The organism is Siphonobacter sp. BAB-5385 (genome assembly GCF_002261125.1).
Taxonomy (GTDB): domain Bacteria; phylum Bacteroidota; class Bacteroidia; order Cytophagales; family Spirosomataceae; genus Siphonobacter.
Genome location: NZ_NMPS01000200.1, coordinates 1 through 47,416 on the forward strand (window position 1 = coordinate 1; position 47,416 = coordinate 47,416).

Here is a 47,416-nt window from a genome sequence, read left to right on the forward strand (position 1 = left end):
CTATCGCGAAAAGCCGCCTTTTTCATCCGCAACACGGTGGCCCTGAGCAGGATGAAAAGAGTGGCGTTCGCGATATGGACTAAATGACCAGCCAACGCAGCAGGACGAAATAGTGATCCTATTCACTAGTTAATAGCTGTCGATTGCTAGCATGAGATGTCCCTCATAAAATACCTAGGTAAACTCTTCTCTAACACCAATGCTCATACACCCGTTTTGCTAACTCGCGGAGGTGCTGCTGCAGGGCTGGCGGTTCGAGGATGGTAACGCCGCTGGCGTAGGGGATTAACCAGGTCGCCAGGTATGGTAAGGAACCTACCAGAAAAGTCATGTCAACGCTGCCGTCTGTCTGGGACTGATCGTGCATCCAGCCGTATTGGTGCCGGGTGTCCAGCAGGTGTTGAGCCAGAGCGGGCAATACTTCCGTACGCCGAAAGCGAATCACCACTTTTTCCTTGGATCGCCGCTTGGCTTCCGTTGCCCAGTAGTCCTGCAAGGTTTCTGGACGGGCCGCAAACGTTTCAGTATCCAGTGTTAACTGTTGAATACGATCCAGCCGAAAATCCCGAAACGATTGCCGAAGCCGACAATACGCCACCACGTGCCAGTGTTGACTCAGATACAGCCCAATGGGTTCAATCGATCGAACCGAGGGAAAGCCGGATTCCGCAGCTTGGTAGTGCAGATGTACCACCCGATGCGTGGAGATGGCCGTCAGTAAAGGTTCATAGGCATTGGGATAACTAAAGGGCTGGGCGGAATCCAGCACTTCAATGAGCGGCGTCAGCGTTTCTAGATGATCCCGGTCGCTGCGTTTCAGGGCGGATCGTAGCTTGTCCATGGCCGTCTGGCAATGTTCGGCTGTAACTGCGTCGGTTCGCTGGCGGGTCAGCTTTTCCGCGGTTAACAGGGCAATGGCTTCTTCTCGGGTGAAAAGAATGGGCGGCAGTCGGTAGCCTTCGAGCAGTGTATAGCCTTTGCCTTCGAGCGTAACGAGCGGTACACCCGCCTGTTCGAGCGTACGAATGTCCCGGTAAATGGTGCGGGTACTGACTGAAAAACGCTGGGCCAGTTCGGTGGCCGTTAGTAGCCGCTTGCTTTGCAGGAGGGTCAGTAGCGATACCAGGCGGGAAAGACGGGTAAATTCGGAATCAGGCATGAATGCTTACACTACTTTTTCGTTCCCTGAATGAACTTGGGTTTCCGTTGCTGATCCGCTCGTTCAACGACCTCGGCAATGCGACTTTGCCGCGTCTCAGCTCGTCTGGCCAGTACCAGCCATTGTAGAATGTTCCGGGTGTCGGTTTTGCTTAACTGCAAAAAATAGTCTAAGGCTCGGGGTTTTACTTCCAAAGCGATCCGCAAATCTTCAGGAATGATGCCTTCTTCCACCTCGTCCAGAATAGTCCAGGAGCCATTTTGCCGGGCGATTTCAATGCTTTGGAAGCCGGCTGGCATCATCAGGCCCTGTTCCGTCAATACCCGGATTTTCTCTTTGTTTACTTTCGACCAGGTACTGCGGGCTTTTCTTCGGCTGAAAAATTGTAGGAAAGCTTCATCACTGACTGGTTTACGTACGCTATCAATCCAGCCGAAGCACAGGGCTTCGTCCACGGCTTCACTCCAGGTCAGCGTGGGCAATCCTGACTTCTTTTTATAAAACAACAGCCAAACCGATTGCTGGGTGGTGTGGTGTTCGTGTAACCAGTCCCGCCAGTGCTGTGGGCTCTGGGGGCAAAAAGTTTCTACTGTTTTTTCTTCCATGCTCTACGTCGTTCACCTAAAACGTTGCTTGTACACCGTAAAGAAAAAAGGGATTGATGACAGCCCTATGTCAGGAGTAGTAGCCGTCATTCTTTTTTATTTAGAAGCGAGGGCGTTACAGACTCGTATCGATTGATTCAAACGGCGAATACCATTTCCTGTCTCCGCTTTGAAGCTTAAATGGGTAAATAGATTTCGAAAGTAGAACCCTGATCAGGCTGACTATGGGCTGTGATCACGCCCCCATGATTGGCTACTACTTTTTCACAAATGGCCAGTCCAATACCCGTTCCTTCGTAGTCGCTGCGTTTGTGTAATCGCTGAAAAACCTGAAAGACGCGGTCCAGATACCGGTCGTCAAAACCAATGCCATTATCGGAAACTGAAATCCGGCAGTAGGCTTCACTGGTACCCAAGGGCCGAACGCCCGTTGGTAATTCCCTGGAAGTTATCTGCTGTACCCGGATGTGAATGTGCGGAGCAACCCCTGGTTTTCGAAACTTCAGGGCGTTGGAAAGGAGATTTTGAAAGAGCTGTTCTAATTGAAAGCGGTTTCCGGCAATGGTTGGTAAATCGTCTACGTCCACGACCGCTTCTGTTTCCGTAATAGTTAGTTCCAGATCTCTTCGTACGGTCTGCACAACGGCATTCAGGTCAATCGGATCGCTCGCCTCCCGCTGCGTAGAGATCAGCGAAAAAGCGAGTAGGTCCTCGATGAGAACAGACATACGCGAGGCAGCGGCCTGCATCCGTTCCACGTAATCTACGCCATTCCCCAGCTGCGGGGCATGCTGCCGAATGAGCAGATTGCCGAAAGACTGAATCTTGCGAAGGGGTTCCTGTAAGTCGTGACTGGCTACATAGGCAAACTGTTGCAGATTTTCGTTCGACCGTAGCAGTAAGCGATTCGACTCCTCCAGTTCTTCGTTGGCCGTTCTCAGTTGCTGAACGGTACTCGCTAACTCCTGATTGGTTCTGGTCAATTCCTCCGTTCGCTTCTGGACCTCCTCTTCCAAATGAGCGGCCAGTTGACGGTACCGGGCTTCACTTTCCCGGAGTAACTGTTCAGCCAGTTTACGGTCATGGATATCGACGCCAATCCCAATCCATTTAATAATCTGACCCGTCTCAGGGTGACGGAACGGTGCTCCTTTATTCAGAAACCAGCGGTATTCGCCTGAGGCTGAACGGTTTCGCTGTTCCACTTCAAATCCCTGACCCGTTCGCATGGCTTCCCGAAATGCGGCTACCAGCACAGGGCCATCTTCGGGATGCAGAATATCCGTAGCAATCTGCCACGCCGTCGTGGCTTCATAAGGAACGCCACTGTACTGAATCCACCATTGATTCAAAAACGTCGAATCACCTTCGGCATTCGTTTCCCAGATTGCCTGTGGGATGGTATCAGCAAAGTGTCGGAAACGTTCTTCACTTTGAAGCAGGGCTTTCTGAGCCCGAGCCCGATCTACCGCCTCCCAGGTTCGTTCAGCCGTCTCTTCCAGTAAGTCCAACTCCAGTTGGGTAAACGCGTGGGGTTGTTCGTAATGGATAAATAATACGGCAATCAGCTGCCCCTGCTTCATCAGGGGTCGATTCACCGTTGCTCCTAACTGCAAAACCCGGTGGGCTTCTTTTTCAACATCAGTCAATGTAGGATCATTGGGAATGTCCGGGCGAACCACTGTTCTACCCGCTAAAAAGTCAGCGAGCAAGCTGGGCCCATAATCCACATACTGATACAGCCCTTCCAGATTGGATACGCCATTCACGTAGTTGCGGGTAACGATGATATGCGTATGATCGCCCTGATCTTCCGCATATCCAACCCGGTCAGCCTCGAGCTGTTCACCCAAAACCCGAGCCGCCTCGTATTGAATCTCGGCAGGGTCCGTTAACGAACGTAGCCGGTCACTTAGCCGCAGTAAAAACCGTTGGCGGGTTTCACTCTCCTGCAGTTGCTGGGTTGGATACGTAAGCGTGACCCAAACGCCGACGGTCTGCCCCACCTCATCCTGAACCGGATTATAGCAGAAGGTACCATTTGTTTCTATACCCCAAACCTGCCGACTCAGAGCTAAATCGTCATCACATCGGGCTTTGCCTTCCGTCATGACCTCCTCCATAAATGACTTAAATTCGGTCCAGGATTCAGCCCAGACCTCAGCGGCGGATTGGCCCGGCACCACCGATGTACCCCATTTCTGGAGAATCGGAAGATAGGCATCGTTATAAAAACAAGCGTATTGGTTTCCCCAGAATAAAAACGAGGAACACTGGGCGTTAAGTAGTAAGCCTAAGGTGAACTTCAAACTTGGTGACCAGCCTTCGGGATTTCCTAGCAAGGTTTTCGACCAGTCATAGGCACGAATCCATTGCCCTACTTCTCCGCCCCGGCCTAAAAATGAAAACGGGGTGTTATGCATTGATTTCAAGGGTGACGATAATAGAGCGGTGGAGTAACCTAAGTTCTAAACTCTTCCAGGTAGGTAATTACCCCTAAATGTAGGGAGTAAGATCATTTGTTAAGGTATCTTTTCTAAAAAGCTTTGCAAACGTATACGGCTTATAAGCCCATTGGCCTTCACACGCTTCACCTCCCTGTAAGTCGCCCCCGCTCCTTTTCTGGCTGGCTAACTCAAAAAGACAGGTGCTTGCCTGCTATTTCATTTATGCCTGATTACTGGCCCATAATGGTTGGCAAGCAATAATTTCAACCTTGATTCATTAAGGTTGAATGTTTTTTACTGTCGTGCTTTTGCTGGTAATCATTGTCCAATAGGCATTACCTTCTTCTAACTACTGAAGCTGCGAAGATGTTTGATTGAAAATTCGAAGGGCTCTTCCCCAGATTAATTGTCAATGGATAAATTGGTGTAGTATGAATACTTTGACAACGAGCGAGCCCACCGCACTTCTCAGTACAGCGGGCTCGCTCGTTGTCAAAAGTTCCTATCTGGCTAGAGCATTTACTGAGCTACTCCGGTTGGAATGGCATTCATCGTATACCAGGCTTCCGTTGCCCACAGTTTAGCACCTGTACTACTCATGACCGTATTGCGATTGAGTCGAACATAGACGACGTGTTTACTTTGCATACCAGGTAATTCAAGAAACACCTTTTTACGATCTTCCGAAACCTGAACCGTTTTGATGGTCAGTCGCTGGTCGTCCAGCTTAGGTCCGCCGTAATCGGCTGTTGGTTTAAACCACCATTGCCGGATGGTATAGTCACTGGCCGCCTGTCCACTGCCTTCCTTGAGCGGTTCGGTAAATTCGATTTCAATACCTTTGGGTTTGGCCCGTACGGCGAGCATTTCGAAGGCAGGCGTGTTGTTAAACGTCAGTTTCTGTAGACCATAGCCCAGCTTGCCCGTTTGGCCCCAGTTACCCGTAGAACCCACGCCGCCGATGTACAGCGAGCCATCGGGTCCCCAGGCTAGCCGATTCACGCCAGCTTCCAGGCCCTGCGTAAACCGAAATACTACGCCCTGGTACGCACCGTTTACTTTTTCGGCAAAAACCCGCTTCAACCCGCCGTGCGTCACATCGCCGTGAATCATCTGATTTTGATAAGGTCCGACGTTCAGAGTAGCCGGCTGGCTCGGGGAATTACCGATTTCGTCCTGCGTTAACCAGACTACCGGTAAGGTTTCCTTGGCATTCGCCGTGCCCGCAAAATCAACCGAGCGGGAACCATACCAGGCACCCGTTTGTAAATGAACAATCTTGTTTGCCGGTAACCAGTCACCCTGATTATCCGCAATAAAAATTTCATTATCTACGCCCAGGCCAATCCCGTTCGGCGTTCGCAGTCCTGAGGCAATGAGCGAGAAGGAACCATCCTTCCGGTTGATTTTCACCACTTTCCCGCGATCCGGAATCTGGGGTTGCGTACTGGCTCCACCTGGGTTGATCGCCGTCGCCAGCGTACCATAGAAATAACCATCTTTGTAGACCAGTCCGAAGGCAAATTCGTGAAAATTAGCGGATACTTTCCAGCCATTGCATACGGTCTGGTATTCGTCGATGAGGTCATCTTTATCCGAATCCACTAGCTTGGTCAGTTCCTGTTTCTGCATGACGTAGATTTCATTATCTACTACTTTAAGACCCAGGGGTTCTGCCAAACCGTAGGCAATCCGTTTCACCTGAATCTGCTCGGGCGAGCTTGCTTTCCGGGCATCAACCAGGTACACGGAACCCAGAGAATCCCAGGTACTAACCACCATTCGACCATCGGTAAGAAAATCCATACCGCCGACTTTAGGTTTAAACGACTCGGGTCGGGCCTGGCTTAAGGTAAAGCTGGGATGTACGGCGACTAGCGGCGACTGATCACCGGGTACTTCGTCCTTAATTACTTCAATGGCTCCCTGTTGCGTCCGTTTGATGTCCTTGCCTTTGAACGTAAATACGCTGGGCGGCACGACTACAAAAGCTTTACTACCGTAGGGCCGCCATTGCAGCGATACGCCTTTTCCGTACTCGCCCTGGTAGTATTCCAGGCGAAAAGCGTGTTTTCCCCCCTTCAGAATAATCTCTCCATCGGTGGGTTTCAGGCCGTGGTTCACACCGTTATCTACCACCAGTTTGTCATCGATAAACAAGCGTCCGCCATCGTCGCATACGAGACGAAACACGACGTTGGTCGTCTTGGGAATGTTCAGTACCCCACTGGCGTGCATGACGAAATTGGTCTTTAAGGTACCAAAATCATTATCCTCCCAGTGCAGGGCATTCATGGATCCCGACTGGATGGGAGCCATTTCGTCGTTGATTTCAGGAAGCGTCGAAAGAGTACTGCTAAACTGATACACATTGACGGCCATACCCGGCAGCTCCGTATTGGCGGCTACTTTGGCAGGATTGAGGGGCTTGAACGTGACAGGGTAGCTCGGTTTGGGCATCAGCTTACCCGCTTCCCGCTTTCTTTCTTTTTCAGCGTCCAGATCCAGAATGTAGGAAACCAGCGTAGCCGCGTCTTCGCGTTTCAGGTCCGGGTGAGCGGTCATGGGAATTTGACCCCAGTTACCTGCTCCTCCTTTGATTACTTTCGTGATCAGAGCTTCGCGGTTTTGTCCGTACGATCGTACCGTTCGGCAATGGCCATGTACGAAGGGCCCACCGTTTTTACATCGCGGTTGTGGCAGGTATTACAGTCGCTTTTCGCAAAAAGATCAGCGACTATCTGTTCCTGATTTTTCTGCTCGCTAGCTTGTTTTACTGCGGGTTTCGCCGTGAAACTGACTTTAAAGGTAGTCTTGCCGTTGGCGTTGAGCTGTAATTTTCCGGCAATCGTTTGAAAGGTTTTGTCCCCAGTTTGCTCCGTACCTGTTTCGCTCACGGCAAAGGTTCCGTCCGTTTGATAATCACTGGCGGCGGCGAGCGAATTCAGGTGCATAGCCAGCGTAACCTGTACCCCGGCGGGTACATGCTTCGTTACAAACGCTCGCTCAAATCCGGCCCGATTACCGGTAGCATCGAAAAATTCGGGGTTTTCTTCAATCTGAATTTTTTTGCCCTGGTAATCCAGTTCGTACTTCAGCGTCAGGCGATTCTGGTGAATGGTGTGGCCTTTGTACGTGATGGTGGGCGTTATTTCTTTCGCATTTTCTACGACACGCCAGGGGTTATCCGCTGGCTCTTCCATGTACGCAACACCCGAGGAAACGGGCTGCGGACCGTGAGCCGAAGTATATACCGGACCACCAAAATTGATGGTACCCAGCCAGGCCTTGTACAGCGAAGCGGTTTGGGTATTGTACGCTAACCAGAGTTTGTTGTTTAAGGCCACACTCAACATGCGGGGCCGACCATCCAATACGGATCGGAGTACCCAGGCTTCTCTCGGGCGATCCTTCGCGACAACCGTTTTTTGAATGGATGGAGGTGCAATAAAAGCAGTACTCACTACCGCCCCTACCATCGCAGTAGTTAGCAGCCTTACCAGACGGGCGTGATTCATTTTTAATCGAAAAGCAGTATAACTCATATGATTTTTTAGATTTTACGAAGGTCTGGCCTAAAACGAAAACCATATGATCTACCCGAATCATTTTAAAATCACATTTTCTCAATATGGGGTATTCAGGATTAAGCAGTCTGCTATTTAATAGCGAATACGCTAGCCTTGGAGAGTCCCACGCCACCGTCCTGTACAAATGGAAAGGTTATCTTTCCATATCGGAAGCAAACGATCGCCTGTTCAGATATACTACTGTCGTCGTTTTTCTATTATCCGGCTTTTCAACCGCTCGACTTGAAAAGAAAATTTTCGCCCTGTTGAGTTGGCTGGTTTTTTAGTCCCTATCACGAACGCTGCTAACTTCCTCTTGCTCAGGCCACCGCATTGCCGAGGGAGCCACCATGGAATGGCCCCCATGGAATGGTAGACGGCTTGAGCCCAGCATGGAATGCGATAGGACCGGGATCGGGTTTATGTCGTCCATGAAGGTATTCAACTATAGTTAACAACTGTGAATCATAAACTATTGCTGGAAGATGAAAACCTCTCCCGCCGGTGAGCAACGTAACGACCTACGGCAGCCGCAATGCGTTGGCCCAGAGCAGGCTGTCGTTAGTCGTGTAGAGGCTCACGGGCTACCGAACAGCCAGTAAGAAGGACCGCACTACGTCTAGGTGTATAACAAACCTCCCCAAAGCAAAACCAAAGCGTATGAATAGGCTACTGAACAGCCCCATCTGAATACCAAACCCAGTCTAGGTATATAACGCACTTATTTCAAACCCATTCACAAACCACTCAAAATCTCCCTACAGTAACCCCAAATCTGTCACTAACCCATCCAGACTTTTGAGGTTGTTTTTTTGTACATACTCCGCTAGTCCGTCTTCTCCTTTTTTCTCAGCCCATTGAAAATGGATGTCGCGTTCGCCGGCGTAGTCGTACAGAGGTACGCCAAAACCGCAGGAAGTTTGTACCAGATCGATGTCAGCGACGATCAGCTGACGCGTACTGGGATAAATCGTAAACTGCGGAGCAAGGCTTTCCCACTCCTCAGTGCCGGGCAATACGGCGTGACCTTTGCCGTACAGTTTGAGGATCAGCGGGGAGCCTTCAAACGAGCAGAACATGAAGGTAATACGTCCGTTTTCCAGCGTATGGGCGGAGGTTTCGTTGCCGCTACTGATCAAATCCATGTAAGCCACCTGGTTTTCGGATAGTACGCGAAAACAATCCAGTCCTTTCGGTGAAAGATTAACCCGGCCATCACCGCTCAAAGGTGCGGTGGCGACGAAGAAAATATGTTGTTTTTTGATAAATGCCTGCTGTGCATCAGGAATCACGGAATAGAATTTGCCCATAACCTTGAATAAGAAAAGCCCAAAACGATACGTGGCAAAAGTAGTATTCTTTTGCCACGTATCGTTTTGGGCTTTTCAATCTACTAGTGCCTTACTTTTTCCCGAACCAGCCTTTGACTTTATCCATGAAGTTGGACTCCTTTTTCTTGGGTTCCTCGCCAATCAGGAATCCGTACGGTTTCAGAGGCTCAATATGATCGCAGATAATCTTGACGATACCCAGTAGCGGCAGGGCCAGAATCATGCCCGGTATTCCCCAGACGGTTTCGCCCACGACGATAATGAAGATCGTAAACAGCGGATTGATGTTTACCCCACTGCCCACAATGAGCGGTTCGAGTAAATAGGTTTGGATAAACTGTACCAGGGCGTAAACGATGACAATCCCAATAATCGCGTTGCTATCCCCGCTCTGGGCTAACGTAATAAGAATGGTTAAACCCGTTCCCATCAGATTTCCGATGAAGGGAATGATTTCGAGCAAACCGCATAGAATCGCCAGAAAGATCGCGTGTTTAACGCCCACAATGCTAAAGCCGATTCCGTACAGCACCCACAGCATGACAATCATACTGGCCAGTCCCATGAGGTACTTCTGACCAACTTCGCTGGTTTTGGAGATGATGGTACGGGCTTCGAACTGGTCGTCGGCGGGTGTTAGTTTGAGGATGAATGTTTTGATATGACTCCGAAAGAGCATCAGCAAAAACAGGTACACCAGCATCAGTATGGTATCCACGGCCATTCCCATGACTCCGTTTAGCACGCCCGTCACCACGGAAGAAAGCTGTCCGGAACTGGAGGACTGCTGTTCTTTTACCATCTCCTGCTGCTTTTTGGCATCAATACCCAGCGTCTGACTGATGTACTGTTTGGCTTTGCTGACCATATCAGTGATTTTCTGATCGATGCCGCTCATGTCTTCGATCAGATCGGACAGTTGCCACTGAATCAGAAAGGCCAGTCCGGCAATAACCAGCAGAAAAAGGAAAATGCACAGCAGGGCGGCGGGTCCGCGACTGATCCCTTTTCGTTCGAAACGGATACTGAGCGGCAGAAATAACATGGCCAGTAAGCCTGCAATGACCAGTGGTACCAGTACGGGTTTAGCCAGGAATAAGGCTCCAAACAGGAGAAATAGAAAAATCAGAAAGCGGGTGGGCTTTACAAGTGCTTGCATCGGACAATACGGTTGAAGGTAAAAAAATAAATTGCTAGAAAACAGTGCCAGCGGTTCATTCCAACCGGATGATCACACCCGCCTGTTTATCCAGCGTTAGGGAATTATCTTTCCACTGTCCTTCCAGGCTGGAAGAAGTAGCCAGCTCCACGTGTCCTTTGAACGCATACGCTCCCGTGTGAACGTAAACGGGCTCATCACTCAGATTCAGGGCAACCAGGAAGTGATCCCGCCCTTGCCAGCGACGAGCATAGAGCAAGGCCTGCTCATTGGAAAATACCGGAATGTACACGCCGCTGTGCAGAGCCGGTTCGCGTTGTCGCAGAGTGATCAGTTGTTTGTACAGCCAAAGAATCGAATCCGGATCCTGTTGCTGCGTTTCTACGTCACTTTCAAACGTACTGGCTCTGATCCAGGGCGTTACTTCACTGAAACCACCGTAGATACTGGCATTCCAGAGCATATTCGTCCGAACGGAATCACGCATGAAGTACTGGCGTTCTTTCACCAGCGGCTGCGGGTCTTTTCGTTCGGCTACCGGGATTTCGGTCTGGGTCATGCCGATTTCATCGCCGTAATACAGCGTGGGCGTTCCCCGAAGCGTCAGTACTAACATCGCCGCTACGCGGGCCTGAGGGGCTCCTACCCGACTGGCGATGCGTCGCTGATCGTGGTTGGCCATCACCCAGTTGGGCCAGGCCTGCGGAGGTAATAGCCCTTCGTACTCATCAATGGCTCGGGCGATTTCACTACTCTTCCAGGGTAACACCAGCAATCGGCTATTCATGGACAGGTGAGCCCCTTCGCCCTGGATACCGTGATAAAATACGGTTTCAGGCGTAGGCAGATTCACTTCCACGAGCATTAACCGTTCCTCGTATGCGTCGATTAAATCCCGCATCTTGCGAACAATGTCATAGATTTCCGGCTGATGGGCCGAATACGCCGTTTGCAACTGTTCATCTTCCGGCATATCGGGCGTAAAAGCGGCGTTACGCGGATTATCCCGCCAGTGTTCATCTTTAATGAGGTGCCAGAAGGCATCGATGCGAAAACCATCGGCTCCACGATCCAGCCAGAATCGCATGATCCGGAACATTTCCTGCTGTACTTCCGGATTCCGCCAATTCAAATCCGGCTGATGTTTCCCGAAGGCATGGTAGTAGTATTTTCCAACGGCAGGCTCCCATTCCCAGGCCGCTCCACCGAATTCGCTGAGCCAGTTGTTCGGCGGATACTGATTGGCCCGGGGTTCTTTCCAGAGGTACCAATCATGTTTCGGATTTTCGCGGGAAGAGCGGGATTCCTTAAACCAGGGATGTTCGTCAGAGGTATGGTTGGGCACTAAATCCAGAATTATTTTCAGTTGACGCCGATGAGCTTCTGCTACCAGTGCCTCGAAATCGGCAAACGTGCCTGCTTCGGGATCGATGGCCGTATAGTCCGAAACGTCATAGCCAAAATCGTAGTGGGGTGAAGGATAAAACGGCGATAACCAAAGGGCCGTTATGCCCAGCCATTGGAAATAATCCAGTCGCTGGATCAGGCCTCGCAGATCGCCTACCCCATCTGCGTTACTATCCTGAAAAGATTTGATGTATACCTGATAAATAATTCCCTGTTGCCACCAACGTTGCGTAGTTGAGCTGTTTTCCATAGCTGATTCAAAAGTCCCGTGATGGGTGCGAAACGTGCTTGTATCAGGGAAACGATCTAAAGACCATTCTGTTTATACGTTGTACTTTTTCTAAAAAAACACAACCGCCGAAATCACCTTGAGGTGATTTCGGCGGTTCGTAGGGTATTCTTTGTCCGCTACATCGAAAGTTGTTCAAACTCTTCCTCGGAAAGCTCAATATCGGCGGCCTTGAGGTTTTCCTGCAAGTGTTCGATGGAACTGGTACCGGGGATGAGCAAAATATTCGGTGAACGCTTCAGCAACCAGGCCAGAGCAATCTGGGCTGTAGTAGCCTGATGGGCTTCGGCAATCTGTTGAATTTTGTCTTTCAGCTTATCCGGACCGGATGCCAGCGGAAACCAGGGGATGAAAGCCATACCCCGTTCAACGGTATAGTCGAGTACGGATTCCCATTGCCGGTTGCCGAGATTGTACAGGTTCTGTACAGACACGATCGGTACTACTTTTTCGGCCTGTTCGATTTGTTTGACATCTACTTCACTCAGGCCCACGTACTTGATTTTACCGGCTTTGACGGCTTCGGCTACCGGAGCCAGCGTTTCTTCGACGGGAATTTTAGGGTCAAAGCGGTGCAACTGCCAGAGATCGATGGTATCGACGTTGAGACGTTTCAGACTTCCTTCGATATTTTCCTGAATGTACTTGGGATCGCCGTTGGGCACCCATTTGTTGGGTCCCGGGCGGTTAAAGCCCCCTTTGGTTGCAATCACCAGACCCGAGGCATACGGTTGCAGGGCCTCGGCAATCAGAGTTTCGTTGTATTTAGGTCCGTAGGCTTCGGCGGTATCAATGAAGTTGACACCCCCAGCCACGGCGGCCTGAAGTACTTTTTTTGCATTTTCGCGGTCGGCTACTTCGCCAAACACACCAAAGCCGGTGAGTTGCATGGCTCCGTATCCCAGACGGTTGATCGTCAGATCTCCGCCCAAATCATAAGTCAGGGAATTGGTTTGTGTTGACATGGTCATTCATTGGTTTCAAACGAAAATCTTCTTAAGAATCTCATGCCATGCGTAGTGACGGAAGTATCCCAAAGCTCCGGGTTCTCTATTTTCTACGTTTGGGTTGTACCTAAAGCACAGGGCTTTGTATAAACATCAACGATTGGTGGAATGGTGCTCCTTAAAGTTGGGCATGCTAACCCCGAAGGGGTTCCATTTGATTAGCCCCGTATGCAATGCGGGGTACAAATGCGAGATTAAAACTCATGCGGGGGAAGTTTCGATCCATGTATGCAATGCGGGGTACTAATGCGGCATGAAAGAGAAATGCAAAAATCCTCCATGGGTTGTACCCATGGCTATGGATATTAAACCCCTTGGGAGTTGGGCTTGCTAATCCTGAAGCAGTTCAACATCAATACGGGAAGCCTAAGTGCGGGACGAAGACAAATGCGTGAAAACAGTAAACTACGCCATCGTCTGCCGCTGCAACTGATGCGAACTGCGGCGGAACTCGGCGGGTGTGATTCCCGTATTTTTCTTGAAAAACAGACTAAAGTTCGGCTGATCGGCAAACCCGATGCTATAGCCAATATCCTGTAAATTCCAGTTCGTCTGGAGTAAAAGCGATTTCGCTTCTTCGAGCAATCGGTTTCGAATGTGCGTACTTACGTTCTGCCCCGTGTATTTTTTCAGTAAGGCATTCAGGTAGTTAGGATGCACCGAAAGGTTGGCCGCGAACTCCTTCGCCGTTTTGATGGCAATGGGTTGCGTATAGTTGATATGAGCCGTTTCCTTCTCTAGTAAATGGAAAAACTCGTGCACGTGTTTGTACTCTTCCGAAACGTGATTCGGCTCGGGGAAGTCAGCGATCCGGGCACATTCAATCATCACGAGTTGTAAATATGCCTGAATGACATCTTCGTTGAGTTTCTGGCCGGACCGCTCCTCTTCCAGCATGCGTTGAAAGAGCGGATTCAAAACGGCCACCTGTTGCGGATTCAGGCGGATAACACTCTTTTTCTTATCCAGAAACAAGGTGTACTTGTCCAGCGTAGCTTTCAGTAGCGGGTGATGATCGAGCAGCGTCTTCTGAAAGTTACAGGAATACCCTCCCGCATTGCACGAGCGTTTTTGCCAGGAGATAATATCGCTAGGGTGGATAAAAATAATGGTTGGGTCATCCAGATAATAGGTATGCGTACCAATGCTTAGCACGCCCGAGCCCTCAGTGACCAACAGGATTTTGTAAAATTCCCGGCGGTTGGGAGACAGGTAATTCCGGCAGGGATTTTCAGCCCGGTTGATAATCCGGACGGGCAAGGTCTGAAAGTTGTCCCGAATTACGGGTATCAACTCCGGCCTGTCCCGTAAGGTGTCAATAGTCCGAGTGTCCAGGGTTTTGTGTTCCATGGCGATAGGTAAGGATGAGGTAAAACGGGTATTCTAAAATCCGAAGATTTCTGAAGGATTTCAGCCTTGCTAGTTGTAGGTACCCGTAGCAAACGTCTGATGAAGGTTTTAACGGAAAAATGAAAATGAAAAGTTTCCACGTTCGGGAAAATCTATTCATTATCCATACGGGACTATTTTTTGTCCTTTTATTAACGGCTAACTCCGTTTACACTCTTGAGTTGATGCTGCCTAATGCGTACAATAACACTTGAGATAACCCAGCTTAATTCCCTGTGTTTATACTTTGTTGCTTTCGAATCTCAAGTAAGATGGACAAAATGTCCCTTATGGTTAAATCCTTGTTATTCAGTAATTTGATATAAGTAAAATAACTTCCTAAAAGTACAAGACTTTCAGGAAGTTATCGTACAAAATTCTACTATAATTGAATATCAAATCTTTACGTATGCTCTGCTAGATATCTACTATATTCAAAGAAACCTATTTGTCTGTAAATCAGAGTTAAGCAGCTAACCACTAGCCAAGCAGTAGAAACCATGGATTAGCCACTTACTCCGCTCCTTTCACTTGCATGTCCATCGTATATACTGCTTCGGAAGCCGTTATAAACAGGGTACGGCGATCTTTTCCACCGAAACATACATTTCCTACCCAACCCGCCGGTACGGGGATGGTCTGGATCAGCGTTCCCTGGGGACTATACACCCTGACACCCTTACCTGTCAGATAGATGTTTCCCCGTTCGTCGATGGTCATACCATCGGACCCCTGAGCCGTAAATAGTCGCCGATTGTTCAATCGTCCATCGGCAGCAATATCGTACTGGTACGTTTTGTTGGCCTGAATGTCCGCTACATATAAACGTTTCCCGTCGGGCGTTCCAATGATTCCGTTGGGTTTCACAACCGTACTATCCACGAGTTGAGCTTCTTTTTTTCCCTTGGGCAGGAAGTAGACGTACTGTCCCGGAAGTTCAGGCTTTTTTCGCTCCCAGTAATCCCGTTGGTAATAAGGATCGGTGAAGTAAAGATCCCCTTTGGGGGTAATCCACAAATCGTTGGGGCCGTTCAATCGGTTTCCGGCTTCACGGGTCAGAAGTACCGTCACTTTTTTGTCCGGACTAATGGACCAGATCTCATTATTTTCATCCGCACAGGAAATCAGATTCCCCCTGGCATCGAAATACAGTCCATTCGAGCGACCCGTTTTATCCATGAACAAGGAAAGTTTACCTTCCGTATCCACCTTCCATATCTTATCGTTGGGCTGATCCGTGAAATACACATTCCCTTTTTTATCGGCGGCGGGGCCTTCCGTAAAGCTGAACTGTTTAGCAACCAGTTTCAAGGCGGCACCCGGACTCGTTACGGAATCAGCCGCGGGCTGATTTGACTAAACCCCGGAATTCCGGCCAGCATCAGTACGGCAAGCATTCGTTTCATATGGTAGCGTTTATGGTTAGACTTCTTGTGAATGTATTGAAAAACGGTAAGCTCTTAAATGTCGCAATCTCACCCGCTGAATGCCGGACTTACACACCTCGTTCCAGCCAAGGCTACATTACTTTTGTATCGATCAACGCACCTAAAGGATGAACATCCAGGAACTTCTTCAGAACCAGCAGCAAATGACGTAGAATTTCGTTGGGAGCTAATCCTTTTTTATCGGGTCCCTACGCAACGGCATACGTATCTGTTAAAAAAAATTCAGCAGGGCCTGTAAAAGGCCAGCAATCTTACGCATTAAACGGCATATTCTTACCCGTACTATTCTCTTCCGTTTACCTCTCATTCAATTACGATGAAACCGAAAACGATCAATCTATGGTACTGGACTCTGACCGTTCCCTTTGCCCTTCTGATGTTCATGGATGGCATAGGCGGCCTGATGCGAGCCGAAGCCGGTCAGGAAGTCATGCGGCATCTGGGCTACCCCTTGTACGTGCTCAGTATTTTTGGAATGGCCAAAGTACTCGGAGCGATTGGCCTCATCCAGCCCTGGTATCCCACGCTGAAGGAATGGGCCTTTGCGGGCTTCACCATCAATTTTATCGGAGCAGCAGCTTCCCGGGCGTATGTAGGTGATGCTATGTCGCTTATACTGATGCCCCTGGTGATGCTTGCTTTGCTGTTGGGTTTGTATGTTCTGGGAAAAAAGCGGGACCGTATGCGGGGAAAGTCGCTTGAACTAAGGTATTCGACTGACATGCGTAAACTCGCTTAATCCTATTAAACACAAACGGCAGAGAAACCCCTGCCGTTTGTTGCGGATTCTATTGAACATTACCTATTAAAATGTAGTGATTCCAGTTTAAAACCGCCTTTATCTACGTACACCCGCAGAGTATTTACACCCCGATTCAGCCGAATGGACTGAGCGGGTGTTAAGCTCCAGGCTTCGCCCTGGTTTCCCAGCGGCATTGCTTTTACGACGCGTTTGCCATTGACGTCTACTGAAAGTGTTCCACCGGGTGAAGCCACCCGAAAAGACAGTTGATACGTACCCGCTTTTTCGGCCTGAACCGTATACTGCAACCATTCGCCCGCTTCGCTATGACTGATGTAGTATCGGTCTCCTTCCCGTTCAATATCCACACCGTCGTTGCGGTACTGGCGACCCCGGTTGCGACGGTATTGACGCCGGGTGTGTAATGATAGCTGGCGGAGTCCGTATCGAAGTACGCGGACCGCTGACGACCCAGATCGAAATCCACGGCTTTAATCACCGTATTTTTCCTGAGTTGATGGGTGGCAAAAGGTCGCGTCTGGCTGGACTGTACCTGTCTAAATAGGGCGTCCACTACATCCGGATGAAAGCGGTTATTCTCCAGTTTGAGATTTTCCAGCAATTCATTTAGAATTCGTTCGGCTTCCGCAGCGGAAGGTTTCGCTCCCTTACCGGACCAATACGCCAGGAGTTGTTCATAACCCGGCGTAACTTTGATTTCCAGGGGATTGTTGATTCCCATCTTCTTTTCCTGCCACCAGCACCAGCCGATGTCGTGGCGTTCCATCAGGCCAATGGCATCCGTGAACCAGGTATTCGAATTTTCCCCCGACTCACCCAGCCAGATGGGCACTTTATAAGTATCCCGCAGCGTAAGAAATTTCTGAATGGATTCCTGATTATTGAAGTTTCCGTACTTGTGAAAACTCAGGGCCATGTTGGAATCCCAGGTGGGTAGAATACCTTCGTAATTATTACCGAACCCGTTGCCTTCGATGATGATCAGGTGATTTTTATCCACTTCGCGAATGGCCTGCGTAATCTCGACCATCAGTTTCCGTAACGGAATATTCTTCTTTTCGGCCGTACCCCGGACATCTTTCGGATCTTCGAAGCCCCAGTTGGGTTCGTTGATGATATCATACCCGCCAATCCAGGGATGATTTGCATACCGCTCGGCCAGCTTCCGCCACAGGGCTATGGTTTTTTGCTGATTGGCTTCGCTCTGCCACAGGGAAGGTTTACTTGGGTCGCGGTCCGAAATGGCCAGGTCATTGCCCTGTCCACCCGGCGTAGCGTGCAAGTCGAGAATCAGGTATACTTGGTTGGCCTCACACCAGTTCAGCAGGCTGTCCGTTAGAGCGAAGCCCGTTTCCAGCCAGGTATGCTGACCAGTCACCGGCTCCTGCTCCGTCGGTAAGGTATAGAGGTTGTAGTGCATCGGCAGCCGGATGGAATTGAATCCCCAGGCAGCCATGGAATCAATGTCAATTTTTCGGGTATGGTTATTCAGCCAGCGGGTGTAAAAGGCTTCCGTCTTCTCCGGTCCGATAAGCTCGTTAATGGCGGCTTTGATGCGGTACTGTTGCCCCAGGTTACTCAACCGAAACATATATCCTTCCTGCAGCATCCATCCCCCCAACCCCATCCCCCGCAGGATGATCTTTTTGCCCGCTCGATCAACCAGTTGAGTACCTTGGGCTTTCAAATACCCCTGACCACTGGCTGTTAGTGAGCACAAAGTCGCCAGTGCCACTCCGACGAGCAGCTGTATTCTTTTTCTAAAAATCATTGGTTCAATGGTAAAACAGGCGGTAGAGGCTTTACTTTTCGATCATTTTATAGACGCGGACGTAATCCACTTCCATCGCCGCCGGAAAAATAGTGGGATCAACGCCCTTGGCCCCGCCCCAGTCTCCCCCAACGGCTACGTTGAGCAGGAGGTGAAAACGCTTGTCAAACGGCCATACGGCGGAACCTTTGCCTTCGTTGACAAATTCGAAGATGAACTCGTCGTCAATGTACCCGCGGATGGCGTAGGGCGTCCAGTCCACGCGGTATCGGTGAAAATCCTCCGTAGCCCGGTCGATGGTACGGGTAGCCGTTTTTTGAGTATTGATTTTGAAGTAGTAGGCCAGGGTGTGCGTCGTAATGTGAACTACATTGGGGTCGTATCCCACGTGTTCCATGATGTCGATTTCGCCCGAATTCGGCCAGCCGCCGTAGGCCCAGTCGGTGGGCAACATCCAGATGGCAGGCCAGGTACCTCGCCCCGCCGGAAGCCTGGCGTTGATCTCAAAACGTCCGTACAGAAAGTCGCCCTTGCCTTTACTCACCAGTCGAGCCGAGGTGTAGTCTTTCCCTTCCTTACTTTCCTTGCGGGCTGTAATCGTCAGTTTTCCGTTGGCGACGCGGGCGTTGTTTTCGCTGTCCGTGTAGTACTGTAGCTCGTTGTTACCCCAGCCACTACCCCCCAGATCGTACCCCCATTTCTTGGCATCGGGTAATCCTGTGTAGTCAAATTCATCCGCCCAAACCGGCGTTTTTTCAAAAGTCCAGCTCAGGTCTTTGGGACCGCTGGTAACCGGTGGAGCCGGACTGACCGGCGTTTTCTGACCCGAACAGGCTCCGATACTGAGAGCGAGTAAGGCGGTACAGGAAACCGTTAGCAATTTCATACGCATGATTGAATAAATCGGCGGAGGCTAAAATGCCTCCGCCGATTGTCCGATTATTTCGTTCCGCCCCACTCTTTATTCTGCTCGATCTTGGTGTTCTCCATTTCCAATAATGGAATCGGCAACACCTCATTTCGGCCCGCTACAAAGCCTTTGGAGGCCAGTACTTTCGCCGCCGTACCCCAGCGAACCAGGTCAAACCAGCGATGACCTTCGCCAGCCAATTCCACCCGACGCTCCCGCATGATGTTGTCAAGCGTTGCGGGTACGCGGTGCAGGTTATCCTGATAGGCCCGGTCGCGTACAGCGTTCAGCAGAGCTGCCGCCCGTACCTGGTCTCCACCTCCCCGAACCAGTGCTTCGGCTTCCATCAGGTAGGTATCGGCCAGACGGATTTCGTAGATGTTCTGGGGATAGTTCAATTCCGGTGCACCCGCTCCCGTTGGCCGATCTGCCTGACGAGCCGCGAGTTTGTTCAGGAAATACCCCGTGTTCATGTACCCTTTTTCGTAACTCGCAATTCCGTTTTTCTCCAGACTGTCTAAGTTAGCAATCGTTGCCTGATTACGCGGATCAAAATGAATGGCGTTGAATAAATCCGGCGTCACCACCAGGAAGCTCCAACCCGATACGTAATCCGGAGCACCTTCTTTCAGGGGCTTGTAGCCCCGGGGACCAATCATGATGTTCAGCACGTTTCCTTCCGTACAGGAGATACAATCCCAGGTTCCGGCGGAAGTATTGGTGAACGAAATCTCAAAAATGGACTCGCTGTTGAATTTATTCCGGGTTTTAAACAGATCGCCGAAATTGCTTAACAGTTTGTATCCATACGTATTCGCACCGCCGGGCGTACCATTCACCAAAGCCAGTTCCTGAGCCGCCTGGGCAAATTTCTCCTGCTGCAAATACACTTTCCCGAGCAGTGCATGAGCGGCTCCCTGCGTAGCCCGACCCGCTTCCGTAGCTACGGGTACCGTGACCGGTAATACCGCCATGGCCTCGTTTAAATCCTGTTCAATTTGCTTGTAGACGTCTGCCGGAGGAGCCTGTAGTACATCGTACATCTCACTGGTGGAAACCGTCTTCGTCAGTAAAGGAACGTTCTTGAAGAGCCGTACCAGATCGAAATAGAAATACGCCCGCAAAAACTTGGCTTCTGCTGCGTAGCGATTTTTCAGGTTTTCGTCCATGGGAACACTGGGTAATTTTTGCAGCAGCGTGTTTGCCCGGAATACGCCCGAAAATCCTTTCCGCCAGAGTTCGCCCTGCGGGCCTACTGCTGGGGTCAGCGTGTAGTTGGAAAACACCTGGTAATCGGTTACGTCGCTCGGACCACCGCCGCCCGCGTAATGATCATCGGAAGCGGCATTGACGGCTCCCACTTTCGTGACATAGCCACCACCCTGCCATCCGACTACGTCATACACGGCCACCAGCCCGTTAAAGGCTTCCTGCTGATTCCGGTAATAGTTGGTTTCCAGATCGGTACCGCGAGGTTTTACTTCCAGGAAGCTATCCGAACAGGAACTTAAAAAGAGCAATCCCGTCGTTAGGAGTACGCCCAGTGATCTATAATTTCGTTTCATGTGTTTACAAAAAGAAAGGAATGTCGCCGGAGATTTCTTTTCTGGAGAAGTTTCCAGCGACAATTCCGAAGTCATTAAAATCCAACATTTAAGCCCAGCATGAAGGAACGAGCCTGGGGATAAATCCCACGGTCGATGCTCAGTACCCCCCCACCAATTTCCGGATCATAGCCGGTGTACTTGGTGAAGGTCAGCAGGTTTTGACTCATCAGGTAAATACGGGCCCGTTGCATGCCTACTTTTGAAATCACCCCTTTCGGCAGCGAATACCCCAGTTGCAGGGTTTTGATCCGGAAGTAACCGCCGTCTTCCAGGTAGAAATCGGAAGGATTCAGGAAGTTTTTGTTCGGGTCACCGCTCACAATCCGGGGATAGCTGTTCGTCGTTCCGGGTCCGGTCCAGCGATCCAGTACCTTGGTTTGCCAGTTGGCATTCTGAATATCCAGACGGCGTAAACCCTGGAAGATTTTGTTGCCCGCAGCTCCCTGACCAAAGAAGACCAGATCGAAAGCCTTGTAGGCGGCATTAAGCGTGAAACCGTACGTGATCGTTGGCGTTGGATTGCCCAGGAAGGTACGGTCGAGGTCCGTGATTTTTCCATCACCGTTCAAATCGGCCCAGCGGAAATCGCCTGGTTTGGCACCCGGCTGAATGACGGTACCATCACTACTCTTGTAGTTATTTACGTCTTCAATCGTCTGGAAAATACCCATCGTCTGGAAGCCGAAGAATGAGTTAATCGGCTGACCTACCGCCGTGCGGGTGATGGGATAACTACTGGCCTGGAAGCTTTGTCCGCCCGACAGATATTCCACACCGCGACCCAGGTTGGTCACTTTGTTTTTGATGTAGGATACGTTCCCGTTCATAGACAGGTTAAAGTCACCGAACTTCTTGTTGTACCCCAATTCCAGTTCAACCCCCTGGTTCGAAATATCGGCTACGTTAGCCGCCGGGTTCGAAATAGCTCCTACGTACTGAGGAATCCGGGGATTCTGCAATACATCCGTGGTCACTTTCTTGAACCATTCCAGCGTTACACTGACGTTGTTGAGCAGCGTGGCATCGAAACCAATGTTGGTCTGACTGGTTTGTTCCCATTTCAGGTCCGGGTTGGCCGGAGCGTTGGGGCTGTAGCCGATGATGTAGCTACCCGAAGTACCAAAGGTGTAATTGCGTCCGCTACCGATTGTTGAAAGGTAGGCAAAGTCACCGATGGCATCATTACCCACAATGCCGTACCCACCCCGAAGCTTGAAGAAATTCACTACACTTTGGGAGGGGAAGAAGTTTTCGCGGGAAAGTACCCAGCCTAACGACAATGAAGGAAAAATACCGTATTTATTGTTGGCACCGAAACGCGACGAACCATCGCGACGAATCAGCCCCTGCACGAGATATTTTTCGTTGTAGTTATAGTTGATCCGGGCAAAAAGCGAACTCACTTTGTGCAAGGCTCCTTCCGAACCATCGGATGACCGCTGGTCGGTCGGACGCTTGTAGTTGAGCGAAGCATCTTCAAAACGATCGGCTGGGATGTTGTAGAAGGTGACGCTTGTCATCTGCGTATTGTTATCCTGGTACGCTCCCTGGCCTAACAGTACAGAGACGTTATGAGCACCGATTTCGCGGGTATAGGAAAGGGTGTTTTCCAGGTTCCAGTCCAGCCGACGGTTATTGGATCGGTTAAACGAGGTTTGCGAAGTAATCGTTGTAGCGTTCAGCCAGGCTAGTGGCGAGAAGTTTTCACTGCCCCAGAAGGAAAGTTTTGCCCCCAGCGTGGAGCGTACTTTCAATCCTTTGATTGGTTCAGCCTCCAGGTACGCATTGCCTACGAAGTTATCCGCCCAGCTGTTGTTACCCAAACGGGTTTGAATATACGCGAGTGGGTTGGTAATTTCCTGAGCAACGGATTGTGAAATACCGTACGGGTTACCATTTGCGTCGCGGCGGATGCCAATGTTGGTATACGGAGCGGCTCCCGCTAGGGCAGGATCGGTTACGACCGTCGGCGTCAGGGGATCAAGGTTAATTACCGAGCTTAGCGGACCACCGAATTCACTGTTGGTATTGCCCAGACCGATGGATTTATCCCGGGCGTAACCCAGGTTCTGTCCGAAGTTGAGCCATTTTGCAATCTTGTGCGTCGAGTTTAAACGTAGGTTCAGACGCTTGTATTTGGAAATATCCGTGGCTACGATACCTTCCTGATCAATATAACCCAACGACAGATAGAACGTCGATTTTTCACTACCACCACTCAGGCTCAGTTCGTGCTGCTGGCGGCGAGCGTTGTTGTTGAAAATGATGGATTGCCAGTCCGTACCCGCTCCCAAAGCTGCCGGATTAGCGTATACGGGCTGTCCACCAGCGTTTACCGAAGCCTCGTTCCGGATGGTGGCGTATTGCGTAGCGTTGAGCAGATCCAGTTTTTTAGCGGGCGACGATACGCCGTAGAAACCGTTATAATTGACCTGAATGCTACCGGCTTTTCCTTTTTTAGTGGTTACCAGGATAACCCCAGCGGCTGCCCGTGCTCCGTAAATAGCTTGCGAAGCGGCGTCTTTCAGTACTTCGATGGATTCAATGTCTGACTGGTTCAGATACCCAATGCCGCCGTTGTCGATGACGACACCATCCACGACCCACAAAGGATCATTGTTGTTTAGGGTTGTAATCCCCCGGACCCGTACCGAAGAACCGGAACCGGGCTGGCCGGAACTCGACGCGATGGTTAGACCGGAAGCCCGTCCCTGTAACGCTTCTTCCAGACGCGTGATGGGCATCGTCGCCAGATCCGAAGACTTGACACTGGAAATGGCCCCCGTAACCACACTTTTCTTTTGGGCTCCGTACCCTACGACTACGACTTCGTTGAGATTACCCGCTTCCTCTTCCAGCGTTACGGCTAACTGGGTTTGATTTCCTACCGTAATCGTTTGGCGTAACATGCCCACCTGGCTAAATACCAGTACCGATTCAGAGCCTGGCACGGAAATCTTAAAGTTTCCGGCGGCGTCTGTGGTTGTACCTGTCGTTGTACCCTGCACCTGCACGGATACACCCACCAGGGCGGATCCATCAGACTTGGCGGTTACTTTCCCCGTCACAGTGAGCCCTTGAGCCCACGCTCCTATCGAACTTGTTAGCAGGCATAAAACCCAGACTAATCCTGTAAATTTTCTCCTCATCTGAGATGAATATGGTTTGAGTAGAACTAATAAAGTAATTGTGCAAAGCAGGCTCAAAAGTAGAGTACCGTACCTGGGATTCGGCTTTTTCACCACCCCTACATAAGCTCTACAACTTCTGATTTTTACTGCATTTTTTACGTTTACTTCCTCTACTTAACCACTACACTCTTTTTGTAATATACTGATAATAAATACGTTGTAAAGAATATTTTTTTTATAACTATATTGATAATTTATAGAACTACTTGACCTGGTTTTTAAACCTTTTCAACCTCTGGATTTCAGGAAAATCATAACGTGTGTGTCTTAATGAGCCATCAGTACTACACCTCTCACTTGCTTTCTTTAGCCAGATCAACCAAGAATTCATACAAATTGACTTCCGTAGACAGCAATAGTTTTTTACGGAGACGATAACGGCCAATTTCGATGGCTTTAACCGTTACGTTCATTAAGCGGGCGATCTCTTTGGAAGACAAATTCATTTTCAGATACGCACATAGTTTTAGGTCATTGGGGGTGAGTTCCGGGTAGCGGTCTTTCAACAAATGGAAGAAATCGTCATGAACGGTATTGAAGTGAAGGGTGAATTGTCCCCAGTCCGCATCCTTGCTTTCAACGTCCCGAATCAGGCGTAACACCTGCCGAAAACTTACGGCACTGTCTTTCGTATCCTGTTTTTTCGCCAGTGTAGATACTACTTCTTTTACTTTAACCAATACCTCGCCCCGTTGCACGAGTTGCATGGTCATCGCCGCCAGCTCGCGGTTTTTGAAGTCGACATCCGCTTCCAGCTGTTCATTCTGCAGGCGTACCAACTCTTTCTCTGCCCGGTCCAGTTCCAATTGATGGAGATACGTTAACTGCTTTTGTTCCAATCGATGCTTGCGTTTCTGCCAGTGAAAGAGATAATAAACCAGCCCGGCCGCCAGCAAAGCGTATACCAGATAACTCCAGTAGCTTTCGTACCAGGCGGGTTCAATGTACAGTTGATAGGAAAGTATCGCCGACTCGTTTCCCTGATTGTTCCGGGCTTTAACCTGAAAGGTATACGCCCCCCAGGGCAAGTTGGTGTAATCCTTTTCGCTTTTGGTACTCCAGGCTGACCATTCCTCGGTTTCCCCCCGCAATCGATAACTATATTCGGTAGTATTCGTCTCATATTCCAGGGGTGAGGCATAGGCAAAATGCAGCGAGTTCATGCCCGCCGCCAGTTGCAGGCGTTGCTGGGAATCTTGCGTAGCCTTTACTTTTCCCTGCTGTACAAAATAGCCCCCGAAGACAACGCTATCTCCGCTTGCCTTGATTTCACTGAGCAGAATAAGTGGTTTACTGACCTGCGTACGATACTGCTCGTAATTGATGTGAATAAAGCCTTTGTGACTGCCGACGAAGATGTTTTGCGGATCGACGGGGTACAGGCATTCGAAGCCACCCACCAGTTTATCCGTTAACTCAGGGAAGTATACGATTCGGAATTTCTGTCCATTCCGGGGCTGAAAGTCAATAACGCCGAGCCGCTTATGACTCACAAACCAGATATTCCCCTGGGCATCTTCTTTCAGATACTGAACGGCCAGATTTCCCAAAATGGGCTTGAACAGGCTGGAAGGTACAAAGCGATTTTGAGCCTCATTAAATTCATAAATGCCCCGTTCGGTACTGACAACCAACCGACTTTTGACCGAGTACACATAATTATATAGACTCGACGGAAGTCCATCCTGCTGGGTATAGAGGCGAATTTTCTGCAATTCCGTATCTCCCGGCGACCACTGCATCCTAAATACGCCCCGACTGGGATGGGAAGCCCAGATGGTACGCCGGACGCTATCGGCGTAGACAAAGCGGAGGGATTCTTTCAACCCTTTCAAATCCTGAATTCCATTCAGTGAGCCATTTTCATAGCGTAGATGCCGTAAACCATCGTACGTGCCCACCAGATAATCCGTACCTGAAAAGGGTATCCACAACCAGGTTCCCGGAAAGTGATAGACGGGTTTTACCTGGTCCTGTTCAATTTGAAAAAGTCCATTTTCGTGCCCCATGTATAGTTTCCCCCGCAGTTCGCCTAATCGCCAGACCTGCCCTTTAGCGGCTGGAATTTCTGTAAAGGCCCCCTGAGCCCGGCTTAAATCCTGCGTAGAACCTTCGAGCGTGGCCCGAAATAATCCATTTGATGTACCCGCGTACAGCGTCCGGCCCTGTTTGTACAAAGCATAACCCGTCGTATGTTTATTGCCACTGGGGTACAGGTATTGAATGGGGCTGTTGATGGCAATAAAATCAATGCCATCGTCGAGAGCCAGCCACAAGTTCTGATTACGATCCAGCCAGATCGCCCGGACATTGGAGTTCTGTAACCCTTCCGCACTCGTGTACTTTTGGAGAGCTTTTCCGGCCCGATTCATCAGATACACTCCCGCGGAGGTTGTGCCAAAGGCGAACGTCTCCTCGCCTACCTGAGCGGAACAGTAGATGCGGTCCGAATGGAATATGGCATCCAGGGCTGTGGCCTTCCGTTCCATTTTCTGGCCATGTAAAATAAAAAGGCCTCGTTCCAGCGTTGTTAGTAACAGGGTGTCCTGCCCGTAAGCTCGCAGCGAAGTGATACCAAACGTTTGCAGCGGTTCTTCGGATGATTGTAGTACCCAAGTTCCGCGTTCGTAACGAAACAGCCCTTTTTCCCGGTCCTGAGCGTATAACTGTTGATTGGCCATTCCCAAAAACGACCAGCTATGCGTAGGTTTATATACCGTCAGTTTTCCCTGATACAAACGCATAATCTGCCGGAGCGACTGAAAAAACACTTCCTCGCCCCGAATGCAAATGTGCCAGACATCGCTGAAATTACGATCTTTTGAATTCAGCAATGGCATCAGCGAATGATAAGTCAGGACGCCGTTGGCATTCGGGAAAAAGTAGCCGATTTCTCCCAGACCCCCTACGTAAATTCGGTTCTGAGCGTCGATTTCCAAAGCCCGGACTGCCGTATGATTCGCTAGTGGATAGGTACTCCAGAAACGCCCGTTGAAGGTAAGTAAGCCTTCATTGTTACCAAAGTACATGATCCCCTGGTGATCCTGAGCCACGTCCCAGTTCTGCATGCCGGCTTTGTATTCGGTCGTACTGTAATGGATAATTTGAGGCGAGGCTAGTTGGTGCTGGGCATGGCTCTGACCAAAGAAGGCTATGCTCAGCAGTAGGCACAAGAATCGATTCATATGTGTAGGGAAGTGGGCGGAGTTTTTCGACGCAAAATGGACCCTGTTGATTCCCCATCCGCGTTCCAGCGTTTTCGCTATCCAGTCAAAAAAGTGATGAAAAATCATCCTTTAAACTTCCAAAATTAATAAAAATACCCGTTGGAATGCTACGGATACTGGTAGGTTTTGTATGGGCGGCGAAGCAATCGCCCTTGTGTTTGCTTATTGTTTTTGACTCATGCAGAGTTAATGCTCCTGTTATTGTTCACTTCATCGGCCAAAAAGCCCCAATCATCGAAAGAAACGCCCTTTTGACTTCTTCACAGGCTACATTTGAAACATGAAAGGACAACACTTCAGCTTTTGAAGTACCCGTCATCCCCCATCTGAACACCGCCTTAACTTGAACTTTGTATGAAACGTTTTTTACTCCTTTTCGCATTGCTGTCTTTCCCAATGCTAAGCTGGGCAACCACTCCGGTAAAATCTGTTTTACCCTTAGGGCTTAGCTTCGGCATGAATCAGCAAACCATGGAAACGACCTTGATTCAACCGGGTCAATCCCTGCAAAAAAGCGTTTCTGAAGATTGCATTACGTACCAGCTTCGTCTACAGGACCATGATGCGGTAGTGAAAGGCTATTTTAAAAATAACGAGCTTTACTTGATTTCTATTGAATATAAAATTCAGCAAAAAAGTGAATTTGATGCGTTGAAGGAGCAATTAATCAAACAGCAGGGTGCCTGCTCGAAAGAAAGTTCTTACAACGCCGATCTTCAGGCAGCCACGTGTCAGTGGAATTCTAAAAATGGATTTGTTTCCCTGGTTTTATTAGATCATTCATTGGAAACGGTTTACGCTCAAACGGCTCGCCCTTCCTGCTCTAAAGCAATGCTTCAAGAATAACTAACTCCCCCCTTGCATACCTATGGGTACCGCTCACGAGTGGTACCCTTTTTTATTTTCAGTAAGTTCTGGATGAAGTACTGTAAGTTGAGTTATTCTTGATCCGGAAAAGATTTGGTCGTTCACGTATGTCTTTCCGTTCGTGATTTGACTACGTTTGCCTGTTGCATAAGCCTTCCGCTACTCCGGTATGAAAAAACTGATTTTGCTTTGCTGCTTTATTGCTGTCTCCGGTAGTCGCATACAAGCCCAATCCAAACTTTTTCGAGTAGCAGTACTCGCCGAAAAAGATGGCGGCGTACATGCTCCTTTCGTAGCTGCGGCAAAAATCTGGTTAGCTCAATTGGCCACCCAGCAGGTCTTCACGATTGATTATCTGGAGGATACCCAGCCAATTACGGATGCTTTTCTAGCCCAACACGTCTTGGTCATTCAACTCAACTATCCGCCCTATCGCTGGACGGAGCATGCAAAAAAGGCTTTCACCACCTACATCGAGCAGGGCAAAGGTGGCTGGATTGGCTTTCATCACGCAACGTTACTCGGCGAGTTTGACGGGTACCCGATGTGGCCCTGGTTTTCGGAGTTTATGGGCGGGATTGTGTACAAGAATTACATTCCTGATTTTGCTACGGCTACCGTTCGAGTAGAAGCGGGTAATCATCCAGTTATGAAAGGCGTACCGGCGAGCTTTGAGGTAGCCCGTGAAGAATGGTATACGTACAATCAAAGTCCGCGTCCCCGCGTGAAGGTGCTGGCAGCGGTGGATGAATCAAGTTATAAACCTGACTCGAAGATTAAAATGGGTGATCATCCCGTAATCTGGTCAAACGAAAAAATGAAAGCCCGCAACGTGTATATTTTCATGGGCCATCACCCGGACTTATTTCACAATCAGGCTTTCACTACGATTTTCCGAAATGCCGTCTTGTGGGCGTCGCAAACCCGTTAATTTGTTTCTCTTCCTGCCCTATTCCTCGTTTGACGCACGGCTTTTCAACAATTCCTGCTCGATGTCTTCAATACTGGGTAAGGTTCCTTTGAGATCGCTGGGAATGGACTCGGTAAGTTCGTACGCTGAGATGCCAATGGGTTTATTGATGTCTTTCAACGAGTATTCTGCCACCACTTTATTCTTCTCCTGGCAAATCAGCAGACCGATGCTGGGCTGATCGAATTCGTTTTTTAGCTGATCGTCTACAACAGAAAGGTAGAAATTCAGTTTCCCGGCAAACTCCGGGACAAACTTTCCCGTCTTCAGTTCGACGACAACATAGCAACGAAGTTTGACGTGGTAAAACAGCAAGTCGATATAGAAATCCTGCCCGTCCACTTCCAGGTGATACTGTTTCCCCAGAAAGGCAAAACCAGCTCCCAATTCCAGTAAAAACTTCGTAATGTGCTCGGTCAGGGCGTTTTCGAGGTCTTTTTCCTGATAATCTTCCCGCAGGGTAAGAAAGTCGAAGATGTACGGATCTTTGGTTAGCTGTTGAGCCAAGTCCGACTGAATAGCTGGTAAGCGGGCTTCGAAATTACTGATGGCCTTACCCTGCCGCTCATACAGATTGGATTTAATCTGCAAGCTCAATACATCGCGTGACCAACCGTTTTCCAGATCTTTCTGCGTGTAAAATTCCCGTTCTTCCCGAGATTTTACTTTATCCATTAAGATGACGTAATGACTCCAGGGTAATTGTGCAACGGACGGTTGCACAATTAGAAAATCGGGATACAGATCGGCAAATTTTCGCATATACAATAGATTCCGCTTGGAAAGGCCCTGCATATCCGGAAATTCACTCCGCAAATCTTCCGCCAGTTGATCGACTACTTTCGAACCCCAACCTTTTGCTTCCTGCTGAGAAAGAATGGTATGACCAATTCGCCAATACAGGTACAATAATTCGGCATTGGCAGCTAGTACCGCCCGCAAGCGGGATTTGCTGATTTCATTGCGAAGTTCGGCCAGTAAAGAACCGTAGTTGCTGGGGAGTGTCGACATGCGTTCAAAATTAACGACCGAAATTAGTACTTTATCCCTAAAATTTCATCAAGAAATTAGGGTACGGTCCTATTTTCAGCTTTTGAGTTTTGCGGGTATTAAAGGCAAGTCCCGCACGCGTTTGCCACTAGCCCGGTACAGAGCATTGGCCAGAGCTGCCGCCGTGGGTCCCTGTACCGCTTCACCGGCTCCCAGCACTGGTTCCTGGGGGCGATCGATCACGACTACCTCCACTTCCGGTATTTCACTCATGCGGAAAATCGGATACGAAACCCAATCCCGACTCGTAATCTGCTGGGCATCGAACTGTACCTGTTCTTTCAGCGTCCAGCTCGCGGCCTGAATCAGTCCACCTTCCGTCTGATTTTTAAGCCCGTCCGGGTTGATGACTTCACCGGCGTCAATCACGCTCCACAAATTCATGACCTGAATCTGATCGCCGATGACGCGTACGCGGGCCGCCACGGCACAGTACGCCGCCGTGTTTTTATAGCGGGCAAACGCGATTCCTACCCCCTCTTTCGGCTTTATCCGTTCGTTTTGAATCAATTCTTGCAAACGACGCAGTACAGCAATGGCCCGCTCGTCTTCCAGGTGCATGATCCGAAATTCAAAGGGGTCTTTCTTGGCTTTTTCGGCCAGTTCATCCATGAACGATTCAATCGCAAAAACATTCCCGAATGCTCCCAGAGCCCGCAGGGAAGAAACCCGCAAAGGTCCTTCGAACTGATGAGCGTCCACGGCTATGTCAGGAATGTTGTAATAGGGTTCGGAATTACGGATAGTACCGCCATTGATACTGGATGCCGGTTTTTTAGGGATCGGCGGGTCGAGGTAACGAGCCAGGAGCAGACTGGCCGGATCACCACCGGGCCGGGCCGTATACGTATCCGACCAGAGGGTATAGTTCCACTGCTCAATCCGACCCGTAGTACTCAGGCGAGCTTCGGCTTCCAGAATCATGGCACTACCGTAAGGTTCCCAAGCGTGTTCTTCATCGCGGGACCATTGCAGACGAATCGGATGTTCCGGATACGCCATCGCCAGCCAGGCGGCTTCGGCGGCTACATCGTCGGCTCCGTTGTGCCCGTAACAACCCGAACCCGCCATACCGATAACATGAATCCGATCCAGGGGCAGCTTCAGCAACCGATGTAGCGTTTCACGCAGCGGAAATACACCCTGACTGTGCGACCATACCCGCAGCGTCCCCTGCTGATACCAGGCTAGGGCACACGAAGGGCCAATGGAGCCGTGCATCAGATAGGGCTTGTAGTACTGAGCCTTGATCGTCGTAGATCCGGTCGGTTGCCCTTTTTCGTGCACGCGTTCAATGCGGGCGGGCAGGGACTTCAGGTAAGAAACGAGTGCCGTACCCGTCGGTAAGGGTTGTACGTCTGTCCAGCGAACACTTTCCTGCAAGGTCCATTGGGCCTGCATGGCCTGAAACTCTTCGGTAGCGATCACGCCGACCAAACTTCCCTGTACGACTACTTTCTGAATCCCCGGAATCTGTTTTCGTACGTCTGACTCATCGAGTTTTTCGAGGCGGGCTCCATACGAAGGCGGTCGCACCATGCGGGCGTGTACCATGCCGGGCAATCGCAAATCCTGAATGAACCAGGTTTCTGCCCGTACCATCCGGTTGATTTCGGGACGCGGCATGGGTTTACCCACCAGTTGATACTGTCCCTTGGGTTTAAGGGCTACATTCCCTCGTACCTCATCCTGTAATTGCTTTCCGTTGAGGAGTTCCTTCCAGCTAATCTGCTTATTTTTCCATCGAATGGTACCCGCGGCAAAGTGAAGTTCCTCTACCGGCTTCCGCCATTGCTTCGCCGCCAGTTCAAGCAGTTTTTGCCGGGCTGCCGCTGCTGCGTACCGAACGGCCATGGCACTGTTTTCGATGGATGCACTGCCAGCCGTATAACTTTCATCGGGCGTACGTTCGGTGTCGGCCATTACTACTTCTACCTGACTCAGCGGCAAATTCAGCTCTTCGGCAGCTACCTGAGCCACGGCGGTGCGAATCCCCTGTCCGAGTTCCATTTTCCCGGTAAAACGCGAATCTGACCGTTTTCCAGTATTTCCAGCCAGGCCCGAATGCGGGGATCTCGTTGCAGGCTGCCCGGCAGTTCATCCGCTTCGGGTACCCAGGACGGTAGCGTGAACCCAATCGTCAGCGTACCCATCGTTTTCAGGAAATCTCTTCGTGACGTCTGCATAGGCTTAGTGACTGGCTCGTTTAACGGCCCGCAGGATACGACTTTGCGTACCACAACGGCAGAGTACACGTTCGAGTCCTTCCCGAATCGCGGCTTCGTCGGGTTTGGGATTTTCTTTGAGCAGGGATACCGCCGACAGGATCATGCCGTTGAGGCAGTACCCGCACTGGGCGGCCTGTTCGTCAATGAAAGCCTGCTGCACCGGATGGAGTTGCGTGCCCTGAGCGATGCCTTCCAGGGTCGTGATTTCCTGTTTCTGTACGGTTTCGACGGCAATCAGGCAGCTGGGCTGAGCTTTCCCATCCAGCAGCACCATACAGGCTCCGCATTGCTGAAGCCCGCAACCGTACTTGGGACCGTTGAGCTGCAACTGATTGCGTAAGACGTACAATAAAGGAGTAGCCGGATCAACGGTGAGGCGGTGCGACTGCCCGTTGACGCGTAAGTGTAGGGTAGCTTCCATCGTTTCGCAAACTGGTATGCTTGCTCTAACGCTGGTACCAGGGGATTGTTTTGGGGGAAGAACGCTTTGGGATGAAAGGTTAGACAGTGGGCAGTACAAACGCCCCGTAATGGCCGTGGTGAGATATACCAAGGGGAATGTTTAGTCCCGTTGTGGTCTGTTGCCAGTAGGGTGCCCCATCGGTATCCTTGACGAATGCACCGTCACCGTAACGCAGGGCCGCTTCCGATCGAATGGCCTGCCGCAGAGCCGCGTGCTGAGATGCGTACGAGGATTCGGACAAGCCAAGCACCCGGGCCCGGTCGAATACCGGAACCGTACTAGCCAGAGTCAGGATATACGGATGAGTATGTTGGGTTTGGGTGTACAGGCAGCTCTGCTGGTAGCTCACCCGTCCCAGTCCGCTATCCCTATCCAGTTCAAAACAGTGAATCTGCAAAGGCACGAAGGCCCGTCCAGCGGCGGGATGCTGCTTGTACACGCTTTCTTTCATACTCCAGAGCGTCCAGACCATGCGGTCGGGATCGGAGGCCGTACGAATGCGTTGCTGCTCATCCGGTAGAAAAACCTTGTCAAGAAAGCCCCGACGTTGCCAGTTACTGTCCCGCCGGGCCTGAGCCAGATCGACCAGATCAATCACTGACTTTTTCCCGGATAATATCCATAGCTGCTCCGACGGTTTGCATGCGTTCCATGGATTCGTTGTCGATTTCAATTTGGTAGACTTCTTCCACGTCCAGCACAATATCCACCAGATTGGCCGAATTGATTTTCAGGTCTTTAATAAAATTTGACTCCGGTGAAAGCTGAGCAAAGGCTTCTTCGTCCTGTACGTAAGGTTTAATAATCTCTTTCAGACTTTCGATCAATTGGGCTTCGTTCATACGTATTTTTTGAATAGGACACAGGCGTTTACATCACCAAAGCCAAAGTTAGCTTTAGCAATGACCTGAATAGCTTTTGAAATAGATTGCTGAGGAATTTTTTGGGATCAATCAAGGCGGTAATGTCGGGATGTAAGTCTTCGCTGTTTCGGGAGGGATAGATAAATCCTTCGCTCAGTTCGAGTATAGCTGCCACGCTTTCAATGGCTCCGGCGGCACTCAGGCAATGGCCGATCATGCCTTTCAATGAATTGATATACGGAAAATCCGCACCACTTCGGCCCAGGGCCTGCGTCCAGGCCAGAATTTCGGCGGAATCTTTGGTGGTCGCCGTCAAATGGCCATCGATTAGATCCACGGCTTCCGGGGCTACTCCTGCGTGAGCCAGTGCCTGTTCAATGCAACGGCGTACGGCCGATGGATTCGGAGCCGTCATGGAGCCACCACCCCGCTGGCCACCGGCATTGACGTGGCCACCGAGTACTTCACCGTAAATAACGGCGTTCCGAGCCAAGGCACTTTCGAGCGACTCAAGAACCAAAGCACCCGCTCCACTACCAGGTACAAAACCGCTGGCCGTAGCACTCAGGGGTCGGGAGCCGCGTTCGGGCGAATCGTTGTGCTGGTAAGTCATCACCCGCATGGCGTCAAACCCGCCCCAGATGTAGGGACCATGATCGTTGCAACTGCCCGCTAACATCCGCTGGGCCTGACCGCTGGCAATGCGGTCGTAGGCCCACAAAATGGCTTCCGTGCCCGTGGCACAGGCGGAAGAATTGGTCGTCGTCTGGTTCCCACAGCCCAGCATTCCGCCTAAGTAGGCACTGATACCGCTGGCCATGGTTTGCGTCACGACCGTACTGCCCAGTCGCCGTACCTGCCCTTCGTCTACTTTATAAATGGCTTCCCGAAATTTGTCCACGCCCAGCATCCCCGTACCAAAGACAATGCCGCTGTCCCAGTCTGGTTCGGTCGGTTGTTCGGGCAGACCCGCCTTTCGCCAGGCTTCAACCCCGGCCATGACACCGTAGAGAATGCCGCTGCTATTGAGCTGTTTTAACTGCAATTCGCTGAAGTACTGTTGTTTCTGCTCCTCGGTGACGGGCGGTATACCGCCGATCTGACAGGAGAATTTTAATTCGGCTAATTGGGGTTGAAAACGGACGCCACTCTCCCCTGCCTGCAAGGCCTGCGTAAAAGCCGGGATCCCTACGCCATTGGGAGCAGCGACCCCCAAACCCGTAATAACGACGCGTTTACGCATAAGCCTCTGGTTTAATCATGCCCGCAATGCTGCCCCGGGCTACTAACTCGCCCCGACTGTTGAACAGTTGTACCTGACACTTTAATTTATGAAAACGGAAATAGTCTTTTTTTGAACGAACGGTTACGGTTTCTCCGGGATAAACGGGTATGAAAAAGTCAACCTGAACGGACGACAGAGCCATTTGAATGCCCTGTACCGAGGCTACCAGAAAAATACCCAGGCATACCACCCCGATCTGAGCCATGACTTCGGTCAGAATGACGCCGGGCGTCACGGGTAAATCCTTGAAGTGACCCTGATAAAAATACGAGTCAGCCGGGAACGTATAGGTCCCTTGCACGCCGTTTTCGTCCACGTGCTGCAAGGCATCTACGAATAAAAAGGGCGTCTGGTACGGCAGCAGGGCCAGAATTTCCTCGGATTTCATGAATCAATTAATTCAAATAAGGATACAGAATTTACCAGCGAAGCAGGACCCGCTGGGCCGTGAAACCGGGACCAAAACTTAGCATCAGCCCAATGGATCCTTTTTCGGGCTGTTTTTGCAGGAACCGTTCGAGTACGTAAAGAACCGTGGCACTCGACATATTGCCGAATTGCCGCAGTACTTCTTTGGTATCATCCAGGTTTTTATTCCAGGCACTGAATAGCTCTTCTACCGTCTCCACGATTTTCTTGCCGCCGGGGTGAAAAATCAGGTGCGAAACGTCGCCAAGCGTCAGTCCGTTTTTAGCCAGAAAAGGCTCGACAATGGCCGAAAAATGAGCAGCAATGGTTTCCGGTACGGCTTTATCAAGTACCATTTGCAGGCCGGAGTTAGTCAGGTCAAAGCCCATGATGTCGATGGCATCGTAGAAGTGATACATCTCTTCATCGATGATTTCGGGGCCTGTGTCGTCGGGATGCGAAGACACCAGTACACAGGCCGCACCGTCGCCAAAAATAGCCGCACTGACGATGTTTGCCATCGAAAAATCATCGAGCTGGAAAGTTGCCGTGGGAGCTTCGATGGCTAGTACTGCCGCCCGTTTGCCGGGATTGGCTTTCAGAAAATTCTTTGCGTAAATCAGTCCGGATACCCCCGCCACGCAACCCATTTCGGTGACGGGCAGGCGTACAATATCCTGCCGCATCTGAAGACTATTGATTAGAAAGGCATCGACCGACGGGATCATCATACCCGTACAGCTCACCGTAATGAGAAAGTCCAGATCGGTTGCCTGCCAGCCCGCCTGAGCCAGTGCCTGACTTACAACGGTTTCTCCCAGCTTGACGACTTCCCGCCGATAAATCAGGTTTTTTTCTTCAAAAGACGTACGGGTAAATACCTCTTCCGGGTCCATGATGGAGTATCGCTGATCGACCGCCGCATTTTCGAAGATTTTTACGACTTTTCGCTGAAAACGAGGTTCCTGACCAGCCAGCCAGGTTTCCAGAAAAGGCATAATCTCTTTGGTAGCCCTGGAATGCGGCGGGGAGGCTTTGGCTACCGTGGTAATGGTTACACTCATACGTTTTTCAAAATCCATTGGTAGCGGAATGCCCACTTCCAGGTGATACGAACCGAAGCAAAGGAAACCTGTTTGGCAAAGGCTTCGAGTTCTGATTTTTTGAAGCCCCGCAGGATGGAAATAAGTCCGTCCTGTCGGGTCATGGGATGCAGTCGGAACGCCCAGCAGACGAGTTCAAACAGGCGGTAGGCCCAGGTACTGCGATGCAGGTCATTGACTACTACACCGATTCGGGCCTGAGCGTTGAACAGGTTCAGCAGATACCGAATTTCAGTGTCACTGAAATGATGGAGGGTCAGCGTGGCTAACACCACATCATAATTCAGGGCTTGAAAATCAGAGCTGAACACATCCAGCACTTCATAGGAAATTTCGGGATATTCTAAGGAACATTGCTGAGCGTGATCGATGGTAAAAGCATTGGCATCCACCCCGATGATTTGCAAAGACTGGCCCGTTTTTCGGCCCCAGTCGGCTACGGCCCGGCACATATCGCCATTGCCACAACCTATATCCAGGATGGTCACTGTTTGCTGACGATCTACCTCCCGAAGTAGCTGTTTCACACCGTTCAGCGTAACCGCGTTGCCACCCAGCCAGCGATTGATGGCAGCGATTTCGTCCAGGGTATCCCGCAATTCCTCACCTTCCAGCGAAAAATCATCCATCACTTCGGGTTCACGACTGCGGTTACGAGTATTCAGAGGCATACGAAAAGGGTTTGCCGTGCGTTTGCCGGACGATAGCAGGAAGCAGTCCAGCGAAAAGCGGAGCGGATTTCATCACCAGCGAAGTCAGTACGGGTCGTTGTAACAGGGACTGTACGAGACGTCCGGCCGTGAGTCGGTTTCTAAAATTCTGGTTCCATTGACGGGTATACTCCGCTTCGAGCTTCGATCGGTCGGCGTGACGGAAAAAGGCCGTAATGGCTTCCGCCGCCAGTTTAGCACTGTGGATCGCCATGGCCATTCCATTTCCACACAAGGGATGAATGAGACCAGCCGTATCACCGCAGCGTAAGACGTGATTCTCGACGGCTGGTTTAGACGCAAATGATATTTGGCTGATGGCTAATGGTTTATCAAAAAGCGGCTCGGCTCGTTCAAAGAAATCCCGAAGAAAGGGGTTTTGCGAAAGCACCTGTTGCTGAAACGTTTCCGGATTTTTATAAGGCTTGAATACTTCCGCCTGTACCAGATAGCAAGCGTTCACTACTTCGTCTTCCACCTGCGATATACCGCAATAACCGCCCCGGAAGGTATGCAGGGATACCAGATCATCCGGAAAGGGAACCCGGTAATGAGCTTTCACGGCCATCCAGGGCGAAAGGGGTGTTTGCGAATCCAGCCGGGAGCGTTTTCCGTACGCCGCAATAACGACCGGAGCTTCGTACAGATAGTCTTCTGAAGTAGTGACGGTAAAGCGATTTCCGTCAAAGTCAATCCGCTGTACGTGAGCCTGTTCGATTTGTACCCCCGCCTTACGAGCCTGCTGATACAGATAGGCGTCCAGCCGATACCGACTAACGCCGAAACCACCCAACGGCAGAGCACTGCGTAAGGTCTTTCCCTTCAGCGTAGTCAGTAAAAACTTCGAAATTCGGGCCGGATTCAACGTATCCACCTCAATTCCCAGCGAAGCCAGATACGGACGCACCTCGTTGGAAATGTATTCACCGCACACCTTATGTTGCGGGTACTGCTGCTTTTCAAGCACGACCACCGCAAACCCCTGCCGAGCGAGATGCAACCCCGCCGTGAGTCCGGCCAGGCCCCCGCCAGCAATGAGTATATCCGTTTGTGTGGGCATCGTACGGGTTTCGAGGAGTTAGGAGCTTGTTGTATACCGATAAAGAGCTTTTTGGAAAAATTGTTTTCACTATCTCTAAATTAAAAAAGACACTTCTGTTTGTCTTCTTCGGGCGGAACACTACTCAGACTCTGGCTTTCGCTGCTACTTCCATACGCAGTAAGCTAGTAGGTGGACTTCACAGGTGATACATTTTTCTTATATCAAGGAAATTCTTTACGGCACCAAGCATACCACTTATTTTCAATGGGTTGCTATGATAAACTGACCATGGGTTACACCCATGTCTAATCTAATGAAACCCCTTCGGGGTTAAACGATCCAATTTCCCCTATTCCGCCTCGCCAACCCCGAAGGGGTTCAACATCAATAGCCCCGTATGCAATGCGGGGGAATCCAATACGAAGCTAACTATGGGTTGCACGCATGGCTATTTAGATGCCCCCCTGGGGTTAAAAGGACATATCTTCTTATTTCATCCAGACTTGCATGCCGCCTCCCCAACCCCGGAGGGGTTCAATGTAAATAGCCCCGTATGCAATGCGGGGACTCGGCCAGCCCGATAGGCTATGCCAGGTTTATCCTACTACCCCTGAATCTGCGGGATTACCTTTTCCCCGAACGTATCAATGAAAAGTTCCTGTTCGCGGTTGACATTATGAATGAGTAGTTGTTCAAATCCCAGCGACCGGTACTCTTCCAGCCAGGCAATATGTTGCTGAACATCTGCCGAAATATTGATCATTTCTTCCACTACCGCCGGGTTCACCTGATCGCCTAAGGCATCGAACTGTTCGGGATTCCGGATTTCGGTAAGTACCGTATTGGGTAATACGTTACTTCGCCATTGTTCGTAGGCCAATTGTTTGGCTTCCTGTTGCGTACGAGCATAAGAAATCTGGATTTTCAAATGCATGGGCTTCCCTTCGCCCCCACCCCGCCGGAACGCGTCAACCACTTTCTGAAGCTGGGCTTTCGGCTGAGAAACCGTAATTAATCCATCGGCCCAGCCGCCGATCCACTGGGCCGTTTGCGGCGTAATCGCCGCTCCGAAGATGAGCGGATTTATTTCCGGTCGACTGTATAGCTTCGCCTCTTCCACCGTCACCAAGCCTTTGTGCGTTACGGTTTCGCCCGCCCATAAAGCCCGCATAATATCAACGCATTCTTTCAGGCGGGCATTTCGTTCGGCTTTCATAGGCCAGCCGTCACCGGTAATAAGTTCATTCAGAGCCTGACCGGAGCCTACCGAAATCCAGAATCGTTCGGGAAACATCTCCGCCAACGTAGCCGCCGCCTGAGCAATGATGGCCGGGTGGTACCGCTGACCGGGAGCATTCACAATGCCGTAGCTAAGCGAAGTAGCCTGCATGGCGGCTCCGAGCCAGGACCAGGCAAAACCGCTTTCGCCCTGACGGGTTGTCCAGGGATGAAAGTGATCGGAGGACAGAGCGGCGGTGAAGCCAGCCTGTTCGGCCCGTTGAGCAAACGTTAATAGTTCACTGGGTTTAAATTGTTCGTGAGAGCAGTGGTAGCCTAGTTTGAGCATGGATACAAACAGATTAGTGGGTGATACAACGCATCTAAAGCATCCTTTTTCTGAAAGTTTTATGCCACCCAGACAAAGACTAAAGGATTGAAATCTAAAAACGGGATTAAAAAACGATTATTCCCATTCTTCCCCATCTCCTTTATTCCATTAACATTCAGGATATTTGTCCGTTAAGACCTCTCCGTAGCAACTAAGGGTTCGCTGCCAGAAACCGGGTCTTAAAATGACCTCTTTATCTATTCGTATGAAAACACTTTATAACTACCTAACCTGGAGTCATTCCCTCCGTGCCGTTGGGCGAATGTTCCGTAACGAGTCTGTTTCTGAACAGGCAGTCATTAGATCCCTAATCTGGTAGTGTAACGACGATTCTGAACGTCCCCGTACTCTTTCTTTTGCAGCGTTTACGGCTTAGTCTAAAAGACTCGTAAACGTATCTCAAATTTGTATACAGTTAGTATTCTTTCTTCGTATGGAAAATGAAACCCATGTGAGTATCAATACCTTCAGTATGTCTGAAGATAGCAATGGCTTTTTACTCTGGAAAGTCAGTAATCTTTGGCAGCGGGAGTTGAAAAACCACCTGGATCCTTTCGGACTTACCCATTGCCAGTTTTCTTTATTGGCCAGCGTCTATTGGAATAATCAGTTTAAAGAGCAGGTTACGCAGGTTGATCTCTCGGAACACACCCGAATCGATCCGATGACTACCTCAACGGTGGTTCGAACGTTAGAAAAAAAGGGACTCATATCCCGTACCGAGCATACGACGGATACGCGGGCCAAAGCCCTGGGGCTAACACCCCAAGGAATAGATACCCTGGAAAAGGCGATTCAGAGCGTAGAGGCCTTTGAAGAACAGTTTTTTAATCTATTCAAGGATAAAAACGAAGACCTCCGGCAAACGTTGCAGCTATTACTCAACTACTCCCGTTGAGTAACGTATACCGTGACTTTTGTTAGTAAAATCTGCTTTGAAAGTCTCTAGCAATTCCATTGTACGATAATTTTCTCAGCTTTACCAGCCCTTTCTTTCAACCTTGAAGGTCAGGGCTGGTCCTTTTTTCTACCTCTTATTCAAAACCTGTATGGAATACAGAACCTTAGGAAACACTGGTTTTAAAATCCCCGTCCTGAGTTTTGGTACGGCTACGTTTGGCGGCGGAACTGAGTTTTTCAAGGCCTGGGGTAATACCCAACTGGAAGAAGCCAGTCGGATGGTAAACCTTTGCCTCGACGCAGGTGTCACCCTCTTTGATACAGCTAACGTTTACTCCCGGGGCATGTCCGAGGAAATTCTGGGGCAGGCCTTGTCGGGTATTCGGCATCAGGCACTCATTTCTACCAAAGCCACCTTCAAAATGGGCGATGGCCCGAACGACTTCGGTTCCTCGCGGTATCATCTGGTCAAGGCCTGCGAAGACAGTCTGCGTCGGCTGCGTACGGATTACATCGACATTTACCACATGCACGGCTTTGACGCCCATACGCCGGTAGAGGAAACGCTGCACGCGTTGAATGATCTCGTTGAAAGTGGGAAGGTTCGGTACATTGCCTGCTCTAACTTTTCGGGCTGGCATTTAATGAAATCGCTTTCCGTTTCGGAACGTTACGGCTGGTCGAAATACGTGGCTCATCAGGCCCACTATTCCCTGATCAGTCGGGAATTTGAGTGGGAACTCATGCCGCTGGGTATCGATCAGAAGATTGGCACCATCGTCTGGAGCCCATTATCCGCCGGGCGACTGGGTGGTAAGTACCGCCGGGATAATCCCCTCCCCGCCGATAGCCGCCTTGCTCAGGGCGGTGGTGAAGGCCCCGTCATTCCCGACGATTTTCTGTACAACCTGCTCGATGTACTCGACGAGGTAGCCGCTGAAACCGAAAAATCGGTCGCTCAGGTTGCTCTAAACTGGCTTTTACAGCGACCCACCGTTTGTAACATCGTCATCGGAGCCCGTACACCCGAACAACTCCAGCAAAACCTGGCGTCTGTGGGTTGGAATTTGTCCCCGGAGCAAGTCAAGAAACTCGATGCGGCCAGTGATCGATATCCCGTGTATCCGTACTGGCACCAGCGAAAATCACCACAACTGAATCCATTGCCCGTATGATTCTTCCGGGACGATCCGTATCCGTTCGCGGGTACGGATCGTTGCTTTTCAAAGTCCGGATACAACCCCTCAAAACCGGGATTTAGTAGATACAATAAAGCGGTTTGGCGTATTTCGCTTGCCTAACGCTACCGAAGCCCTATCTTGTCTTGGGCAAAACGGGATTCTAACCAATCTTTCTTTGGCGAATAGTAAAAAAACGAACTTTTGTACGGTTTGCTGACGAATTCCTTTCCCATTGCTTTTTTCCCAACATTCCTTTTCATCTATGATCCGTAAATTTTTACTGGGTAGTGCATTTTTACTGGCGGTCACGCTCGCTCAGGCACAAACCATTCCTTCGCCCAAAGAGCATTTCGGCTTCACGATTGGCGATGACTACCACCTGTCAAACTACACGCAAACCGAAGCGTACTTCAAAAAACTAGCCGCCTCGGATCGGGTTAAACTCGTCGACATTGGAATGACCGAAGAAGGACGGCATCAGTATATGCTGATCGTTTCGTCGCCGGAAAACCTGAAAAAACTGGATCGGTACAAGGAAATCTCTACGAAGATGGCCCGGGCCGAAGGTCTGAACGAAGAGCAGGCTCATGCGTTGGCCAACGAAGGGAAAGCCGTGGTCTGGATTGATGGCGGACTTCACTCAACGGAAACCGTGGGTACGATGCAACTCATCGAAACGGCCTGGAACCTCGTCAATCGGAAAGATCCCGAAACGATGCGGATTCTGGATAAAACCGTAATCCTGCTCACGCACGCCAATCCCGACGGCCATGAACTGGTGGGCAATTGGTATATGCGGGAAAAAACGCCCGAGAAACGCTCGCAAAGCGGCTTGCCCCGGCTGTATCAGAAGTACGTAGGTCACGATAACAACCGCGATTTCTTCATTCAAAACATGAAAGAATCGCAGAATATTGGTCGGCAGTTGTTCGTGGAATGGATTCCGCAAATCATGTACAACCACCACCAGACGGCCCCGGCGGGTGCGGTCGTGGCGGGACCTCCGTACCGTGATCCCTTCAACTACGTTTTTGATCCGCTGATGATTACGGGGATCGACGCCGTAGGAGCTTCGATGATTAACCGGCTGAACGTGGAAGATAAACCCGGATTTACGCGTCTCGGCGGATCGGTGTTTTCGACCTGGTACAACGGCGGTCTGCGGACAACGACGCACTTCCACAATATGATTGGTCTGCTGACGGAAATGATCGGTAACCCAACACCAGCGGAAGTCCCGTTGGTACCCAATCGGCTGATTCCGAATGGGAATACGCCTCTGCCCGTTACGCCCCAAAAATGGCACTTCAAGCAATCCATTGATTATTCGGTTTCGTTGAACTATGCCGTACTGGATTACGCTTCGCGACACGCCGATGAGCTTTTGTACAACATTTACAAAATGGGCAAAAACTCCATCGATCGGGGTAGTAAGGACTACTGGTCGCTGTTGCCCAAACGCGTAGATGCCCTGACGCAGGCGTATCAGGCCGATCAGAAAAAAGAAGGTGGTCGTTCCGAAGGTCGGGAAGGTCGCTCGGAAGGCGGCGTACCGATGAAGTATTACGATAACGTCTTCAAAAACCCAACGCTTCGCGATCCCCGTGGCTTTATTATCCCCGCCGATCAGGAAGGGTTTTCAAACGCTACAACGTTTGTCAATGCTCTGATTCGTACGGGTATTCAGATTCATCAGGCTACGGCTGACTTTACGGTTGCGGGTAAGAAATACCCAGCGGGTTCGTACATTGTGAAGACGGCTCAGTCGTTCCGTCCGCACGTGCTGGATATGTTTGAACCACAGGATCACCCCAATGATTTCCAGTATCCCGGTGGCCCTCCGATCCGTCCCTACGATGCGGCGGGCTGGACATTGGCCTTTCAAATGGGTATTAAATTTGATCGGATTCTGGACGGATTCGACGGACCTTTTAAAGCTCTGCCCTACGGTGAGTTAGTGAAAGCTCCAGGTAAGCTGGCAGCTTCGGCGGCGGCGGGTTATACCCTGAGTGCGAAGGAGAACTATTCATTCATCGCCGTTAATGATTTGTTACAGGCCGGGGTTGAGGTGTATCGTTTGCCACAGGGTATTTCGGGTAAAGAAGCGGGTACCTTCTTTGTTCCGGCTTCGGCCAAAGCCAAGCAGTTGCTGGACAAGTCGGTAAAAGACCTGGGCCTTGACGTAGAGGGGGTTAGCAAGAAACCAACGGGTTCGTTAGTGAAAGTATCACCCATGCGAATTGCCTTGTGGGATACCTACGGCGGATCGATGCCTTCGGGCTGGGTACGCTGGATGATGGAGCAGTACCATTTCCCCATGAAGTTACTCTTCGCTCAGGAAATTGACGGCGGTGATCTGAACAAGAAATATGACGTGATCATTTTCGTAACGCGGGCGATTCCGGCCGTACGGACGTCGGGTGCTGGCGAATACGGTGGCTACATGATGCGGGAACCCAAAGCCGACGAGATTCCGGCGGAATACCGCTCGACGCTGGGTCGGATTACGCCCGAGAAATCGATTCCGCAACTCAAGAAATTCCTGGAAAACGGTGGTAAAGTAGTAACGATTGGTACCAGTACCAACCTGGCCTATCACCTGGATTTACCCGTGAAAAATGCACTGGTGGAAATGACGGCCAGCGGAACCGAGCGTTCCCTGCCAAACGAAAAATACTTCATTCCCGGCAGTATTCTTCAGGTAAATCTGGATTCGATCCAACAGGCGACCTGGGGTATGTCGAACCTCTCGGATGTCTACTTTGATTCAAGTCCGGTATTTAATCTGGCTCCGGATGCCATCGCTAAGGGTACGGTGAAACCACTGGCCTGGTTTGCTTCCAACAAGCCACTCCGCAGTGGCTGGGCCTGGGGACAGTCCTACCTTCAGGGCGGCGTAACGGCCTTTGAAGCTCCGGTGGGCAAAGGAACGCTGTATGCGTTCGGTCCTGAAATCACTTTCCGGGCTCAGGCTCAGGGTACCTTCAAACTGCTGTTCAATCAGTTGTATGGATTGAAATAGCGGTTGGTTTTAGAGATCTGTTTCTTTAAGCAAAACTCCCGGTCGTATGAAACGACCGGGAGTTTTGCTTAAGAATGGGAACGGATTAAAATCCGTTCCTACAAAATACGACGAGCCTACGGCTCTTACTTCCAACCGTAGCAATTTCCCAGAGCCATAGGCTCGATCCATTTCCTGAAGTTGGGTTTTAAAACGGTTGAATCGGAACGGATTTTGATCCGGCCCCAATCATTCAAACTTTGCTTTCACCGTACCCCCCAGCCAGTCATCCGTTCGGAAGGGGCTTACCGGGAAACCATCGGCCCCATACAGATTGGCATCCACCGGTGAATCCGCCCAGCCGTAGCGAACCGACGCGATTTTCTGTCCTTTGGGGTGGCTGACTACCACTGTGTTGCCTTTTATTTCGGCTTTGGCGTAATGGAATACGTGATCGTCGCCGGCCACTTCAAATCCTTTTAAATACCCGTATTTATCCCGGACCTCTAAACCTGAATCCGCGTATTTGAAGGAAATAATCGCCTGGTTACCGTTCATCTGAACGTTGGTAAACAGCGGCGAACGGGGGTTGGCAGGCTGGTTAAAGTCCTGCACCAGAACCTCTGATGCCAGACGGTAGCCTACGTCCTGTTTATTGGTGGGGTGAATATCTTTGGGATTCCCCACATCGGTCGTGACGGCCATTCCCGTTTTCGGCAGCCGTAGCGTCATCGTCTGGGCTTCCCGCAGTTCAGCCCAGTTACTACCCTGATTGCTGTTTTGCTCGGCTCCATAACTGGAAAGCTGGACGAAGTAAAAGGAGAACTCATCCTGCCATTTTTTCCGCCAGTCCGTGATCAGCAAAGGAAAAGCTTCCCGATACTGATAGGCCCGTCCGGCATTGGTTTCACCCTGATACCATAGCGTTCCCCGCATGCCGAAAGGTACCAGCGGAGCAATCATGGCATTGTATAAACTCGTCGCCACGTTGTTACTCAAATGAACGTAGGTATGCGGTTCGGCAAACGAAGGCATGAGTTTCCACTGATCGAACAGGCTAATTTTCTGATTCCCCACCTGAACGTACAAATCATTGGTTGATCCTTCCAGACCAAGCCCGAACCAGGGCAGATGGACCAGATTACCGAATTTGATAACGAGGCGGTTCGGTCCTTCCTTCCAGGTGCCCGCCGGAATTTTGATGGTACGTACCCCCTTCAATACGCCTTTTGAAACCAGCGTACCGTTAATATACATGTCGTTCGGACTATCGTTTTCGGCAAGCACCAGGGTCGTTTCCTGCGTACGGGCCTCGGCAGGCAGCTCAATCACGCGGGCCATATAGCCCTGCCCCCGAAACGCCCAGATTCCTTTCCAGTCCCACTGACCGATGGGATTGTCGGTACTATGCCAGGACGAAAAATCGTAACCGGGTTTGAGATAGGCTTCCTCATCGGCCCGGCTGGGTTGTACGCCCTCCCGCTTGAACAATTGTTTTCTTAGCTTCTGATCGTGTTGGGCATCGGCTTCTTCCCAGGTGTTAGGCAACCGCTGGGCATAGGCCTGAAATTCTGGATTACCCGCCATGCCTTCCTTGCTAATCCAGCCTTCAATTTGAGAGCCGCCCCAGGACGAGTGAACCAGACCGATGGGTACTTTCAGCTTCTGGTATAACTCACGAGCAAAGAAAAAGCCAATGGCCGTGAAACCACCCACCGTTTCGGGAGAGCTAACTTGCCATTCTCCCTGCGTAAGATCCGTTTTCGGCTGGAGGCTGACTTCGTGTTCAACCTTGAAATGACGAATTTGTGGAAAGTCAGCGTTTTTCTTTTCCTCGGCAAACCGATTGGATTGGGCCACGGTCCATTCGATATTCGACTGGCCCGAACACAGCCATACTTCACCAATCAGCACATCGCTGACCGCGACTCGTCCTGATTTGGCATGAACGTTCAGTGTATGCGGTCCACCCGCCTCCAGGGGCTTAAAAAGAACTTTCCAGCTTCCGTCCGCCGCCGCCCGTACGGATTGCGTTTGTCCGGCCAGGGTTACTTTGACCGTTTCTTTGGGCTGGGCCCAGCCCCAAATCGGAATCGGTTTTTGGCGTTGGAGTACGACGTGATCGGAGAATAAACGGTTTAGCCGAACCTGACTAAAACCGACGTTTGCTAGGCATAACAGCAGAAGAACAAGCAGCCGTGACATAAAACAAGGGTCGAGTAAATTGTATAGGCTTCTTCCCTTTGGAAGTAAGTTTTCAAAAATAGAAGAAGTTTACATCGCTTCTACTTCTCCTTCGACTACGTATGCGATTTTGATGGGAAAAGATTAGTCCGCATGAAGGGAATAAACCGTTTGGGGGATAAAAAAATAACCCGAAAGCTTCCGGGTTATCAATGGTAGTATCGTTTCTCAAATACGATTAAACGGTTTTAGGAAAGGCAATATCGAAGTAAA

Annotated in this window: 35 protein-coding genes and 1 pseudogene; 6 read left to right on the top strand and 30 right to left on the bottom strand. The window is 50.4% G+C overall.

Annotated features, from left to right (window positions below; genetic code table 11):
* Window positions 1-190 precede the first annotated feature (190 nt).
* From BWI93_RS19540 to BWI93_RS19590, 11 genes and pseudogenes are all read right to left on the bottom strand, one after another.
* Entirely contained in the window at window positions 191-1,159 is a 969-nt protein-coding gene (locus BWI93_RS19540) for a YafY family protein (protein WP_094814396.1), read from the bottom strand.
* Window positions 1,160-1,170: 11 nt separating this feature from the next.
* Window positions 1,171-1,764: a YdeI family protein gene (locus BWI93_RS19545; protein WP_094814398.1), complete on the bottom strand. Its 594-nt coding sequence runs from the start codon at window positions 1,762-1,764 to the stop codon at window positions 1,171-1,173.
* A 176-nt stretch (window positions 1,765-1,940) separates the two neighbouring features.
* Window positions 1,941-4,187, bottom strand: a complete 2,247-nt coding sequence (locus BWI93_RS19550) for an ATP-binding protein (protein ID WP_094814400.1) — start codon at window positions 4,185-4,187, stop codon at window positions 1,941-1,943.
* A gap of 543 nt (window positions 4,188-4,730) precedes the next feature.
* Complete coding sequence (locus BWI93_RS19555) at window positions 4,731-6,776, bottom strand: PA14 domain-containing protein (RefSeq protein ID WP_094814402.1); 2,046 nt, start codon at window positions 6,774-6,776, stop codon at window positions 4,731-4,733.
* A gap of 47 nt (window positions 6,777-6,823) precedes the next feature.
* Complete coding sequence (locus tag BWI93_RS19560; protein ID WP_141217537.1) at window positions 6,824-7,756, bottom strand: hypothetical protein; 933 nt, start codon at window positions 7,754-7,756, stop codon at window positions 6,824-6,826.
* Window positions 7,757-8,538: 782 nt separating this feature from the next.
* Window positions 8,539-9,090: a pyridoxamine 5'-phosphate oxidase family protein gene (locus BWI93_RS19565; RefSeq protein WP_094814406.1), complete on the bottom strand. Its 552-nt coding sequence runs from the start codon at window positions 9,088-9,090 to the stop codon at window positions 8,539-8,541.
* Window positions 9,091-9,181: 91 nt separating this feature from the next.
* Window positions 9,182-10,270, bottom strand: coding sequence for an AI-2E family transporter (locus BWI93_RS19570; protein WP_094814408.1), 1,089 nt, complete (start codon window positions 10,268-10,270; stop codon window positions 9,182-9,184).
* A gap of 55 nt (window positions 10,271-10,325) precedes the next feature.
* Window positions 10,326-11,927, bottom strand: a complete 1,602-nt coding sequence (locus tag BWI93_RS19575) for an alpha-amylase family glycosyl hydrolase (RefSeq protein WP_094814410.1) — start codon at window positions 11,925-11,927, stop codon at window positions 10,326-10,328.
* A 158-nt stretch (window positions 11,928-12,085) separates the two neighbouring features.
* Complete coding sequence (locus BWI93_RS19580; protein WP_094814412.1) at window positions 12,086-12,931, bottom strand: aldo/keto reductase; 846 nt, start codon at window positions 12,929-12,931, stop codon at window positions 12,086-12,088.
* Window positions 12,932-13,378: 447 nt separating this feature from the next.
* The gene (locus BWI93_RS19585) at window positions 13,379-14,323 is read right to left on the bottom strand and encodes a response regulator transcription factor (RefSeq protein WP_094814414.1); all 945 of its coding nucleotides are present in this window, start codon (window positions 14,321-14,323) and stop codon (window positions 13,379-13,381) included.
* Window positions 14,324-14,875: 552 nt separating this feature from the next.
* Window positions 14,876-15,744 (bottom strand): annotated as a pseudogene (locus BWI93_RS19590) (SMP-30/gluconolactonase/LRE family protein).
* Window positions 15,745-16,126: 382 nt separating this feature from the next.
* Here BWI93_RS19590 and BWI93_RS19595 point away from each other — a divergent pair.
* Window positions 16,127-16,549 carry a DoxX family protein gene (locus BWI93_RS19595; RefSeq protein WP_094814418.1) on the top strand — a complete coding sequence of 141 codons (423 nt, stop codon included), beginning with the start codon at window positions 16,127-16,129 and terminating at the stop codon, window positions 16,547-16,549.
* A gap of 59 nt (window positions 16,550-16,608) precedes the next feature.
* Here BWI93_RS19595 and BWI93_RS28315 read toward each other — a convergent pair whose 3' ends face one another.
* From BWI93_RS28315 to BWI93_RS19620, 6 genes are all read right to left on the bottom strand, one after another.
* Complete coding sequence (locus BWI93_RS28315) at window positions 16,609-16,887, bottom strand: carbohydrate-binding protein (RefSeq protein WP_255157962.1); 279 nt, start codon at window positions 16,885-16,887, stop codon at window positions 16,609-16,611.
* Window positions 16,776-18,344, bottom strand: a complete 1,569-nt coding sequence (locus tag BWI93_RS19600) for a cellulase family glycosylhydrolase (protein WP_217902312.1) — start codon at window positions 18,342-18,344, stop codon at window positions 16,776-16,778. Before BWI93_RS19600 ends, BWI93_RS28315 begins: the two co-directional genes overlap by 112 nt.
* 31 nt (window positions 18,345-18,375) lie before the next feature.
* Window positions 18,376-19,236 carry a family 16 glycosylhydrolase gene (locus BWI93_RS19605; protein WP_199182058.1) on the bottom strand — a complete coding sequence of 287 codons (861 nt, stop codon included), beginning with the start codon at window positions 19,234-19,236 and terminating at the stop codon, window positions 18,376-18,378.
* A 47-nt stretch (window positions 19,237-19,283) separates the two neighbouring features.
* Window positions 19,284-20,819 (bottom strand): RagB/SusD family nutrient uptake outer membrane protein, encoded by a 1,536-nt coding sequence (locus BWI93_RS19610; RefSeq protein WP_094814420.1) that lies wholly within the window; start codon window positions 20,817-20,819, stop codon window positions 19,284-19,286.
* A 74-nt stretch (window positions 20,820-20,893) separates the two neighbouring features.
* On the bottom strand, window positions 20,894-23,929 hold the full coding sequence (locus tag BWI93_RS19615) for a TonB-dependent receptor (protein ID WP_255157960.1): 3,036 nt from the start codon (window positions 23,927-23,929) through the stop codon (window positions 20,894-20,896).
* 416 nt (window positions 23,930-24,345) lie between these two features.
* The gene (locus BWI93_RS19620) at window positions 24,346-27,237 is read right to left on the bottom strand and encodes a triple tyrosine motif-containing protein (protein ID WP_094814424.1); all 2,892 of its coding nucleotides are present in this window, start codon (window positions 27,235-27,237) and stop codon (window positions 24,346-24,348) included.
* 396 nt (window positions 27,238-27,633) lie between these two features.
* Between BWI93_RS19620 and BWI93_RS19630 the strand changes: the two genes are divergently transcribed.
* Together BWI93_RS19630 and BWI93_RS19635 are read left to right on the top strand one after the other, a co-directional pair.
* Window positions 27,634-28,125 (top strand): hypothetical protein, encoded by a 492-nt coding sequence (locus BWI93_RS19630; RefSeq protein ID WP_141217538.1) that lies wholly within the window; start codon window positions 27,634-27,636, stop codon window positions 28,123-28,125.
* A gap of 190 nt (window positions 28,126-28,315) precedes the next feature.
* Window positions 28,316-29,077, top strand: coding sequence for a ThuA domain-containing protein (locus BWI93_RS19635; protein ID WP_094814431.1), 762 nt, complete (start codon window positions 28,316-28,318; stop codon window positions 29,075-29,077).
* An 18-nt stretch (window positions 29,078-29,095) separates the two neighbouring features.
* Here BWI93_RS19635 and BWI93_RS19640 read toward each other — a convergent pair whose 3' ends face one another.
* The 12 genes from BWI93_RS19640 to BWI93_RS19695 all read right to left on the bottom strand — a co-directional run bounded on the left by BWI93_RS19640 (window position 29,096) and on the right by BWI93_RS19695 (window position 39,835).
* Window positions 29,096-30,127, bottom strand: a complete 1,032-nt coding sequence (locus BWI93_RS19640) for a YhcG family protein (RefSeq protein WP_094814433.1) — start codon at window positions 30,125-30,127, stop codon at window positions 29,096-29,098.
* A gap of 75 nt (window positions 30,128-30,202) precedes the next feature.
* Entirely contained in the window at window positions 30,203-32,176 is a 1,974-nt protein-coding gene (locus BWI93_RS19645) for a molybdopterin cofactor-binding domain-containing protein (protein WP_094814435.1), read from the bottom strand.
* Window positions 32,134-32,352, bottom strand: a complete 219-nt coding sequence (locus BWI93_RS19650) for a hypothetical protein (RefSeq protein WP_094814437.1) — start codon at window positions 32,350-32,352, stop codon at window positions 32,134-32,136. The genes BWI93_RS19645 and BWI93_RS19650 overlap by 43 nt, the downstream gene beginning before the upstream one ends.
* Before the next feature lie 4 nt (window positions 32,353-32,356).
* A complete protein-coding gene (locus tag BWI93_RS19655; RefSeq protein WP_094814439.1) occupies window positions 32,357-32,815 on the bottom strand; it encodes a (2Fe-2S)-binding protein in 459 nt (152 codons plus the stop codon).
* 79 nt (window positions 32,816-32,894) lie between these two features.
* Complete coding sequence (locus BWI93_RS19660; RefSeq protein WP_094814441.1) at window positions 32,895-33,455, bottom strand: 4'-phosphopantetheinyl transferase superfamily protein; 561 nt, start codon at window positions 33,453-33,455, stop codon at window positions 32,895-32,897.
* Entirely contained in the window at window positions 33,448-33,699 is a 252-nt protein-coding gene (locus BWI93_RS19665; RefSeq protein WP_094814443.1) for an acyl carrier protein, read from the bottom strand. Before BWI93_RS19665 ends, BWI93_RS19660 begins: the two co-directional genes overlap by 8 nt.
* Window positions 33,700-33,727: 28 nt before the next feature.
* On the bottom strand, window positions 33,728-34,963 hold the full coding sequence (locus BWI93_RS19670) for a beta-ketoacyl synthase (RefSeq protein WP_255157961.1): 1,236 nt from the start codon (window positions 34,961-34,963) through the stop codon (window positions 33,728-33,730).
* Window positions 34,956-35,393 (bottom strand): 3-hydroxyacyl-ACP dehydratase FabZ family protein, encoded by a 438-nt coding sequence (locus BWI93_RS19675; RefSeq protein WP_094814445.1) that lies wholly within the window; start codon window positions 35,391-35,393, stop codon window positions 34,956-34,958. The genes BWI93_RS19670 and BWI93_RS19675 overlap by 8 nt, the downstream gene beginning before the upstream one ends.
* A gap of 31 nt (window positions 35,394-35,424) precedes the next feature.
* Entirely contained in the window at window positions 35,425-36,477 is a 1,053-nt protein-coding gene (locus BWI93_RS19680) for a type III polyketide synthase (protein ID WP_094814447.1), read from the bottom strand.
* The gene (locus BWI93_RS19685) at window positions 36,474-37,187 is read right to left on the bottom strand and encodes a methyltransferase domain-containing protein (RefSeq protein WP_094814449.1); all 714 of its coding nucleotides are present in this window, start codon (window positions 37,185-37,187) and stop codon (window positions 36,474-36,476) included. Before BWI93_RS19685 ends, BWI93_RS19680 begins: the two co-directional genes overlap by 4 nt.
* Window positions 37,168-38,286 (bottom strand): NAD(P)/FAD-dependent oxidoreductase, encoded by a 1,119-nt coding sequence (locus tag BWI93_RS19690; protein ID WP_094814451.1) that lies wholly within the window; start codon window positions 38,284-38,286, stop codon window positions 37,168-37,170. The genes BWI93_RS19685 and BWI93_RS19690 overlap by 20 nt, the downstream gene beginning before the upstream one ends.
* A 586-nt stretch (window positions 38,287-38,872) precedes the next feature.
* A complete protein-coding gene (locus tag BWI93_RS19695; protein ID WP_094814453.1) occupies window positions 38,873-39,835 on the bottom strand; it encodes a TIGR03885 family FMN-dependent LLM class oxidoreductase in 963 nt (320 codons plus the stop codon).
* 475 nt (window positions 39,836-40,310) lie between these two features.
* Here BWI93_RS19695 and BWI93_RS19700 point away from each other — a divergent pair, with 475 nt between their 5' ends.
* From BWI93_RS19700 to BWI93_RS19710, 3 genes are all read left to right on the top strand, one after another.
* Entirely contained in the window at window positions 40,311-40,775 is a 465-nt protein-coding gene (locus tag BWI93_RS19700) for a MarR family winged helix-turn-helix transcriptional regulator (protein WP_094814455.1), read from the top strand.
* A 151-nt stretch (window positions 40,776-40,926) separates the two neighbouring features.
* Window positions 40,927-41,952, top strand: a complete 1,026-nt coding sequence (locus BWI93_RS19705; protein ID WP_094814457.1) for an aldo/keto reductase — start codon at window positions 40,927-40,929, stop codon at window positions 41,950-41,952.
* 268 nt (window positions 41,953-42,220) lie between these two features.
* A complete protein-coding gene (locus tag BWI93_RS19710) occupies window positions 42,221-44,980 on the top strand; it encodes a M14 metallopeptidase family protein (RefSeq protein ID WP_094814459.1) in 2,760 nt (919 codons plus the stop codon).
* Between the two features lie 228 nt (window positions 44,981-45,208).
* On the opposite strand, the gene BWI93_RS19720 is transcribed toward BWI93_RS19710, so the two are convergent.
* Window positions 45,209-47,164, bottom strand: a complete 1,956-nt coding sequence (locus tag BWI93_RS19720; RefSeq protein WP_094814463.1) for a sialate O-acetylesterase — start codon at window positions 47,162-47,164, stop codon at window positions 45,209-45,211.
* Between the last annotated feature and the right edge of the window lie 252 nt (window positions 47,165-47,416).

Excerpts from the sequence above, each read along its gene's own strand:
- BWI93_RS19540 (WP_094814396.1), bottom strand. The coding sequence starts at position 1,159 with ATGCCTGATTCCGAATTTACCCGTCTTTCCCGCCTGGTATCGCTACTG.
- BWI93_RS19545 (WP_094814398.1), bottom strand. The coding sequence starts at position 1,764 with ATGGAAGAAAAAACAGTAGAAACTTTTTGCCCCCAGAGCCCACAGCAC.
- BWI93_RS19550 (WP_094814400.1), bottom strand. The coding sequence starts at position 4,187 with ATGCATAACACCCCGTTTTCATTTTTAGGCCGGGGCGGAGAAGTAGGG.
- BWI93_RS19555 (WP_094814402.1), bottom strand. The coding sequence starts at position 6,776 with ATGACCGCTCACCCGGACCTGAAACGCGAAGACGCGGCTACGCTGGTT.
- BWI93_RS19560 (WP_141217537.1), bottom strand. The coding sequence starts at position 7,756 with ATGAGTTATACTGCTTTTCGATTAAAAATGAATCACGCCCGTCTGGTA.
- BWI93_RS19565 (WP_094814406.1), bottom strand. The coding sequence starts at position 9,090 with ATGGGCAAATTCTATTCCGTGATTCCTGATGCACAGCAGGCATTTATC.
- BWI93_RS19570 (WP_094814408.1), bottom strand. The coding sequence starts at position 10,270 with ATGCAAGCACTTGTAAAGCCCACCCGCTTTCTGATTTTTCTATTTCTC.
- BWI93_RS19575 (WP_094814410.1), bottom strand. The coding sequence starts at position 11,927 with ATGGAAAACAGCTCAACTACGCAACGTTGGTGGCAACAGGGAATTATT.
- BWI93_RS19580 (WP_094814412.1), bottom strand. The coding sequence starts at position 12,931 with ATGTCAACACAAACCAATTCCCTGACTTATGATTTGGGCGGAGATCTG.
- BWI93_RS19585 (WP_094814414.1), bottom strand. The coding sequence starts at position 14,323 with ATGGAACACAAAACCCTGGACACTCGGACTATTGACACCTTACGGGAC.
- BWI93_RS19595 (WP_094814418.1), top strand. The coding sequence starts at position 16,127 with ATGAAACCGAAAACGATCAATCTATGGTACTGGACTCTGACCGTTCCC.
- BWI93_RS19600 (WP_217902312.1), bottom strand. The coding sequence starts at position 18,344 with ATGATTTTTAGAAAAAGAATACAGCTGCTCGTCGGAGTGGCACTGGCG.
- BWI93_RS19605 (WP_199182058.1), bottom strand. The coding sequence starts at position 19,236 with ATGCGTATGAAATTGCTAACGGTTTCCTGTACCGCCTTACTCGCTCTC.
- BWI93_RS19610 (WP_094814420.1), bottom strand. The coding sequence starts at position 20,819 with ATGAAACGAAATTATAGATCACTGGGCGTACTCCTAACGACGGGATTG.
- BWI93_RS19620 (WP_094814424.1), bottom strand. The coding sequence starts at position 27,237 with ATGAATCGATTCTTGTGCCTACTGCTGAGCATAGCCTTCTTTGGTCAG.
- BWI93_RS19630 (WP_141217538.1), top strand. The coding sequence starts at position 27,634 with ATGAAACGTTTTTTACTCCTTTTCGCATTGCTGTCTTTCCCAATGCTA.
- BWI93_RS19635 (WP_094814431.1), top strand. The coding sequence starts at position 28,316 with ATGAAAAAACTGATTTTGCTTTGCTGCTTTATTGCTGTCTCCGGTAGT.
- BWI93_RS19640 (WP_094814433.1), bottom strand. The coding sequence starts at position 30,127 with ATGTCGACACTCCCCAGCAACTACGGTTCTTTACTGGCCGAACTTCGC.
- BWI93_RS19645 (WP_094814435.1), bottom strand. The coding sequence starts at position 32,176 with ATGGAACTCGGACAGGGGATTCGCACCGCCGTGGCTCAGGTAGCTGCC.
- BWI93_RS19650 (WP_094814437.1), bottom strand. The coding sequence starts at position 32,352 with ATGCAGACGTCACGAAGAGATTTCCTGAAAACGATGGGTACGCTGACG.
- BWI93_RS19655 (WP_094814439.1), bottom strand. The coding sequence starts at position 32,815 with ATGGAAGCTACCCTACACTTACGCGTCAACGGGCAGTCGCACCGCCTC.
- BWI93_RS19665 (WP_094814443.1), bottom strand. The coding sequence starts at position 33,699 with ATGAACGAAGCCCAATTGATCGAAAGTCTGAAAGAGATTATTAAACCT.
- BWI93_RS19670 (WP_255157961.1), bottom strand. The coding sequence starts at position 34,963 with ATGCGTAAACGCGTCGTTATTACGGGTTTGGGGGTCGCTGCTCCCAAT.
- BWI93_RS19675 (WP_094814445.1), bottom strand. The coding sequence starts at position 35,393 with ATGAAATCCGAGGAAATTCTGGCCCTGCTGCCGTACCAGACGCCCTTT.
- BWI93_RS19680 (WP_094814447.1), bottom strand. The coding sequence starts at position 36,477 with ATGAGTGTAACCATTACCACGGTAGCCAAAGCCTCCCCGCCGCATTCC.
- BWI93_RS19685 (WP_094814449.1), bottom strand. The coding sequence starts at position 37,187 with ATGCCTCTGAATACTCGTAACCGCAGTCGTGAACCCGAAGTGATGGAT.
- BWI93_RS19690 (WP_094814451.1), bottom strand. The coding sequence starts at position 38,286 with ATGCCCACACAAACGGATATACTCATTGCTGGCGGGGGCCTGGCCGGA.
- BWI93_RS19695 (WP_094814453.1), bottom strand. The coding sequence starts at position 39,835 with ATGCTCAAACTAGGCTACCACTGCTCTCACGAACAATTTAAACCCAGT.
- BWI93_RS19700 (WP_094814455.1), top strand. The coding sequence starts at position 40,311 with ATGGAAAATGAAACCCATGTGAGTATCAATACCTTCAGTATGTCTGAA.
- BWI93_RS19705 (WP_094814457.1), top strand. The coding sequence starts at position 40,927 with ATGGAATACAGAACCTTAGGAAACACTGGTTTTAAAATCCCCGTCCTG.
- BWI93_RS19710 (WP_094814459.1), top strand. The coding sequence starts at position 42,221 with ATGATCCGTAAATTTTTACTGGGTAGTGCATTTTTACTGGCGGTCACG.
- BWI93_RS19720 (WP_094814463.1), bottom strand. The coding sequence starts at position 47,164 with ATGTCACGGCTGCTTGTTCTTCTGCTGTTATGCCTAGCAAACGTCGGT.